This window comes from Planctomycetota bacterium (assembly GCA_018242585.1).
Lineage (GTDB): Bacteria > Planctomycetota > Planctomycetia > Pirellulales > PNKZ01 > JAFEBQ01.
On record JAFEBQ010000041.1, the window covers coordinates 115,343 to 173,013 of the forward strand.

The 57,671-nt window shown below is 62.6% G+C and carries 49 protein-coding genes and 1 tRNA gene (2 of these 50 running past the window's edge); 22 read left to right on the forward strand and 28 right to left on the reverse strand.

Annotated elements, in window-relative coordinates; translation table 11 throughout:
* Positions 1-4 carry the 5' end (the start) of a ZIP family metal transporter gene (locus JSS27_18940; protein ID MBS0211026.1) on the reverse strand. 899 nt of this gene lie to the left of the window's left edge, so 4 of the gene's 903 nt are visible here — the first part of the coding sequence; it begins with the start codon at positions 2-4; its stop codon lies beyond the left edge, outside the window.
* Positions 5-311: 307 nt separating this feature from the next.
* Here JSS27_18940 and JSS27_18945 point away from each other — a divergent pair, with 307 nt between their 5' ends.
* Entirely contained in the window at positions 312-761 is a 450-nt protein-coding gene (locus JSS27_18945) for a D-tyrosyl-tRNA(Tyr) deacylase (protein ID MBS0211027.1), read from the forward strand.
* Between the two features lie 271 nt (positions 762-1,032).
* Here JSS27_18945 and JSS27_18950 read toward each other — a convergent pair whose 3' ends face one another.
* The gene (locus tag JSS27_18950; GenBank protein MBS0211028.1) at positions 1,033-1,950 is read right to left on the reverse strand and encodes a hypothetical protein; all 918 of its coding nucleotides are present in this window, start codon (positions 1,948-1,950) and stop codon (positions 1,033-1,035) included.
* Between the two features lie 313 nt (positions 1,951-2,263).
* Here JSS27_18950 and JSS27_18955 point away from each other — a divergent pair, with 313 nt between their 5' ends.
* The 4 genes from JSS27_18955 (at position 2,264) to JSS27_18970 (ending at position 6,892) form a co-directional block, all read left to right on the forward strand.
* Positions 2,264-3,259: a hypothetical protein gene (locus JSS27_18955; protein ID MBS0211029.1), complete on the forward strand. Its 996-nt coding sequence runs from the start codon at positions 2,264-2,266 to the stop codon at positions 3,257-3,259.
* Between the two features lie 126 nt (positions 3,260-3,385).
* Positions 3,386-4,405 carry a hypothetical protein gene (locus JSS27_18960; GenBank protein MBS0211030.1) on the forward strand — a complete coding sequence of 340 codons (1,020 nt, stop codon included), beginning with the start codon at positions 3,386-3,388 and terminating at the stop codon, positions 4,403-4,405.
* A gap of 47 nt (positions 4,406-4,452) precedes the next feature.
* Entirely contained in the window at positions 4,453-5,637 is a 1,185-nt protein-coding gene (locus JSS27_18965) for a DUF11 domain-containing protein (GenBank protein ID MBS0211031.1), read from the forward strand.
* A gap of 145 nt (positions 5,638-5,782) precedes the next feature.
* Positions 5,783-6,892 carry an aminotransferase class I/II-fold pyridoxal phosphate-dependent enzyme gene (locus JSS27_18970; GenBank protein MBS0211032.1) on the forward strand — a complete coding sequence of 370 codons (1,110 nt, stop codon included), beginning with the start codon at positions 5,783-5,785 and terminating at the stop codon, positions 6,890-6,892.
* 279 nt (positions 6,893-7,171) lie between these two features.
* On the opposite strand, the gene clpX is transcribed toward JSS27_18970, so the two are convergent.
* From clpX to JSS27_19000, 6 genes are all read right to left on the reverse strand, one after another.
* On the reverse strand, positions 7,172-8,470 hold the full coding sequence (clpX, locus tag JSS27_18975) for an ATP-dependent Clp protease ATP-binding subunit ClpX (GenBank protein ID MBS0211033.1): 1,299 nt from the start codon (positions 8,468-8,470) through the stop codon (positions 7,172-7,174).
* 305 nt (positions 8,471-8,775) lie between these two features.
* Positions 8,776-9,213: a hypothetical protein gene (locus tag JSS27_18980; protein ID MBS0211034.1), complete on the reverse strand. Its 438-nt coding sequence runs from the start codon at positions 9,211-9,213 to the stop codon at positions 8,776-8,778.
* 306 nt (positions 9,214-9,519) lie between these two features.
* Entirely contained in the window at positions 9,520-10,929 is a 1,410-nt protein-coding gene (locus JSS27_18985; GenBank protein MBS0211035.1) for a sulfatase, read from the reverse strand.
* Positions 10,930-11,014: 85 nt separating this feature from the next.
* Positions 11,015-11,425 (reverse strand): endonuclease domain-containing protein, encoded by a 411-nt coding sequence (locus tag JSS27_18990; protein MBS0211036.1) that lies wholly within the window; start codon positions 11,423-11,425, stop codon positions 11,015-11,017.
* A gap of 477 nt (positions 11,426-11,902) precedes the next feature.
* Positions 11,903-13,756: a sulfatase gene (locus JSS27_18995; GenBank protein ID MBS0211037.1), complete on the reverse strand. Its 1,854-nt coding sequence runs from the start codon at positions 13,754-13,756 to the stop codon at positions 11,903-11,905.
* 294 nt (positions 13,757-14,050) lie between these two features.
* Positions 14,051-16,936, reverse strand: a complete 2,886-nt coding sequence (locus JSS27_19000; protein MBS0211038.1) for a response regulator — start codon at positions 16,934-16,936, stop codon at positions 14,051-14,053.
* 216 nt (positions 16,937-17,152) lie between these two features.
* Between JSS27_19000 and JSS27_19005 the strand changes: the two genes are divergently transcribed.
* Entirely contained in the window at positions 17,153-18,211 is a 1,059-nt protein-coding gene (locus tag JSS27_19005) for a 3-isopropylmalate dehydrogenase (protein MBS0211039.1), read from the forward strand.
* A gap of 249 nt (positions 18,212-18,460) precedes the next feature.
* Here the strand turns inward: JSS27_19005 and JSS27_19010 are convergent, their stop codons facing one another.
* The 9 genes from JSS27_19010 to JSS27_19050 form a co-directional block, all read right to left on the reverse strand.
* Positions 18,461-18,931 (reverse strand): hypothetical protein, encoded by a 471-nt coding sequence (locus JSS27_19010; protein ID MBS0211040.1) that lies wholly within the window; start codon positions 18,929-18,931, stop codon positions 18,461-18,463.
* 42 nt (positions 18,932-18,973) lie between these two features.
* Positions 18,974-19,549 carry a tRNA-(ms[2]io[6]A)-hydroxylase gene (locus JSS27_19015; protein MBS0211041.1) on the reverse strand — a complete coding sequence of 192 codons (576 nt, stop codon included), beginning with the start codon at positions 19,547-19,549 and terminating at the stop codon, positions 18,974-18,976.
* A 149-nt stretch (positions 19,550-19,698) separates the two neighbouring features.
* Complete coding sequence (locus tag JSS27_19020; protein ID MBS0211042.1) at positions 19,699-20,535, reverse strand: SDR family NAD(P)-dependent oxidoreductase; 837 nt, start codon at positions 20,533-20,535, stop codon at positions 19,699-19,701.
* Between the two features lie 144 nt (positions 20,536-20,679).
* Positions 20,680-21,213, reverse strand: coding sequence for a hypothetical protein (locus JSS27_19025; protein ID MBS0211043.1), 534 nt, complete (start codon positions 21,211-21,213; stop codon positions 20,680-20,682).
* Positions 21,210-21,386, reverse strand: a complete 177-nt coding sequence (locus JSS27_19030; protein ID MBS0211044.1) for a hypothetical protein — start codon at positions 21,384-21,386, stop codon at positions 21,210-21,212. Before JSS27_19030 ends, JSS27_19025 begins: the two co-directional genes overlap by 4 nt.
* Before the next feature lie 219 nt (positions 21,387-21,605).
* Positions 21,606-22,736: a c-type cytochrome gene (locus JSS27_19035; protein ID MBS0211045.1), complete on the reverse strand. Its 1,131-nt coding sequence runs from the start codon at positions 22,734-22,736 to the stop codon at positions 21,606-21,608.
* Between the two features lie 590 nt (positions 22,737-23,326).
* Entirely contained in the window at positions 23,327-24,019 is a 693-nt protein-coding gene (locus JSS27_19040) for an aquaporin (protein MBS0211046.1), read from the reverse strand.
* Positions 24,020-24,150: 131 nt separating this feature from the next.
* Complete coding sequence (tpx, locus tag JSS27_19045) at positions 24,151-24,666, reverse strand: thiol peroxidase (protein ID MBS0211047.1); 516 nt, start codon at positions 24,664-24,666, stop codon at positions 24,151-24,153.
* 290 nt (positions 24,667-24,956) lie between these two features.
* The gene (locus tag JSS27_19050) at positions 24,957-26,093 is read right to left on the reverse strand and encodes a transglutaminase domain-containing protein (protein MBS0211048.1); all 1,137 of its coding nucleotides are present in this window, start codon (positions 26,091-26,093) and stop codon (positions 24,957-24,959) included.
* A 185-nt stretch (positions 26,094-26,278) separates the two neighbouring features.
* Between JSS27_19050 and JSS27_19055 the strand changes: the two genes are divergently transcribed.
* The 3 genes from JSS27_19055 to JSS27_19065 all read left to right on the forward strand — a co-directional run bounded on the left by JSS27_19055 (position 26,279) and on the right by JSS27_19065 (position 27,745).
* Positions 26,279-27,031, forward strand: coding sequence for a hypothetical protein (locus JSS27_19055; GenBank protein ID MBS0211049.1), 753 nt, complete (start codon positions 26,279-26,281; stop codon positions 27,029-27,031).
* Positions 27,032-27,113: 82 nt separating this feature from the next.
* Complete coding sequence (locus tag JSS27_19060) at positions 27,114-27,389, forward strand: DUF433 domain-containing protein (protein ID MBS0211050.1); 276 nt, start codon at positions 27,114-27,116, stop codon at positions 27,387-27,389.
* A 5-nt stretch (positions 27,390-27,394) separates the two neighbouring features.
* Positions 27,395-27,745 carry a DUF5615 family PIN-like protein gene (locus JSS27_19065; protein ID MBS0211051.1) on the forward strand — a complete coding sequence of 117 codons (351 nt, stop codon included), beginning with the start codon at positions 27,395-27,397 and terminating at the stop codon, positions 27,743-27,745.
* An 82-nt stretch (positions 27,746-27,827) separates the two neighbouring features.
* Here the strand turns inward: JSS27_19065 and JSS27_19070 are convergent.
* A tRNA-Asp gene (locus JSS27_19070) sits at positions 27,828-27,901 on the reverse strand.
* A gap of 592 nt (positions 27,902-28,493) precedes the next feature.
* Here JSS27_19070 and surE point away from each other — a divergent pair.
* Together surE and JSS27_19080 are read left to right on the forward strand one after the other, a co-directional pair.
* Positions 28,494-29,267: a 5'/3'-nucleotidase SurE gene (gene surE, locus JSS27_19075; GenBank protein MBS0211052.1), complete on the forward strand. Its 774-nt coding sequence runs from the start codon at positions 28,494-28,496 to the stop codon at positions 29,265-29,267.
* 146 nt (positions 29,268-29,413) lie between these two features.
* Positions 29,414-29,698, forward strand: a complete 285-nt coding sequence (locus JSS27_19080) for a hypothetical protein (GenBank protein ID MBS0211053.1) — start codon at positions 29,414-29,416, stop codon at positions 29,696-29,698.
* Between the two features lie 212 nt (positions 29,699-29,910).
* Here the strand turns inward: JSS27_19080 and JSS27_19085 are convergent, their stop codons facing one another.
* The 3 genes from JSS27_19085 to eno all read right to left on the reverse strand — a co-directional run bounded on the left by JSS27_19085 (position 29,911) and on the right by eno (position 32,432).
* Complete coding sequence (locus tag JSS27_19085) at positions 29,911-30,435, reverse strand: hypothetical protein (GenBank protein MBS0211054.1); 525 nt, start codon at positions 30,433-30,435, stop codon at positions 29,911-29,913.
* Positions 30,432-30,887, reverse strand: coding sequence for a hypothetical protein (locus JSS27_19090; GenBank protein MBS0211055.1), 456 nt, complete (start codon positions 30,885-30,887; stop codon positions 30,432-30,434). The genes JSS27_19085 and JSS27_19090 overlap by 4 nt, the downstream gene beginning before the upstream one ends.
* 261 nt (positions 30,888-31,148) lie before the next feature.
* The gene (eno, locus tag JSS27_19095) at positions 31,149-32,432 is read right to left on the reverse strand and encodes a phosphopyruvate hydratase (protein ID MBS0211056.1); all 1,284 of its coding nucleotides are present in this window, start codon (positions 32,430-32,432) and stop codon (positions 31,149-31,151) included.
* Positions 32,433-32,753: 321 nt separating this feature from the next.
* On the opposite strand from eno, the gene JSS27_19100 reads away from it, so the two are divergent.
* From JSS27_19100 to rsmA, 4 genes are all read left to right on the forward strand, one after another.
* Positions 32,754-33,674 carry a phosphatidylserine decarboxylase family protein gene (locus JSS27_19100; GenBank protein MBS0211057.1) on the forward strand — a complete coding sequence of 307 codons (921 nt, stop codon included), beginning with the start codon at positions 32,754-32,756 and terminating at the stop codon, positions 33,672-33,674.
* Between the two features lie 109 nt (positions 33,675-33,783).
* The gene (gene pssA, locus JSS27_19105) at positions 33,784-34,656 is read left to right on the forward strand and encodes a CDP-diacylglycerol--serine O-phosphatidyltransferase (protein MBS0211058.1); all 873 of its coding nucleotides are present in this window, start codon (positions 33,784-33,786) and stop codon (positions 34,654-34,656) included.
* Positions 34,657-34,670: 14 nt separating this feature from the next.
* On the forward strand, positions 34,671-35,288 hold the full coding sequence (locus JSS27_19110) for a riboflavin synthase (GenBank protein MBS0211059.1): 618 nt from the start codon (positions 34,671-34,673) through the stop codon (positions 35,286-35,288).
* Between the two features lie 26 nt (positions 35,289-35,314).
* Entirely contained in the window at positions 35,315-36,223 is a 909-nt protein-coding gene (rsmA, locus tag JSS27_19115; protein ID MBS0211060.1) for a ribosomal RNA small subunit methyltransferase A, read from the forward strand.
* 142 nt (positions 36,224-36,365) lie between these two features.
* On the opposite strand, the gene JSS27_19120 is transcribed toward rsmA, so the two are convergent.
* Positions 36,366-37,196, reverse strand: a complete 831-nt coding sequence (locus JSS27_19120; protein MBS0211061.1) for a PIG-L family deacetylase — start codon at positions 37,194-37,196, stop codon at positions 36,366-36,368.
* A 638-nt stretch (positions 37,197-37,834) separates the two neighbouring features.
* Here JSS27_19120 and JSS27_19125 point away from each other — a divergent pair.
* Positions 37,835-41,260, forward strand: coding sequence for an aminotransferase class I/II-fold pyridoxal phosphate-dependent enzyme (locus tag JSS27_19125; GenBank protein MBS0211062.1), 3,426 nt, complete (start codon positions 37,835-37,837; stop codon positions 41,258-41,260).
* 176 nt (positions 41,261-41,436) lie between these two features.
* On the opposite strand, the gene JSS27_19130 is transcribed toward JSS27_19125, so the two are convergent.
* Complete coding sequence (locus tag JSS27_19130) at positions 41,437-42,573, reverse strand: N-acetyltransferase (GenBank protein MBS0211063.1); 1,137 nt, start codon at positions 42,571-42,573, stop codon at positions 41,437-41,439.
* Positions 42,574-42,893: 320 nt separating this feature from the next.
* Between JSS27_19130 and JSS27_19135 the strand changes: the two genes are divergently transcribed.
* Positions 42,894-43,088 carry a hypothetical protein gene (locus JSS27_19135; GenBank protein MBS0211064.1) on the forward strand — a complete coding sequence of 65 codons (195 nt, stop codon included), beginning with the start codon at positions 42,894-42,896 and terminating at the stop codon, positions 43,086-43,088.
* 180 nt (positions 43,089-43,268) lie between these two features.
* On the opposite strand, the gene JSS27_19140 is transcribed toward JSS27_19135, so the two are convergent.
* Positions 43,269-44,972 carry a hypothetical protein gene (locus JSS27_19140; protein ID MBS0211065.1) on the reverse strand — a complete coding sequence of 568 codons (1,704 nt, stop codon included), beginning with the start codon at positions 44,970-44,972 and terminating at the stop codon, positions 43,269-43,271.
* Positions 44,973-45,424: 452 nt separating this feature from the next.
* Here JSS27_19140 and JSS27_19145 point away from each other — a divergent pair, with 452 nt between their 5' ends.
* A complete protein-coding gene (locus tag JSS27_19145) occupies positions 45,425-47,026 on the forward strand; it encodes a sodium/solute symporter (protein ID MBS0211066.1) in 1,602 nt (533 codons plus the stop codon).
* A 252-nt stretch (positions 47,027-47,278) separates the two neighbouring features.
* Entirely contained in the window at positions 47,279-48,262 is a 984-nt protein-coding gene (locus JSS27_19150; GenBank protein MBS0211067.1) for a hypothetical protein, read from the forward strand.
* Between the two features lie 91 nt (positions 48,263-48,353).
* On the opposite strand, the gene JSS27_19155 is transcribed toward JSS27_19150, so the two are convergent.
* The 4 genes from JSS27_19155 to JSS27_19170 are packed head-to-tail and all read right to left on the reverse strand — an operon-like array spanning position 48,354 to position 54,696.
* Positions 48,354-50,036, reverse strand: a complete 1,683-nt coding sequence (locus tag JSS27_19155; protein MBS0211068.1) for a glycosyltransferase family 39 protein — start codon at positions 50,034-50,036, stop codon at positions 48,354-48,356.
* Between the two features lie 10 nt (positions 50,037-50,046).
* Complete coding sequence (locus JSS27_19160; GenBank protein ID MBS0211069.1) at positions 50,047-51,756, reverse strand: glycosyltransferase family 39 protein; 1,710 nt, start codon at positions 51,754-51,756, stop codon at positions 50,047-50,049.
* A gap of 53 nt (positions 51,757-51,809) precedes the next feature.
* Entirely contained in the window at positions 51,810-53,504 is a 1,695-nt protein-coding gene (locus JSS27_19165; protein ID MBS0211070.1) for a glycosyltransferase family 39 protein, read from the reverse strand.
* Between the two features lies 1 nt (position 53,505).
* A complete protein-coding gene (locus JSS27_19170) occupies positions 53,506-54,696 on the reverse strand; it encodes an LptF/LptG family permease (protein MBS0211071.1) in 1,191 nt (396 codons plus the stop codon).
* A gap of 212 nt (positions 54,697-54,908) precedes the next feature.
* Here JSS27_19170 and JSS27_19175 point away from each other — a divergent pair, with 212 nt between their 5' ends.
* The 3 genes from JSS27_19175 to JSS27_19185 form a co-directional block, all read left to right on the forward strand.
* Positions 54,909-55,604: a glycosyltransferase gene (locus JSS27_19175; protein ID MBS0211072.1), complete on the forward strand. Its 696-nt coding sequence runs from the start codon at positions 54,909-54,911 to the stop codon at positions 55,602-55,604.
* Entirely contained in the window at positions 55,601-56,863 is a 1,263-nt protein-coding gene (lpxB, locus tag JSS27_19180) for a lipid-A-disaccharide synthase (protein MBS0211073.1), read from the forward strand. The genes JSS27_19175 and lpxB overlap by 4 nt, the downstream gene beginning before the upstream one ends.
* A gap of 95 nt (positions 56,864-56,958) precedes the next feature.
* Positions 56,959-57,671 carry the 5' portion of a site-2 protease family protein gene (locus tag JSS27_19185; GenBank protein ID MBS0211074.1) on the forward strand. Its footprint extends 31 nt past the window's final position, so 713 of the gene's 744 nt are visible here — the first part of the coding sequence; the start codon lies at positions 56,959-56,961; its stop codon lies beyond the right edge, outside the window.

The window sequence follows — 57,671 nt, forward strand, 5'->3', positions numbered from 1 at the left end:
ACATCGCGGCTCCCAGAGCTAATTGCAAATCAATTGCGAATCGATTAGTGTCGCACGCGGTCGCCGGTTTCTCAAGGCGTGAAATGCCCCGGGTTGCGTTGATGGCGGACATAAATCGACCACGATGACACGACGGACACGACGTTGGAAATGACGAATGACGAGGACAATCACCAAGTCCCAATGTCCAATGACCAAGCGCTGCGGTCTCGTGTCCGTTCCCGCTTGTTCCCACGACCGCGTTTCCTGCCGACGTCGTGTCCGTCGTGCCGTCGTGGTCGAATTCTCTTCTTTCAATGAGGAACGTCAACATGCGGGCAGTGGTGCAACGGGTGAGCGAAGCGGCGGTGACGGTCGATGGCCAGACCGTCGGTGCGATCGGGCGTGGTTTGCTCGTGTTACTGGGCGTGGCCACGGACGACACCGAAGTCGATGTCGCGGCCATGGTCGACAAGCTGAGCGGCCTGCGGATCTTTGAAGACAGCGCCGGCAAGATGAACCTAGCGCTGGCCGACGTGGGGGGAGCGATGCTCGTGGTCAGCCAATTCACGTTGCTGGGCGATTGTCGCGGTGGACGCCGGCCGAGCTATACCGCCGCCGCGCCGCCGGAACTGGCCGAGCGGTTGTACGAGCAAGTGGTGACGCAACTGCGCTCCCGAGCAGTCGAGGTCGCGACCGGCAAGTTTCGGGCGATGATGCAGGTGTCGCTAGTGAACGACGGCCCGGTGACACTGCTGATTGACACGCGCAAGGTGTTTTGAGGCGCGCGATCCCGGCGACGCGCAATCAAGCCCTCTTTGCGGCCAAGGCCGCAACACCTCTCCCTCTCAAGGAGAGGTCGCGAGCGCAGCGAAGCTGGTGAGGGTAAACGTGTCGCATCTCCAAATGACTTGGCGCCAAAGGATGAATTGCCCGGCGCAATGTGACTCGGCCAGTAGCGCCTTTACCCTCCCCCCTGCCCCTCCCTGGAAGGGAGGGGTGTTTGTCGCCCGCGGCGCTGCGTCGGTCCATCACGTAGCCAGGAAATGCGGCTCACCGCCGCTTCGCTTCCAAATACTGCGCCGTGTACTCGGTGACCGGCACGTCTCCGGGTTGATAACGGAACAACTCGCGATCGAGTGCCAGGTCGGTGCGGACTTCGTACCACTGGATCATCATCAGCACGCGCCCCGGCGGCCCCCCTTCGCGCGGCGCCGGCACTCCGGCCACGCGGCGGTACTCGAGGTGATAAGGGAACAAGTCGTCGCGTCCCAACAACACAATCGCGGTGTCGGGCAGATGATCTTCGACACGGCGCCAATCGACCGGCGCGCCTCCGAGGATTTTGTCTTTCTGATCAGGCGCCAACTGAGCCGCCGCAGCCTGCTTCCAAGTCCCCTGCACCGCCCACATGGGCACGCCCGCGAGTTGCGTCGGCGAGACGTGCGTGAATTGAAAGGACTCGTTGAGCGCCCGGAGCAGTTGCGGCAGGCCGCCCAGCCCTAACGTCGGCGCTGCGCGCCCCCCCTGCCCCGCCCCGGCGTCGAACTGCTTGCGAACTTCACGGACGTCGACACGGCGCAACAGCGGCGTCGCGTCGGTGCGGCGCAACGTCCACAGGAACTCGCCGTCGCAAACTTGTTGCAAGCTGGCGTCCTGCGAGCCGACGCTGGCGCGCAGCTCGAATCGCATCAATTGGCTACCGGCGGGGCCTTGCAGATAAATGCCGCTGCCGATCATCCGCTGGTCCATCAGCTCGGCTTGCTGGCGCACCTTGGCCGAGACTCCGTTGGTGCGATCGATCCGGTCGATGGCCTGGCGCAGCAACGCCTCGCCCGAGACCGGCGCCGCGGGTGTCGACTTGTCTGGCTTGCTAGCGGAAGCCGCGACAGCAGGGGGTGCTGTCAGCGCGGACGACGGCGCAACGAGCGACAAGGCGAGGGCCGCGAAGATGGGAAAGCTATGCCTCATCGCACGGTTTTAGCGGATTTACCAAAGATTCGTCTTATCACGCGCCGACCATACTTTTCGGAAGGCTAGACCTGCGGCCGGTCCCCTTTGGACAAAGGGGCGGCATTGTAGGGAGCCCGGGCCAACGGGTCCACGGCAATCGCGTCGCAGACGCAGTGATGCCGCGCACGTGACGGCCTGACCACGAACCGCCAACGAAATGCTGACCGAGGCCAAGCCAGATTTGCCGCGCGAGCCGGCGCAATATTTACGACGCACAAAACCGGTCAGACATTCGACGTCTGTCGGGCATGTACCAGGAGGGGGAACCGCGATGAAGTACAGTTGGGCTTTGATTCTCATTGCCGCGGCGATCACCGGTTGCCGCACGCCGCTGCACGGCAGCTTGCCGCCAGCGACCATGCTCGAACATCCCGGCCCCGGCGTCGGCGGCCCCGGCCCCGGCGTGATGACCATTGGCCCCACGCCGCCGGTCGCGGTGGGCGTGACCTCGCAGGTCGCCTTCGTCTCGCCCGAAGGGGCGATGATTAGCTGGGACGCCGCCGGCACGGGCGGGTTCGATTCCGAACCGCTGATTCTCCCGGCGCGCTACAACTTTCCCCAAGGCGCTTTGTATCGCCTGAAGCTGACCAATATTCCGGGTCGCGCCGGCGTGGAACTCTACCCGACGATCGAAGTCGGGCCGGTGGTGGCACGCACCGAAGCATACCTAGCGCACAACGCCATTCCGTTCCAACTGACCGAAGAAGATTTCGACCAGGTGATGTCAGGCAACTTTGTCACCAAGGTCATCTATTTGCCTGATCCCGAATTCCAGGAACTTGCCATCGCCGGCGTCGAGACGCTGGTCAGCACACGGCTCGATCCGGGCGTCGACCCGATTGTCGAAGCCGACCGTCGCGGCGCGATCATGGCCGTGATCCGCATCGGCAACAAGGACTTGGAAGTTCCCGGCAGTGATCAATTTGTCGGCGACGCGGCGTATGGAGCGCCGATGGCCATGCTGCCGCCAGGTGTCGCTGGCGCCACCGCGCCGCAATACGGAATGCCGATCACCGGCACGCCGATTGGACTGCCTGGGCCGCCGCACATTCCGCTTGGCGGACCGGCCGGCTTGCAGAAGCATGTCATCAAGAACCACACCAAGGTCCACATGCCGGCTCCGACCACCAAGCAGAAGATTCACGTGAAGGGTCCGGCGCTGAGCTATCCGGCTCCGGCCAATCACGCATACATCTCGGAAATGGCTCGCCCGGCGCACGCTGGCCGTCCATTGCCGGCTGGCATGCAAGGGGAATACTGCCCGTAGACCATCAGGCACAACGCGGCCAGCACGATTGAGCGCCACGAGCGCAACGATCGTGCTGGCCGATGTTGTTTGACAGCGGTTGAGTTTCATCCCACAGCGACTTCGATGTAACGACGGAACTGGTTGATGACGCCTGGTCGAACCAACCCGAAGTCGAATCATTGCCGTTCGGCGATGGGCCGCGTGCATCGCGGCATGCTGCTCGTGTCGCTGTCCGCTGTCTTGGTTGCAATGGCTTGCGCGGCAAACGCGCAAAACCCAGCCGCGACCCACCATGGCGGCACCCCGGCCAACGGACTGCACTACTCGTCGGCCGCGTTGCCGCCGGGCGCCGTGGGCACAGGACGGTTGCATCGCGGTGGGCCAGTGGCCGGTTACTTTCAGCCGGTGGCCGTGACGGCCGAACAGGCGGGAGTGCAAATCGCGCCTGCCTCGCAAGGGGCGTTCATGGACTCGCGCCCGGCCCCCTTGGAAGTGGGCTTGCTGGTTGGCGCCGTCTATCGTTTCCGCGTCACGAACATTCCCGATTTCGTCGGGCAAGAAGTCTTTCCCACGATCGAAGTGATCGATCGCCTGTACGCGCCGATCGGCGCCGAGAAGCGGTTTCCGATTCCGATCGAGCTGACCGCCGAGGATCTGGAACTGGCGATCAGCGGGCACTTCATTACCCGCGTGATCTATGTCGAGGATCCGACCACGGCTTTGCCGATGGCCACGCACAAGGATCATCCCAGTTGGTTCGACGCCGGCCCCGGGGCGAACCCGTTGCTCGAAGCTGACAAGCTGGGCCGGCCGGTCGCGATCCTGCGGCTGGGCGGCCGGCTACCCGACGATCGCACCGGGCCGGACATGATGTTCCTGTACAACTGCCCGCCATTCATCCTGATCAATCGGGGCAGCCTGACGACCCAGCCGCTAGACCTGGCCCAGCCGGCCGCGAACCCCAGCGGCGTGACACCGGTAGCCCACCAGGCGCCGATTCAACCTTCGCCAGCCGGGCCCGTCGCAACGATTTCGGACAATCTGCCTCGGCCGATGGCACCAGCCCAACCCGTCCAACAGCCTGCCACGACGACGAGTCAGCCTGCCTCATCGGCAACGTCCACCACCCCACCGACGACACGACTTTTGTTTCGTGCTCCCTAATGCTTAGTGCCAGCCTGTTCTTCAGGACGAAGACCACGAGCGCATGGATGCGCCGCTGGCAACTCTGCGCGCTCGCGGTGGCAGGCCTGGCGTTGAGCGCATGCACGGCAATGCCCACCCAGCAACGAGTCATGCAGCAAAAGCTGGCCGAGCGCCGAGCGCTCGATCAGCAGTTGACCGGGAATCGCTGGCATCACACGCCGCCGGTCATGGCGCCGGGCGGCGGGATCTGTTCGTGCCACGGCTGTGAATCGGGCGTGCCCGCGCCGTACAACGTGGCGTGCAACAATCCCTGGACGCCGTCGGGGCTGGCCTGCCCTTGGCCCTCCGAGGAATATGTCTGTGACGGTGGCGACCTGCCGCCGCCGGCCGAAGTGACCAAGGAATACGAAATCCTTGGGATCAACCCGACCGACACGGTGGCGGCTTACGAGTCGCTCGACGGCCGGACGCTGATCGAACCCTCGAACCGAGTGTGCATCTACGCGCCGCGGTTCGGCGCGGTGCGCAGCGTGGCGCGGCTGGTGTCGTCCGAGCAGATCGATCTGGCGATGGGGGCCGCCATGCCGACGCGGATCGCGCGGTACGACATGCTGGGCGTGCCGGTCGATCACAAGCAGAACGAAAAGGCCGTCAATCAGCTCGCCCCGCGGATGCCCGAGACGTACGAGATGCGTCAGTTGACGAGCTTTGCCCAGGCGGACCTGCCGCTGTTGGGATTGCACGAGATGGTGCTGCCGTTTGAGGGGCGGCACCTGATGGGCATCGTCAAGCTCGAAGGTGGCGACGAGGCGATCCTGATCCAGGCCAACCGCGCGGCACAAGCCTGGGCCACGATCGACGCGCCGCAGGTGATGCTCGAACGCTCCGCGGCCGAGGCCCTGGTCGACAACACCAAGGCCCAGATCGTTTACACGGTCAAGGATCTGCGCCACTCGCCGAAGCTGTGCCTGACCAAGGTGGCCAGCACGCAAACAGCGAACCCTGGCGACGAAGTACACTTCGCGCTACGATTCGAGAACACCGGCGATCAACCGATCGGCAACATCGCCATCATCGATCGGCTGAGCCCGCGGCTCGAATACATCGACCAGAGCGCGCAAGCGAGCGTTGCGGCCCACTTTGAAACGGGCCGCAACGAGACCGGCGCGCTGGTACTCCGCTGGGAACTCGAACAGCCGCTCGAACCGGGCCAAGGTGGCGTCGTCACCTTCCGCTGCCGCGTGCGGTAGGCTGCCGCCGCACGACTCGGGCAGTCAAAGCCGTCACGCTCTAGGCCGGTTGGCCTGCTTCCCCCCTGACGAGCGATTCGGTATCGTTGAACGCTTTCGCCGCCGATTTTCGCACGCTCTTCCGCCCCACCAGACGGTGACCGTCATGCAACTTGCCGATCGCATGCAATTCTTCGACAGTTCGGGCATCCGCAAGGTGTTCGACCTGGCGGCCAAGCTGAAAAACCCCATCAATTTGTCGATCGGCCAGCCCGACTTTGACGTGCCGATCGAAGCCCGCCGGGCCGCCATCGACGCCATTGAGTCGTCGAAGAATGGCTACGCGCTGACCCAGGGGATGCCGGCGCTGCGCGAGAAGCTGCAGGCCCAGGTTGACGCCGAGTTCAAGCACGCCGATCGCTCGGTGTTCGTCACCAGCGGGACCAGCGGCGGGCTGGTGCTGGCCACGCTGGCCTTGGTGAACCCCGGCGACGAAGTGATCTGCTTCGATCCGTTCTTCGTGATGTACGAGTCGCTGGTCCGTCTAGCCGGCGGCGTGCCGGTGCTGATCGACACCTATCCCGACTTCCGCATCGACGTCGAGGCCGTCCGCCGCGCGATCACGCCACGCACCAAGATGATTCTATTCAACAGCCCGGCCAACCCGACCGGTGTGATGGCCACGGGGGAGGAAACCCGGGCATTGGCCCAGTTGGCCGAAGAGTGCGGCGTGACGTTGGTGAGCGACGAAATCTACCGGCTGTTCTGCTATGACCAGCCGTTCGTCTCGCCAGCCCAGTTCAATGACCAGACGCTAGTGATCGACGGCTTCAGCAAGGCCTATGGCATGACCGGCTGGCGGTTGGGCTACGCACACGGGCCGAATGAAGTGATCCAGGCGATGACGCGCTTGCAGCAGTACACGTTCGTCTGCGCGCCACAACCGTTTCAATGGGCTGGCGCCGCGGCCTTGGACGTGGACATGAGGGCGCACATCGCCAACTATCGGAAGAAACGCGACCGGATTGTCAGCGGGCTGCGCGACGCGGGCTATGAAGTGACTACACCCGGCGGCGCGTTCTATGCTTTCCCGCACGTACCCCGCGGCACGGCCAGCGATTTTGTGGCCGCGGCCATTGCCAAAGAATTGCTGATTATCCCGGGCAAGATCTTCAGCCGCCGTGACACGCACTTCCGCATTTCCTACGCGGCCCCCGACGCGACGATTGATCGCGGAATCGAAGTGCTGGCCGAGCTGGCCAAGACCGTGAAATAACTTACGGGCAATGCCTGTCGGACGGGTGCCATGTTCAAGCCCCCAAGGCTTGAGCATGTGAAGCGTGTACCGGCATGCTCAAGGCTTAAGGCCTTGAGCATGGCACCCAGTCCCGTGGTTGGCGTCGCGCACATGCCGGCTCGCGCAGCAGCAACCAAGCGCTGCGATCTACTGCCCAGCCCAAAAATAAAGCGAGCCCTGGAAACCACTCAGGTCCAGGGCTCGCTTTTTGAGCTGCGGACTTTACCCCCGGCGGCCCTAAGGCTCCGGGCTTGAACGTCACGCGCTCTTATGTTTCGGTTCGGTGTTCATCGGAATCGGTCGCAGCTTTTCGCGGCCCCGCACGACGTCGGGCGTCAGCACGTAGCGATTGCCGGGGCCGTCCTCGGGCAAGTTGAACATCACGTCCAACATCACCTCTTCCACAATCGACCGCAGACCGCGCGCGCCTGTATCTTTTTCCAAGGCACGTTCCGCGACAGCACGCATGCCGCCTTCGGTGAAGCAGAGTTCCGACTGTTCCATTTCGAACAGTTTCTGGAACTGGCGGACGAGCGCGTTGCGCGGCTCTTGCAACACCCGGACCAGCGCGTCGGCATCGAGCGGCAACAGCGGGCAGGCCACCGGCAAGCGGCCCACCAACTCCGGAATCATGCCGAATTCCATCACGTCGTCGGTCGTCACGTGCGGCAACATCTTGGCCAAGTCGCCCTCGACGTTGGCCGACGCGCCCTCCTGGCCAAAGCCGATCGTCTTGCGACCCAGCCGCTTGCTGATGATCTTTTCGATACCCACGAACGTGCCACCGCAGATGAACAGGATGTTGCTCGTGTCCATCTGGATGTATTGCTGTTCGGGATGCTTGCGGCCTCCTTGCGGCGGCACGTTGGCCACGGTCCCTTCCAGCATCTTCAACAGCGCTTGCTGTACCCCTTCGCCCGAGACGTCGCGAGTGATCGAGACGTTCTGGCTCGTCTTGCCGATCTTGTCGATCTCGTCGATGTACAACACACCGCGCTGCGCCGCTTCCAGATCAAAGTCCGCCGCGTGCAGCAGCTTGAGCAGCAGGTTCTCGACGTCTTCGCCGACGTAGCCGGCTTCGGTCAACGTGGTGGCGTCGCCAATGGCGAACGGCACGTTCAAGATCTTGGCCAGCGTGCGGGCCAGCAAGGTCTTGCCGCTGCCGGTCGGGCCGATCAGCAGGATGTTCGACTTGTCGAGTTCGATGTCGCCGCCTTCGCTGGCCATCATCAGGCGCTTGTAGTGCGTGTGGACGGCCACGCCTAGCACCTTCTTGGCCTGCTCTTGACCAACCACGTAGTCATTGAGCTGCGTGACGATCTCACGCGGCGAAGGAATGCGATTGAACAGCGGCTTGCTCGAGCCGCGACGACGACGTTCCTGGTCCAGAATCGACTGGCACAGTTCGATGCATTCGCCACAGATATATACGTCGCCCGGACCTTCGACCAAAGGTCCGACGTCACGATAGCTCTTGCGACAGAACGAACAGAACGCGTTCTTCTTCGTGGTTCCACCGCCGCGCCGAGTGCCGGTCATGTCCCTGCTCGAGGGCATGCTAACTCCTTTTCAAGTCCTTCCGTCGCCGACCGCGCTGCACGAATACCGCTAGCGTGCCGACGGCGAAATATGTTCCTCAGGATGCTGCTCGAGAGGCCGGCCGCAACCGTTGCCGGTTGCCAATGGCCGTTTGGACTTCCCTGACCGCGCTCGGTTCGAGCTGTAACGTAACCCGACTGTTGTACGTTCGGCCAATCGAAAGGGTTTGACGCAATCGTCTTTCACATCGTCGTATAGACGGTGCGACCCTCGTCGATAGCTGTCACGCACATTCTCTGAATGTTCGCTGCCAGCAGAACTAACTAGTTGGCTGGTGGGCCGTTATCGACCGGCCAGCCCTTAAGGTTTTCGTCTTCGTCTCGATCAGTGTTTCTGTCCAATTCAGCCTGGTCGAGCGCCGGCTGGCGGCGTTTGGGATCGCCGCGCCGCCGGGGGTGCCCGCCATCGAGCTGGTCCTTGAGACGCGCTGATAGCATCGATTTAATGTTTCGGAATTCCTCGTCGCTAAGCTGACCGCTAGCGTGCAATTCCCGAAAATTTGTCACCTGGTCGCTGGCGGTGGGGCCGGTTTGTTGGAGCGATCGGCGCACCTTATCGACGAGGTAGTAGCCGACTACGCAGACAATCACCGTCAGGAACACCAGCACGAGCATTCGCCCAGTACCGTGGTCCAGATAGTGAGTCAGTTGTTCAAAGTTCACCACGCGAGGCACATCCGCAACGACCGGTACGATCTGCACAACCGTACCGTAATATTATGCGGGGGTCCGATTCCGGCGTCCAGCAAAATGTCGCAAGTCCCTACGGCACGGCTACTAAGACGCATTTGGCCCGCAGAAACTGCCAAGTTTCGAGTAATCGAATCAGGTACAAACAGGGATGGCACGGCCGCTTGTCGGCCGTGTTGCGTGAGCAACAAGAACGATTTGCGGCGTTGCCGAAGGATACTTCTGACTACGCAAAGTTCTTCTTGTCGCTGGCGCGATCCAGCCGACAAGCGGCTGGACCACCCAACGTCGCCGCCCTGCCCCACTGCGATCTGTCCGTTACTTCCCCTCGGGCAGCAGCTTCTCCAACTCGGCCACCGTCCGCGCGTACGCCGGATTCTTGGCCAGGTTGTCGTACTCCTTGGGGTCGGTTCGGTGATCGTAAAGCTCGACGCCGAGTTCACCCTTGGCGCCCCAACGCGTGTAGCGAAACGCGTCGGTTCGCACGCTGTAACATTCGACCTGTCCCTTCCCCTTGCCGCGCGGACGCGAGACCTGGGTGAACGCGGCCGGCTTGCTCGCGGCGCTCTGGTCGTCGAGCTGCGTTCGCAGGCTGCGCCCCGGCAGGTTCTCGGGGGCCTTCAAGCCGCACAGGTCGGCCAGCGTTGGATAGACGTCGATGATTTCAGCCAGCATCGTCGTGGTTTGCCCCTTGGCCTTTTGCCCCGGCGCGACAACGAACAGCGGCACCCGCGCCGACTCTTCGAACAGCGACCGCTTCTGCCACAAGCCGCCGTGCTCGCCCAGGTGATACCCGTGGTCGCTGACAAAAACGATGATCGTCTTGTCGGTCAGCTTCAAGCGTTCCAGCGCGTCGAGCAGCCGACCGACCTGCGCGTCCATGAACGTCACCGAGGCGAAATACGCTTGCAGGGCTTCGCGCATCACCGGTTCGGCCATGTGATACTTGGGCGGAGTCTGAATGGCCGCTTCGGGAATGTCGTCCCGATCGTTGGCCGGGCCGCCGGCCAACTTCAGCGTCTCGCGCGGATACATACCGAAGTACTTCTTGGGGGCGACGTACGGCGTGTGCGGCCGGTAGAAGCCACAGGCGATGAAGAACGGCCGCTCCTGGTTGGCCTCGATCAGCTTGATGGCCGCTTCGGCGCCGATGGCGTCGGTCTGCTGCTCGTCGGTCCCCTCGGCCGCCAGCCAACTGGGCGTGCCGCCGAACTGACCTGGCTCGAGCGAGAAAATCTTGTCCTCGTCGTCCTTGTCACGACCCCGCGGGTTCACAACCTTCTGCCACGAGGGGGAGTCGTCGAGGCCGTCGGTACCGATCTGCGCCGGCACGCCGTAGTGGTATAGCTTGCCAACGCGGGCCACGAAGTAGCCGTTGTTCTGAAACATTTGCGGCATGGTCACCACGTCGGGAATGTTCGAGCGGAACTGCACCGAGTTGTCATAGACGCGCGTCTGGTCCGGCCGCAGCCCGGTCAGGAACGACGACCGGCTGGGATTGCACAGCGGATATTGGCAATAGGCCCGATCGAAGCGCGTGCCCATCGCCGCCAATCGGTCGAGATTCGGCGACTTGACCTGCTCGTGCCCATAGCAACCAAGCGAGCAATTCAAATCGTCGGCCATGACCAGCAGGACGTTCAACTTGTCGGCAGCGGATGCAGGCTGAGCGAACAGCGCGATAATCGTTGCGATAACGGCAATCAACAGACACAAGCAAAGCTTCATGGCGGGCACTCCAACGGAGGTTTCAAGCTTTTGGCGTGGCTTACTCAACAATGTTTCAGGCGAGCGCGACAAACACCCCTCCCTTTCAGGGAGGGGCTGGGGGAGGGTAAAGACGTTCTCGACTTTGTGCCCGTGATTTGGCAAAACTCGACACAGCTTCCGCAACGGCATCCGAATCAGCGACAACTTCGTCATTCGTCACTCGAAACACTTCCAGGCCAAGCGATGACAAGTAAGTCGTCCGCTCGGCATCCTGGACAGCTCGCTCATCATGGCTCACGCCATCAAGCTCAACAACCAGATTTGCCTCGGGACAAAAGAAATCGGCGATGAAGGGGCCGATGGGGACTTGGCGACGGAATCGAACTGATTTCTGGTTTGCGCGCCGCAGTCGCTGCCACAACAGCCGTTCAGGATAAGTCGCCTCGCGACGCAGTTTTCGAGCGCGTTCAGTCTGTTGGGGTGCGATTCGATGCCGGTTTTGCTTCTCACTCATTTCGATTACCTCTCAAGCCACATTTCGGCCTGCGGCCGAACACCTCTCCCTTCCAGGGAGAGGTCGGCGAGCGCAGCAAGCCGGGTGAGGGTAAATGCGTGGCGGGCCAACTCGGCCGCCACCTTCACGCCCTGAAACTCCACTGGCTTGCAACGTCCTTACCCTCCCCCCTGCCCCTCCCTGAAAGGGAGGGGTGTTTGTCGGTCGCGCCGCTGACTTTTTTTCGTGGTACTGCTGACGAGATAACCTTCTCTCAATTCATTTCGGCCTGCGGCCGAACACCTCTCCCTTCCAGGGAGAGGTCGGCGAGCGCAGCAAGCCGGGTGAGGGTAAACGCGTCGCAAGCCAAGACGGCCGCCACCTTCACGCCCTGAAACTCCACTGGCTTGCAACGTCTTTACCCTCCCCCAGCCCCTCCCTGAAAGGGAGGGGTGTTTGTCGCGCACGTTACCGACCTGGTTCTGTTTGCGTTGCCGATCACTCCGCCGCGCCGCGTTTGGGGGTGACGCCCAGTTGTTCGAGCGTGTGGGCCGTGACTCGCATGATGTAATCGTTCGGCCGCTCACGCTCGTTGGCCTGCTGCAACTCGTCGATCATTGGCTTGGCACGCTCGCCGAGTTCGTCGAGCTCGATTGCCGCGGCGAGCGCGATTTCCCAACGATCGTGCGATAACAATGGCGCCCACTCAGTAGGATCGATCGCTTCCTGCGTGCTACTAAATGCGAACACTCGAATCGCGAGGGTACGAACAATCGGCGATGAGTCCTTTCTCGCGACACGACATACACCTAACCAATTATCGTGTTCTTCCGCCCGCGCAGGGCTGAGAATTGCTCCTGGGACTCGGCAGTAAGCTTCGCGAAACATCCACCAGCGAATCATTGGATCATCTGAACCCGTCAGTTTCTTGAATGCTTCAAACTCTTCACCTTCGGGCGGCGCAGCTAAATACAGTAGATTCTTAAGCCGTCGGCTCTTAACAATTCTTTCACGCCAATCTGAAGGGGATCCCGAAATCGCATCGTACATCAATGACTCGGGCAACAACCCGAGGTCATTTGTTTCGTCACACCAACGATCTTGCGCTTGGGACAACCGAATCAGCACATCCAAATACTGGCTATCCCCCGCCAGATTGTTCACTTCCTCAGGGTCCGCTTCGCTATCGAACAACAGTTCGCTCGGCCGCTCGCCGGCGAAGTAACTGGCTGCTGGGCCTTTCAACTCACCGTTCGCCGCCAACCGGCGATACTCCTGCATGATCGGCATCTGTTCGCAGTACCAAATGTGCTGGAAGTACGGCTCCCACGGCATGAAGTTCCGCACGTACCGGTAACGCTTGTCGCGCACCGTGCGGATCATGTCGTAGCGCTCGTCCATCCGGTCGCGCGCGCCGTACACATACTCGCGCGGCTTGTCAGCCTTCTTCGGCCCTAGGAACGCCTGGCCTTGCATGTGCGTGGGAATGTCCACCCCGGCCAGCGACAACACCGTCGGCGCCAGGTCGACAAACGCCACCAGCTCGTCCACCACCGTACCCGGCGCGATCTTCCCCGGCCAGCGAACCAGCAGCGGCACGCGCAAGCCCGAATCGTAGGGCCAGCGCTTACAACGGGGCAAGCCTCGCCCGTGGTCGCTGAAGAAGAACACGATCGTATTGTCACTCAACCCGTCGGCTTCCAACTCGGCCAGCTTGTCGGCCACAAGATAGTCAAGCGCCGTGATGTTGTCGTGGTTCATCGCCCAGTTCTTCCGCACCGTGGGCGTGTCGGGATAATACGACGGCAACTTGGCCTTGGTGGGGTCGTGCCGCTGCTCGGCGGTCAGGCGTTGCGTGTTCTTTTCATATTGCTCCGGCGTCGCCCGGGCCTGGCTCTCGTGGGTGACAATGAAGTTGAACACCGCGAAGAAGGGCTGGTCCTTGTCGGGGCGGTCGCGCCAATGGGCCTTGGCCCCATTCCGGTCCCAGGCGTCTTTCGGCACGTCGAAGTTGTAATCGGTCTTCGCGTTGTTCGTGCAAAAGTAGCCAGCCTGGCGCAGGTAGGCCGGGAAGCAACGCACATGCTCGGGCGGGGCGACTTTCGAGCGCATGTGCATGGTCCCCAGCATCGTCGGGTAGACGCCAGTGATCAGGCCCGAGCGACTGGGCGCGCAGACCGGCGCGTGGGTGAAGACGTGCGTGTAGCGGGCCCCCTGCGAGGCCAGCCGATCGATCGTCGGCGTCACGGCGTACTTGTCGCCATAGCAGCCCAAGTCGGGGCTCATGTCTTCGCACGTGATCCAAAGAATGTTCGGCCGCTTCGCCGCGTCGGCCGCACGAACGTCCGACACGGCGCCGAAGAAGGCGATCAAACAGGCAACAGAGCACAAGCAGCGATGCATGATTTCACCCAGCAGAAGGAGCGTGACGAAGGGGAGACGCGCCCGAGGCCCCGATTATTTCACGCGATAGGAACCAGGGCGGCAGCCGCCTTTGCAGGGTGCACTAGGTGCACCTTATCTGTGGTTTCCAATGGGACAAACTCTAAATGCGGATCACCCGCATTGCGAACGCTTTTCCGCTGCCACGCACAATTAAGATGCACGGAGTGCACCCTACCAGTACTGCCAATTGCGCGAATTGCCTCACGTCGGGTCCGAACGGCTGGCGGCCACGCGCGATTCGATCCAGGGCAACACCCGGGCGATTTCGCTCGCCACTCGTTCCACCGCGACCGGCACCGACGGCCAATCCCGTGCGGCAGCTATTTTCTCCAATTGTTCGGCCGCCCCGCGCAGATCCCGAGCCATCAAATGTGACGCGGCCCCTTTCACCGTGTGGGCGGCGCGCTGCAGACGGCGCGCGTCTTGCTCGGCGGCCGCCTCGTGAATGTCCCCCAAGAAGTGCCCGACTTCTTGCAGAAAGACTTGCAACACTTCATTCAACAACTCGGCATCGCCACCCAGTTGCGCCAGCGCCTCGTCCCACACCAACGGTGGCTTGTCGCCAGCATTCTCCGGCACGGCCTTGGCCGCATTTCCATTAACGTCGTTTTTCACTGCCACATTCTCCTTGGTCTTTCGCGTCGATGCCGGCGCGTGCTCGCGGGCCAACTCCTTGTTCGCCGCCGCCGCCAATCGCGAGCCGGCAACTCGTTCGACCAGTTGAAATAGATCATGCGGCCGGAACGGCTTGGCTAGGTATTCGTCCATGCCGGCCTCGTGACAGCGTTGGCGATCGCTGGCCAAAGCGTGGGCCGTCAACGCCACGATCGGCAAGCGACGCCCCAAAGGTTCCTCCCAGCCGCGGATCGCGCGCGTCGCGTCATAACCGTCCATCACCGGCATTTGCACATCCATCAGCACCACATCAAACGGACTGGCTTGCACGGCCGCCAGCGCCTCGGCGCCGGTTTGCGCCACCGTCACGTCGTGGCCGCGCCGCGTCAGCAGTCGGATCGCGACCGCTTGATTCACGGGGCTATCTTCGGCCAGCAAAATGCGCAGCGGTCGCCCAGTCCACGGGGGCAGGTGCTGCGACGCCTCGGTCGTGCCCGTCAGTTCGCGGGCTAGCCGACCTCCGCCAATGGCCGCGGCAATCGCCTCGAGCAGTTCCGAGGGCTTGATCGGCTTGGTCACGTGCGCGGCGGCCCGCAAGACATTGTGCCGCGCGTTGCTCGACGACTTGGCGTCCGCCGTCAACATCATCACCACCGCCGGCGGATGCGCCAGTGACGACAACTGCTCGGCCAGGGCAAAGCCATCGATCTCGGGCATCCGCGCATCGATTACCAGCAGCGGCCAGCGTTGCTCGACGCCCGCTTCGGTCAACATCCGCCAGGCCTCGTTCGCGCTGCTGGCCAGGGTAGGCTTCATTTCCCAACTGACGAGCATGTCGTGCAGAATCCCGCGGCTCGTCGCGTTGTCATCGACCACCAGCACCGACAGCCCGTGCAAATGTTCACTCGGCACGCGCAGTTCGTGCGGCGCAGTCTCTTCGGGCAACGTAAAACCGATCGTGAATTGAAACCGGCTCCCCTGCCCCGGCGAGCTGTCGAGCGTGATCTTGCCCCCCATCAGCTCAACCAGACGTGCCGCGATCGACAGCCCCAAACCTGTGCCACCGTATTTGCGCGTGGTCGTGTTGTCGGCCTGGACAAACGCGCTGAAGATCGCGTCGTGCTTCTCGGGGGCGATGCCAATCCCGGTGTCGGTCACCAAGAACTCCAGCGCGATATGGTCGTCCTCGCGGTGCCGGCACTCGACCGACAAAACCACTTCGCCATGCTCGGTGAACTTGATGGCGTTGGCCACCAGGTTCAAAATTACCTGCCGCAGCCGGCAAAAATCGCCCACCACCACTCCCGGCACGTCGGGCCGCACGTGGCAGGCCAGTTCGATCCCTTTCATATCGGCCCGCAGCGCCAGCGGCCGCAGCGCATCGCTCAGCCGGTCGCGCAGCGGGAACGGCTCGACGTCGAGTTCCAGCTTGCCCGCTTCGACCTTCGAGAAGTCGAGAATGTCGTTGATCACCAGCAGCAGCGACTCGGCCGACTCGCGAATCATCCGCGCGCACTCGCGCTGCTCGGGCGACATCGACGAGTCGAGCAGCAGCTCGCTCATGCCGATGATGCCGTTCATCGGCGTGCGAATCTCGTGGCTCATGTTGGCCACAAACGCCGTCTTGGCCACGCTGGCCGCTTCGGCCGCTTCCTTGGCGGCTTGCAGGGCCGCTTCGGCGCGCTTCAGAGCGGTGATGTCCCAAAAGATCGCCTGGGTGCCGATGATCCGCCGCTGGAAGTCAAACACCGGCGTCTTCCAGACCTGGACGAACGTCGGTTCCCCCTCGGGCGTCTGGTTCCGCTCGATGTCTTCGAGCACCACGCCCCGGTCGAGCACGCGCCGGTCATCGTGGCAAAACTTTTCGGCCAGCGCGGCGGGGTAAAAGTCGAAATCGGTGCGGCCCAGAATCTCTTCGCGCGGGCGGCCCAGAGTCTCGCAGAATCGTTGGTTCACATAAGTAAACTGGCCGGCGGCATTCTTGCGAAACAAGTTGACCGGCAGCGTCTCGACCAGCGATTCGTACAGCGACTCCTGCTCGCGCAGCGCTTCGTGCGACCGCTGCTGACTGGCCAGGTGGCGCGAAAGCTCGGCAATCAGCTCGCGCCGCAAGATGCCCAGCGCCGACTCGAGCCGGTGCAGATCTTCGCGCTGTTCGGCCGTCTCGGGCGCTTCGAACTCGGCCAACAGCAGATCGGCCGTCCGCTCCAACTGGTCGAACGCCCCCAGGTCGAACTCGGCGCTGGCTGGGTTCGGGTGTGCCATGACGCCGGCCCAATCGTGCGCTGGCTGGCTGGGATGGTTCGCGGCGCAGAACGCCAGGGCGTCGATCAACAGATTCGCCTGCTGCCGCCGCGCCTCGCCCGCGACGACGACCGCCCCTTGCGGCGCGCGGCGGGTCGCGGCCGCCTGGACCAGGCTGGCGACGATCTGCTCGCGACGTGAGCTAATCAATTGGGCCAGCCGCGCCATTCCCCCACCCTCGGTACGTGCGTTCGCTTCATGCTAACCGGCCGAGGGGTCGGCCGCCAAACGAAATACCAATTCCGACAAGGGCTTAGCGGCCGCAAAATGACCGGCACTCCGGGGGTTCACCACCTAGGGCCGAGGGTCTACAATCGTTGCTTCTTTCACACCCACGACCTGTCCAGTGTCCTTGAGCTTGCGAGGCGTAACTTGGCCAAGACGATGAAGATTGCAGTGATCGGCGGCGACGGAACCGGCCCGGAAGTGGCGGCCGAAGGATTGAAGGTGTTGGCGGCCGTGGCCAGCCTGGAAAACTTCAAGTACGAGCTCCAGCCGTTCGACTTTGGTGGCACCCGCTATCTGCGGACTGGCGAAACCTTGCCGGCCGGCGCGGTCGACGAGCTGCGCAAGTTCGACGCCATTTACCTGGGGGCCGTGGGGCACCCGGACGTCGCGCCGGGCATCCTCGAAAAGGGGCTGCTCCTTGAGCTGCGGTTCCAACTGGACCAGTACATCAATCTGCGCCCGGTGCAATTGTTCCCTGGCGTCGAAACTCCGCTCAAGGACAAAGGCCCCAAGGACATCGACTTTGTCGTCGTCCGCGAGAACACCGAAGACATGTACTGCGGCGTCGGCGGCACCCTGAAGAAAGGGACGCCGGACGAGGTCGCCTCGCAGACGGCCATTTACACCCGCAAGGGCTGCGAGCGCTGCATTCGCTGGGCCTTTGAGTTCACGCGCAAGCGGAACAACCCCAAGGGGAAAATGCTCACGTTGGTCGCCAAAACCAACGTGCTGACCCACGGGCACAGCTTGTGGATGCGGACGTTCGAGGAAGTGGCCAAGGAATATCGCGACGTCAAGGCCGACTACAACCACGTTGACGCTTGTTGCATGTGGATGGTCAAGCAGCCCGAGTATTACGACGTGATCGTGACGACGAACATGTTCGGCGACATCATCACCGACCTGGGGGCGATGATTCAGGGGGGCCTGGGCGTGGCGGCCGGCGGGAACATTAACCCCGATCCAGGCGGCGTGAGCATGTTCGAGCCGATGGGTGGCAGCGCGCCCAAGTACACCGGCCAGAACGTCATCAACCCGATCGCGGCGATCAACGCGATGGGAATGCTGCTCGAACATACCGGCCAGCCCAAGGCGGCCGAGCGGATTTACAAAGCCGTCCGCACGGTGACCGGCACCAAGATGAAAAGCCAGGCCGCCGGTAAGATGGGCCACGGCACCCGCGAAATCGGCGACCTGGTCATCGCGGCGCTGTAAGCACAGCCCACAAGCGACGCTCGGTTCCGCGGCTCGTGCGACAAACACCCCTCCCTTGCAGGGAGGGGCTGGGGGAGGGTAAAGACGTTGCTGGCCGAGCGCGTCTGCGCTCAGAGGCGATTATCCCCACAGCAAAGCCAATCGGCCTGCGACGCTTTCACCCTCACCCGCTTCGCTGCGCTCGCGACCTCTCCCCTCAAGGGCGAGGTGTTGCGGCTAGGCCGCAATCATGTCGGTCGCCGAGAATGCTCATCGCGGCGGCTTCGTCACCGCGAACGGATCGTCCTTTGCGGCGGCTTCTTCGTAAAGTTGCTTCACCGAATCGCGCAGCAGCACGACGAGCGTGAACACGCCCAGTATCGTCCCCAGCGGCTGGAAGATCAGCATCACCCCGGCCATTACGATGCTGAACATGCGGCGGCGGCGCTGCTTGATCTGGCGGCCTGAGTAAATGGTCAAGCCGGACGCGATGTACCCGAGCAAGACCATCAAAGCCGCCATGATGGCAAACGCGCCGAAGAAGAAGGTCGGCGGCGCTTCGGCGTTGGCCTTTCCCTTGTCCAGCCACTCGGGATGAATTGCCATCGCGCCGAACACCGTAACGTGAATCAGCGGAAACGAAGCACACAAGAACCCCAGCCCGCCGACCACGTAGTGGGCGATCGCCAGCATGTTCAAATGCTCGGCGTCCCGCTCGCACTGCTTGTCGCCGCTGCTCATGCGGTTGCCCCTTTGCAACTCATGTCATCGAACCGTAGGCCCTTAACTATGCATCCGCGGCAGCGGGTCGCCGGCGGCGACGATCGCGGCTTCGGCGGCGGACAATTCGTGCAGCCGCGCGCGAACCGTCTCCTCGGAAGCGAATTCACAGGCGAACTGCACGTAGGTCGCGTGGTGCCGCGCCTCGGACTCGAACAGACTGCCATAGAACGTGGCCAACTCGACGTCCTGAACATGATCACGCAGCAACGAGAACCGCTCGCATGAGCGGGCTTCGATCAGACTGGCCACCAGCAGCCGATCGACCGCCTGCTCGCGTTCCTCTTTGCGGACCAGCGCGTGGAGCTTGGCGCCATAGGCGCCCGGCTTGAGCCGGCGAAAGCGAATCTGTCGCCGCTCAAGCAGATCGAGCACCTGGCGGAAGTGATCAAGTTCTTCGTTGACGATGACCGACAGCTCGCGCACCAACTCGACGTGATCGACATAGGCGAAGATCAGGTTCATCGCCACGCCTGCCGCTTTCTTCTCGCAATGGGCGTGGTCGATCAGAATCTCGTCCAGGTGTCGATCCACCTGGGCCAGCCACCGAGCACTGGTTTCACTTTGCAGACTTAGCATCACGCACCGACTCTCACTGATCCTTGAAAGACGAAATCGACCACGACGGCACGACGATCACGACGTAAGACAAGAAAACAAAAATGTCTTTTCCGACGTCGTGTCCGTCGTGCCGTCGTGGTCGAATTACTCTGCTGCGTTCCGATCCATCAACCGTCTTGCGGCAGGCCGCGTGGATAGGCTCTCGCTAGGAAGCGAGTAAACACGCCCGGCAGCAATCGCTTGAGCCACCACCAGCGCCGCACGCGGGCCGGCAACACCACGTAGAGTCGCTTCCGCTCGACCGCCGCCAGCGCCGCCTGGGCCACACTGTCGGCCGTGATCGACGCCCGCCGCATGCGCATCGTAACAAAGTCGCGATGTTCCGTCGCGCCAAACCGGCCCGTCGCAGCCAGGTTGGTGGCGAAGAAGCCCGGGCAAACCACGGTGACGCCCACGTTCTTGGCGGCCAGTTCGGCGTACAGCGTCTCGGACAGCGTCAGCACGCCCGCCTTCGACACGTTATAGGCGGCCATGGCCGGCGCCGCCGTAAACGCCGCCAGCGAGGCGATGTTCAGCACATGCGCACCGCGCGGGTTTTCCTTGAGCCAGGGGACGAACGCGTGGCAACCGTAGATCGCTCCCCACAGATTCACCTCCATGAGCCAACGCCAGTCTTCAAGCGGCATGGTCCCCATTTCCCCCGAGCCCGCCACGCCGGCATTGTTCACCAGCAAGTCGATGGCCGGCCACTCGCGCCGCAAGCGCACGAGCAAGGCGTGCCACGATTCGCTCTCGCGGACGTCGAGCGGTTCGACCGAGCCACTGCCTCCGGCGCGGCACACCTGTTCCAGCGTCGACGCCGCGCCGGCCGTATCGATGTCGGCGACGGCGACGTGGGCCCCCCCCTGCCCCAGCCGCACGGCCAGCGCGCGCCCCAGGCCGCTGGCCGCGCCGGTGACGACGGCGCGGCGGCCGGTCCAGTAACTGGTCGATGGATGAGGCAAAGCTGACTCTCGGTTACAGGATGCGCCACGGCGCAGGACGCGTAAACAAAAACAGGCCCTGCCTCGCGAGTGTGCGCGAGGCAGGGCCTGATAAGTAACCGATCCCGACCGTGGGTTCAACCGGTGGGTGCTAGGGGCCTCGCGTTAACGCTTGACGCCCAGCGTGGGCTTTTCGACCACGCCGATCTTCTTGCCGCCGCGATATTCGACCACTTCGATCAGTTGGCCGCTCGGCTCCCAGAAGCTCCAATGACCGTGGCGTTCTCCTTCGATGTACTCTCCTTCGGTTTGCTTCTGGCTGTTTTCATACCACTCGCTCCAGACGCCGGTGGCCAGCCCTTCGGTCGATTGGCCTTGCAGCTTTTTCTTGCCGCTCTCGAACCAGGCCAGCGTCTTGCCGTGCGGCTTGTCATGCTGGAAGGACATTTCGCCGGCCTTCTGGCCGTTCTCGTAATAGGCCACGGCCGGGCCGTGCTTGATGTAGTTGCCCGCGGCGTCGACTTCGACGTGGCGTTCCACGCGCAAGGTCTGGCCGAACAATTCCATCATGCCGTCGAAAACTTCGGAGCCCGACTTCTTGTCACCGAACTGGATGGCGTCGATCGTCGGGCCGCCCCCCGATTGGCCACACCCCAGGGCAAACACGGCCAGCGACAACGTGAGCGCGAAGCGTTTCATGCGCGGAACTCCTTTTCCAGCGATCGAACGATCGAAATGAGCCGACGGCTGCCGACCGACGGCGCGAAGATGTACAGGTCAACCGGGCAGAGAAAGCCCGGCGTGGGAAGATTGTAACCTCGCCGCTCGCCGGGCCAGAAGGTCAGTTCGGCGTGGGTGACGCTAGCAGCCAAGAATCGCGAGAAAAACGCCGCAGGAGTTCACGCGAACACCCCTCCCTGCCAGGGAGGGGCTGGGGGGAGGGTCAAGAGATCGCAGGCCGAAGATGCCGGCGAGCAGGACTCACGTCATTGAAATGGAAGCCATCTGGCCTGCGACGTTTTCACCCTCACCCGCTCGCTGCGCTCGCGACCTCTCCCGTCAAGGGAGAGGTGTGAATACGGCGCGCCGACTTATTTCCCCGGCAATCGGCCACGCTCGACGCGGGGGAAGTCCCCCGTGCAGGCTTCCATGAACGCGACCAGATCCTGCTTCTCCTGCTCGTTCAGGTTCAGCTTCTTGATCTTCTCGTCGAGGTTCGGGTTCGGCTCGCCGCCGCGATCGTAGAAGTCGACCACTTCGCGCAGGGTCTTCATCGACCCGTCGTGCATGTACGGCGCCGAGAGGGCCACGTTCCGCACGGTCGGAGTCTTGAACGCGCCCCGCTCCTTGTCGTTGTTGCTGATGACCGAGCGCCCCAGATCGGGTTTCTCGACCTTCATGCCGACGCCGATGTTGTGATACTTCTCGTCGGTCAGGTTGGGGCCGACGTGGCAAGCCGAGCATGACGCCTTGCCAAAGTACAAGTCGCGGCCGCGCTTGGCGCTGGCCGAGATGGGGTTGGCCATCGCGCCAGCCTTGGCGCGATCGTACGCCACGCGCAGGTCGTGATCTTCCTTCAGATCGTCCGCGCTCAACTGGGCATAGGTTTCCCAATCGACCAGGTGGTCGAACTTCGACGGCCCGCTGACGATCACGCGCTCGAACGAGGCAATCGCCTTGGCCACGTTGTCGATGTTCAGCTCGCCGAAAACTTTCTCGAACTGAATCCGGTAGCCCTCGATTTCCTGCAAGCTCTTGATGCAGATCTCGTGCGTGTTCGCCATTTCAATCGGGTTGGCGATCGGTCCCTTGGCTTGCTCCTCGAGCGAAGCGGCGCGGCCATCCCAGAATTGCTTGTCGCTCAGAATACGATTGTACGCGACCGGCGAGTTGCGCCCCCCTTGCTGCCCGCCGACGCCAATGCCGAACTGGGTGTGGGCGGCGTAGCCGGCGCTGGGCGAGTGGCAACTGGCGCAACTGATCGAGCCGTCTTTCGACAACCGGCCGTCGAAGAAAAGTTGCCGGCCGAGTTCAATCTTGGCGCGCGTGAGCGGGTTTTCCTTCAAGCCCTTGATGTCGTTCTGGCCTTGGGCCAGACCCAACGGCAATTCGACTTGCAACACGATGTGGTTGCGCGGATTGGCGAGCCACTGCTTGATTTCCTGAATCGACAGCGCCCCCATGCCAGGAAGGCCGATCGTCAACGACGGATCGCCGAGCATGACCTTCTGGGCGTTCGGATCAATCGGCGCGGCAGGCTTGGCGGCCTTCTCGACCTTGGGCGCGGCCGGCTTGGCCGGGGCCGGCGCGGCGGCCGCTACTTCCGTCGGCTGCTTCGCTTCGGCCGGCTTGCTTTCAGCAGGCTTGGCCGCGGCGGGCTTCGCCGGAGCGCTCGGCGCCGGGGCCGAAGCGACTGGCTTCGGAGCGGCGGGTTTGGCTTCCGCTGGCTTGGCCGGAGCGCTCGGCGCGGAAGTCGCCGCTGGCTTCGTCTCGGCGGGCTTCGCCGCGGGCTTAATCTCGGCCGGTGGCGTCGTCGGAGCGGCCGGAGTCTTCTCGGCCGTCTGCTTGTCGGCGGGCTTGGTGCATCCCAAAACACCGCAACACACCAACCCAGCCGCGCACACCGAGAACAGATTACGCATCGACATCAACTTCACCTTTACGTTCGCCGGGGGTCGTCCATCACGCCCGGGCAGGTTTCCGATTCAGAGTGGCTCACTGTATTGTTACGCGCCAGCAAGCCGGGGCAAGAGACGATCGCCGGTTTGCAGGCTGGATCGCTTGATGGCAATTTGCGAAGCCGCAAATCCGCTCATTCGCCGTGAATCAGGTCGAACAGCTTCCAGCCGATCAGCCCGCCAACGATTGGCCCGACAATGAAGATCCACAGCACTTGCCAGGCGTCGCCACGCAAAACCAGGGCGGGCCCCAGGCTGCGGGCCGGATTCAACGACGCATCGCCTAGTTGCACCCCGACCAGGTGAGCCACGAACAGATAGCCGCCAATGGCCAGGCCCGCAAAGCCGACCGGCGCGCGCTTATGCGTCACGGTAAAGATCACCAGCAGGAACAGCGCCGTCTGCACCACTTCCCAGCCCAACAGCGCCCCCGCGGCCATGTGCCGGGGGTTGCCGTTCGCACCCAGGCCGTGCGTGTGGATGTCGTAGGACTGAATCCCGTTCAACAGCGCCATCAGCACCAAGCTGGCCAGCGTCGCGCCGACGCACTGGGCGATGATGTAGCCGGGCAGCCGGCTCATCGGCAACCGCCCCGAGAACGCCATGGGGATCGACACGGCCGGGTTCAGATGGCACCCCGAGACGGGTCCAACTGCGTAGACCAACACCATCAGGGTGCCGCCAAAGGCCATCGCAATGCCCAACCAGGAGGTTGGCCCATAGTCGGCCGGGAACACACCGGACAACGTGGCGACGGCCGTGCCGGTAAACACCAGACCAAACGTGCCGATCAACTCGGCGATATAAGCGCGAACAGCGGGGCTCATGGTGACGTCTTCAAGGGGTGCGATGAATCAATGGTGTGTTGGTGCAATCGTGCTGGCGGCGTACTACTACCCGGGAACGAGACGGCGTGACTCGCGCGCCGCCACGGCCCGGACCATTCGACCGGCCAAGCCTAGGCGACCAGGGCCTTGATGGCTGACAGCGCCGCGTCGTAGTTCGGTTCCTGGGCCACTTCCTTGACCAACTCGGCATAGGTAACCTTGCCGTTGGCGTCGAGCACGAACGTGCCGCGGGCCAGCAGCTTCAGCTCGTCGATCAACATGCCCCAGTTCTGGCCAAAGTTCCGGTCGACATAGTCGCTGGCCGAGATCAGGTTAGTGATGCTCTCGGCGCCGCAGAACCGCTTCATGGCGAACGGCAAGTCCAGGCTGACGGTCAAAGCGTTGACCTTGCCACTCAGAGCGCCCAACGCCTCGTTGAACTTCTTGGTTTGAATCTGACAGACCGGGGTGTCGAGCGACGGCACCACGTTGATGAACGTGGGTTTTCCCTTGATCGTGTCGAGCGTCACGTCCTGCAACGCGCCGTCCTTCAGCTTGAACGGCGGGGCTTGCTGGCCGACCTTGACCGCTTCGCCGACCAGGGTCATCGGGCTGCCTTTGAACGTAACTGCGCCAGGGCGTGACATGAGCGTATCTCCTCGCGGTTCTAAGCGGGTGGTAAGTCGAGCAATTACGGGAATCGAGCGTGCGGCGCGTCCCAGGGGCGCGCCGCCGTCGCTGTAGTATCCCGTTTTCAACCGCCGATTCAATAAGGGGGGAAAGAATCGGGGAAATGATGAGTGATGAGTGCGGAATGATGATTGAAATGCGGAAATGCGGGAAGATTGTTCAATGCGTTACGTGAGCGCATCCCTCGCAATCAACCTCGCTTCTGTCCGCATTCAGCACTCATCACTCCGCATTCATCACTTCCCCGTCACGGCCTTTGATACTTCTCGTCGGGATGCAGGCCGAGGGGCTTCCATTCGCCTCGTTCGGTCTTGCGCCGCGCGCCGGGGCCCGCGTCGCCACCGGGTTCATTGGCAACTGAGGTCAACTCGGCAAAGAAGCGCGGCCGGGGCAGCCGCCCCGTCGCCCGCAGCCAATCGTCCATCAGCCGCAGATGCTTCAAGCGAACCGGCGCGACGAGCCGGTCTCCTTTCTGCAGCACCAGCTCGTGGGCCCCGGTGTAGCCGAACCAAGGGTAACAGGCCGTGTGGGCCGGAATCCAATGCCCCTGCTTGTCGCGATCCACGAGGTAGAACTCGGCCCAGGCGTGGTTCGGCACCCAGACCAGCCGGGCCGGAATGCCGACCGCGCGGCACAGGGCGATGAACACGCCGGCCATCTCTTCACAGTCGCCGCGGCGCGTGTCGAGCGCCGTCGTCACGCTGGTATAGGGGCCGGTCAGCGGCTGGATGTTCCGGCGGACCCATTGCCAGAACTTTTCAGCCCGCACCCAGGGATGGTTGTCCACGTCGCGGGTCAGTTCGGCGGCCAGGTCGCGAACCGGCTTGCTGCTGGTTTGAATGCCGGGGCTGTCCTGCAAATAGTTGCGACGGACGTCGGTCGGCAACATTTGCTGAGCCGGAAACTGGTCGGCCGTGTAAGCGAAATACTGCTTCGACAGTAGCAACGTGAAATGGGCCGTGGCCTTGATCAGCCCACCGGCCGACAACGTCGGCGCGGTCAGTTCCAACACGTTCGAGCCAGGGGCGATCGGCACGATGCGGGCCGAACAGCCGTCGGTTTCGAATTCGACCTTCTCGATTTGCTGCTCGGGGCACTCGATGGGCACGGGGGTCATGCTGATCATGTCGGCCGACTCGCCCAGGCCTTGCAACTCGATACCGACCGACAGGGTATAGCGCCGTGGTTCGAGGTAGCCCCGCGCCTCGCGCGGCGGCGCGGTCCAAGTCCACTTGCCATCGCCGACGACAGGAATGACGGTCGCCGCCGGCGGCAAGAAAGAAATTTCGCTCGCCGCAGCCGGCACGGAATCCCAAGCCGCCCGGCCCAGCCAGGCCCCGGCCGCGCTCAGACAAGCCCCCGAGATAAACATCCGCCGGTTCATGGAAAGTTGGCCTGGGCCGAGGGTGACAGGCTGCAACACTTCAGAATGCCACGCCCTATCCATCGACGCCAGCCGAAACCCAACGATAATTCCACATGGTCACGCGCCGTCGTGGCCGGCGACATGCGATATATTGGTAGCGCACCGCTTCGTAACGCGTCTACGTCTCTTTTTGGGTAATGGCCGTGACGACTGCAACGACCGGCGATCGTGCCGTACGACGACTGCGCTGGTATCACCTTCGGTCGCGAACATTGCTGGTGATCGGCGTGCTGGTGATCACCACCGGCGTGGGCGTTTGGGCCTTGCAGATGGTCGACCCTGAATTGCGTTGGCTGGCGAGTTGGCAAAATGTCTCGTGGAAGGCCGACCTCCGACGGCAGGCCGAAAGCGAATACCGCGAGGCCGAGAAATGCGCCCGGGCCAACGATATCGGCTTAGCGATGCAGCACCTTGATCGCTCGATTGCCATTAACGGATTGGCCGACGCCTATTGGCTGCGCGCCAAGTTGCTTGCCAACGCGTACGCCTTTCGCCAGTCGAAGGGGGATTTGGTCATGGCGGAAGCGATGCTCGCCAAAGGGCATTCGCTGGCTGTGAGCGCGCGGCAACTGGCGTCGCTACGTGACGAAATCAACAACAGCGAGCGGGCCGACGCCGAATTGCTCGCCCGCGACCGGATGACCCGGATGCTGGAACGGGCCAAGCGCGAGGCCATCGACAAGCTGCGCGGCGAAGCGTACCGCGAATTGGACGATGACGTGAGAATTGCACTGCAAGCGCGCTTCGACAAACTCGACGAGTTGAAGGCGTTACTCGAAACCAGCGCGTATTGGCGCCACAACACCAACGGCCGGCTATTGCGACTGTACGAAGGGGCGATTACCGACCCTGAGCAGTTGGAACGAATTCTGAGGGAAGAACGAGAACGGCACTAGCCGAAAGCGGAAAATTTGGCCCGCAGTCGCCAGTCGAGATATACTTAACTGGTGAAAGGCTAGGTAGCGCTGGAACCAAAGCATGTCGCGTATTGATTATCGCAATATTGAAAAGGATCCTGCCAAATGTGGCGGGCAGCCGGTCGTCGCCGGCACACGCATTCGCGTGGCGACGATTCTCACTTGTTACCGGCAAGGCATGCGCGTCGAGGAAATCGTCCAGCAGTATCCGTCGGTGAAGCCCGCGGACGTCCATGACGCCCTGGCCTACGCGCACGACCACCTCGACGAAATCGAAGCTGACCTGGCCGCAGATGATGAAGCAGCGGTCAAGGCTCGCTTGAACGGCGGTTCGTAAGCGCCATGAGCGCCATTAAGTTCTTCACGGACGAGGACGTTTATGGCGCAATAGCAGTTGCGCTCCGACGTGCCGGCTTCGACGCGATTTCGACTTCCGAGGCGAGGCGGCTCGGCACGTCAGACGCCGACCAGCTTGATTGGGCCACGAACGAGGGACGTGTGCTGGTCACCTTCAACGTGGCGGACTTCGCCCAATTGCACGCCGACTGGCTAGCCCGTGGCCAGCACCACGCGGGAATTGCCGTGTCGAGCCAGCGGCACATCGGCGACCTGGCGCGGCGACTGCTGCACTTTGGCAACACCGTGGCCGCCGAAGCGATGATCGATCGACTGGAATTCCTTGGCGATTGGTGATTGGTATCCGACGCGCGATGGTCGGACTGGCAACGAAAAAAGGCCCGCTGCCGAACTAACGGCAACGGGCCTTTTGCTTGAGCGAGGACGACGGGACTCGAACCCGCAACCACCGGATCGACAGTCCGGTACTCTAACCAATTGAGCTACGTCCCCGTTCCGCACCCCTGCCGGCCGAGGCCCGCGGAGCGGAAACGCTCAATTTTACTTCTTGGGGGGACTTACGCAAGTCCGCCGCAACAAGTTGGCTCGGCAGCCAAGCTTAGGTCACGGCCGCAGGCCCGACGGTTCGCGCGGATTGGAACGAGAAAACTGAGTCGCGCACGCCCGACCCGGGTACCGGGTAGCCCGGACAGCTTTCCTGTCCGGGTCGCGATAGCGACAAGAGGTTTTGGAGCGACGCCTGAGAGCGGTGCGAAACGTGCCCGATCCCTCTTGTTGCTGCGCAACCCCGACAAACGAGTTGTCGGGGCTACCCCGGTATCGAAGACGGTTTTTCTCGGAGTGCGTTCGCCCCTGGCTTGCCGCGTGTGTTACCCTCCCCCCTGCCCCTCCCTGACAGGGAGGGGTGTTTCCGCCTTGGCTTGCCGACCGCTGCACTGACCCCTGTACCTACTGATCGCGATACGTCGCAAACTCGTCAAACGCGATGGTTCACAATAACTCGGCCGTTTCAAACCTCGGCACCGAAGCGTAACGGCTCGGCCCCTCCTTGAACTTCCCCGCGAAACATGGTCCATTTCGCGACGTGCAAATCCTGTTGACCAATGACGACGGTATTTACGCCCCGGGCCTGCGGGCCATGGAAGAGGCCCTGCGCGAAATTGGCGACGTCACGATCGTCGCCCCCCACACCGAACAGAGCGGCGTCGGCCATTCGATCACCTTTCTCCGCCCCCTGGTCGCCCACGAGGTGTTCGACGGGGACCGCCGGCGCGGCTGGAGCGTCGAGGGGAGCCCGGCCGATTGCGTGAAGCTGGGGGTGATCGAGTTCTGCGGCAAGCGACCCGACCTGGTGGTCAGCGGTATTAACGGCGGGCTGAACGCCGGGATCAACGTCCTGTACTCGGGCACGGTGGCGGCGGCCGTCGAAGGCGCTTTCTTCGATATAACCAGCATCGCCGTCTCGCTGGAATTCAGCGAACATGCCCGATTTGATCGAGCTGCCCGCTTGGCGCGGCGGGTAATCGAGCAAATGATGGAACTCAAGCCCCCGGGACCGCACCTGTACAACATGAACATCCCGACCGTGGCCCTGCACCGCCCGGCACAAGTCCGCGTGGTGCCGATGGGGCTCAGCCGGTACGGCGAAGAGTTCGAGCGGCGGGTCGATCCGCGGGGCCGCAAGTATTACTGGATGGTCGGAGCGATCGATCGCCGGCCACCCGAGCCCGAGTCCGATTTGACGGCCCTGCTCGAGGGCCACGTCACGCTGACGCCGTTGGATTTCGATCTGACCAAGCGAAGCGCCATTCCGAGCATGCAGCAGTGGAGAGTGGACCTGCCGAACGACTGGTCGTGACGCATCGCAGTGCGCCACGCGCCGAGTTCCGCGCCGCGAGTAAACGCGCCGCGGCGCAAAGTCGGGGGCAGTTGGTGAGGGATCGCAAGTGCGAGCGCCGCGGGAACGTGGCGGCTCGGGATTCTTTAACTGTCGAGTCCGCTGCCATGCAAAAACTTCTGCTCCGCACAATCGTCGTGTTGATCGCGCTGGTGCCCGTGGCCGCCCGGGCCGAAAGCTGGGCCTTTGGCCCGTCGTTTTACAGCCACTCGGCGCCGGCCCAGCCGCAATGGGTCGTGCCGTCGCGCGGGCCGTTCTACACACAGCCGCCGGGATTCTATGTTCGCAGCGGTTACCGGAACGTCCGCGGGTTCATCAACGTCGGCGGCCAGTCGTTCGAACAGATGAACGTCTGGGAAAGCTGGGTCCAGCCGGGGTCGGCTCGCTTTTAGGCCGACCGCCACTCAAATGCGTTTTTGAACCGCAAAGACGCAAAGGTCGCAAAGCGAAGAAAAGATAATTTGAATCGCAGAGGGCGCTGAGTTTCGCAGAGACGGCATTAATAAACCTCTCAGCGATCCTCTGCGCCCTCTGCGTTTAGTTTCCTTGCATTTTCTTTGCGTTCTTTGCGTCTTTGCGGTTCAAGTTTGCGTTTTGAATGGCGTCAGCGTTCCGCCCACTTGGCCGAGCTGACCAGCCAGCGGTCCTTGGGCTTGACGAATGTGACGTTGAACTTGACCAGCGCGCGGTCGAACGTCGCGCCGGCTTGCCGCGTATCGTCGAAGATGGCCACGATTTCGATCTTGCCCGTGGCCGTCGGCGGGTTGACCTGCTTGTTCACCGTGATGTCGCGCTCGGTGATCCGCACTTCGACAATCTGCACCCGCCCCATTTCTCGCTCGACCGCCTGGCGCAGCGCCACATTCTCGGGCACGATCACCCCCAACACTCGCGGCACGTCGTGAGCCACCACCGCCGCGGCCGATTGATCGAGCAGTTCGTAGATCAGCTCGCGCTCGGTCACCACCAGCCGCTCGACCATGATCCCCAAGCCCGCCACCACGACCACGGCGGCGAAACCTGCCAGAGCCGCGCGATGGGCCCCCAGCACCAACGGCACCAGGCAAAAGAAGCCCAGCACCGCGGCCAAGGCCAGCCAAGGCCAATAGTGTTCCAGGAAGACGATCATGGCTGCGTGGTCGAGGTCGTGGGTGGCTGATCGCCGGTCGGTTCGCTGGTCGGTGGATGGGCGTCGTCGTTCAGCGCACTGCGGACGCTCAGCGTGACGAACACCGCGGTCACGACCACCACGATCAGCAGCAGACCGAAATAAGTGTTCTGGATCAGCGGCGTCGGGTCCGCGGGGGGGGCAATGTTAGGCGGCGATTCTTGACCAGGCTGGGCCAGATTGGCGACGGCGACCGCTTCCTGGACCTTGCGCATCTGGATGCGGCGCTGTTCGCTTTCCAGGTACTTGGGGCCGATGACGACCAGCGACACGACCCCCATCAACGAGAACATGGCAAAATAGAACCAAGGGGAGCGCGTGAATCGTGCCATGCGCTGGGGAGCGAAGAACTGAATGGCCCCTAAGGCCACCGCGATCAGCATCACCAGCTTGAAAAAAGCACCGACGCTCATGAATCGAATTATGCCCCGACAAGGCCAGAAAAGAAACGAAGCCCACGAGACAATCTCGTGGGCTTCGCTGTAAACACTTCCCACTGCTGGACGAGCCAGCATATGTAGGGTGCTCTGTGAGCACCATCTTTTCGCACGGCCGAACGAGACGCCTGGCGCTAAGCTTTTCGGCCCGCATCGCGATGATTTGGTGCCCACAGGGCACCCTACCAAAGCGGCAAGCACCCGATCTTACCGCCTGTCACGGCGTCAACCGCTCAATTACTTCCGGCGGGTGAAATACTTGCCGCCGTATTGGGCCTGGTCGCCCAGCATCTCTTCGATCCGCAGCAATTGGTTGTACTTGGCCGTCCGATCGGTTCGCGACAGCGAGCCGGTCTTGATCTGCCCGGTCGACAACGCCACGGCCAGGTCGGCAATCGTGGCGTCTTCGGTCTCGCCGCTGCGGTGGCTGGTGACGCTGGTGTAGCCGTTGCGGCGGGCCAACTCGATAGCGTCGATCGTCTCGGTCAAGGTGCCAATCTGGTTGACCTTGATCAGAATGCTGTTGCCGATGCCTTCCTTGATGCCGCGGGCCAGGCGCTCGGTGTTGGTGACGAACAAGTCGTCGCCGACCAGTTGCGTGGAAGAGCCCAGCCGCTTGGACAGCATCTTCCAGCCGTCCCAGTCGTCTTCGCTGCAGCCGTCTTCGATCGAGACGATCGGGTACTTGGCCGCCCACGAGGCGAGCATCTCGACCATGCCGGCCGAGTCGATCTTCTGGCCGCCGACGGTGTAGACCTTCTTCTCGGCGTCGTAAAACTCGGTTGCCGCCACGTCCAGGGCGATGCAGACCTGCGAGCCCAGCTCGTAGCCGGCCGAGGCCACCGCCTCGCCGATGGTGTCGAGCGCCTCGACGTCGCTCTTCAAGTCCGGGGCGAAACCACCTTCGTCGCCGACGGCGGTTTTGTAGCCCTTCTTCTGTAGCACTTTCTTCAGATTGTGGAACACTTCCACGCCGCACCGCAGCGCGTCGCTGAAGGTGTCGAAGCCCAGCGGCATGATCATGAACTCTTGCACGTCCACTCCGTTGTCGGCGTGGGCGCCGCCGTTGATGATGTTCATCATCGGCGCCGGCAACAGGTTGGCGTTGACGCCCCCCAGGTACCGAAACAGCGGCAGCGCACAGTATTCGGCCGCGGCGCGCGACACGCCCAGCGACACGCCCAGCAGCGCGTTGGCCCCCAGGTTCTTCTTGTTTGGCGTGCCGTCCAGTTCGATCATCTTCTGGTCGAGCAAGCGCTGTTCGAGAGCGTCGAAGCCGACCAGCTCATCGGCCAGCTTTTCGTTGATGTTGGCCACGGCCTTGGTCACCCCCTTGCCAAGGAACTTGCTCTTGTCACCGTCGCGCAGTTCCCAGGCTTCGTGGACGCCGGTGCTGGCCCCGCTGGGGACGGCGGCGCGGCCGAACGAGCCGTCGGCCAGGCGCACGTCGACTTCGACCGTGGGGTTGCCGCGGCTGTCGAGGATTTGGCGTCCGTGGATGTCGATAATGGTCGAGCTCATCGAAAATATTCCTGTTACAAGAGGTCGCGCGCCGTGCTGGCCGCTGTTGATTGCAGGGGGTTGCCAAGAAAAGTGCTCGATATTCTGTCGGATCAATTGCCCGTTGGCTATGGGTCAGACGAGGAAAAACAGCACGGTGTTGACCTGTGTAATGCGGAGAACATTTGGCCATCACCACGGCCAGCATCACGTAATCACCTCGAACTACCTGGTTTTGTGTTGATTTCACGCCCTTGCCCGAGGGTTCAAAAACTGGCATTTGGCGAATACGATGTATTGATGAGTGAAATCGCCTCGCCGCTGCGGCTTTCCCCAGAGCCGCTGCCTGACAATTTGCGCAGCGTGCAGCCTGGGGGAGGCATCTGCTATCAGATCGAGTTGGCGTGGGGGCAGCTGCGACGCTGGTACCTGAAGTCGTTCCGGCCTGGCTACGTGGCGCGAATGGCGACGCTGCGCCGCGGCAGCGCCGTGGGCGCGCCGCACGAGTTGCTCGACACTCGCGATTTGAAGTTCTGCCGCAATCAATGCACGGCCGATTGGGATGTGGCCGACGACCGGTTTCGCTGGCGCGAGCGCCTGGGTCTGGCCCGCTGGGGACTGGCCGAGGTGATTATCATGACCAGCTTGCTGCTGGTCGGGGCCATTGTGCCGGCCGCGCTGGGCTTTTGGCCGGTGTCGATCGGGCCGCTGGTGGTGTTGGGCTGGGTTTGGTGGTTCTTTCGAGACCCCGCGCGCGAAGTGCCGACCGAGCCGGGCTTGCTGGTTTCACCGGCCGATGGAACGGTTGCCGAAGTCGCCCGGCTGGATCACGATGAATACATTGGCGGCCCGGCGGTGCGGATCGGCATCTTTCTGTCGATCTTCAACGTCCATTTGAACCGCTCGCCAGTGCGCGCCCGGGTGATTCGACTGCGGTATCATCCAGGTAAGTTTTTGAACGCCTTGAACCCGGCCAGCGCCTGGGAAAACGAAGCCTTGTGGATCGGGCTGGAAGAAGAGGCCCGGCCCCATCGCCGGATCGTGGTCCGCCAGATCGCCGGCTTGTTTGCCCGGCGAATCGTGTGCGGCCTGCGGAGCGGCGAGGTGGTCGAACGGGGCGGAAAGTTCGGTATGATCAAGCTAGGCTCCCGCACCGAGTTGATCTTTCCGGCGGAACCTGACGTCCAGATTGAAGTGCAAGTTGGCCAAAAAGTCTCGGCCGGCAGCACCGTGATGGCCCGGTGGGGGCGAGGAAGTTGCTAGTTCCTAGCAGCTAGTAAGGACCAGCATAAGTCGGTTGATGATTTAACACGCGCATAGTTTCTTTCGCATTTCACTAGCAACCAGCAACTCGCAACTAGCAACTTCGCCCATGTCCAAACTCCGTACGGTCGCGATTCTGCCGACGCTGTTCACGCTGGGGAATCTGTTTTGCGGATTCTTCTCGATCGTGGTGGCGGCGCGCATTGAGCGCCCCACGTCGGCCGACACTCCCCACACGATGGCCATTCACGCCAACGATCCGATCGAATACGCCCGTGGGCTGATCGCGACCGACGACACGCACAACTGCATGCTGGCCGGCTGGCTGATCTTCCTGGCCATGGTGTTCGACGCGCTCGACGGGCACGTGGCGCGACTGACCAAGATGTCGAGCGATTTCGGCGGGCAACTGGATAGCTTGTGCGATGTGGTGACGTTTGGCGTCGCGCCAGGGTTCTTGTTAGTGAAAATGTGTCCCTACTTCACGTTTCGACACTCGAATTGGGTCTGGCTGATTGCCGCCAGCTACGCGGCCTGCGCGGCGATTCGGCTGGCGCGGTTCAACGCCGAGACGCACGAAGACGACGACCACCTGAACTTTAGCGGGCTGCCGTCGCCGGCGGCGGCGGCCTCGATCGCTGGGTTCGCCATCCTGTTCTACACGTTGCGTCGCGACGATAACGCCTGGAAGGCGGCCGCCATGATCGACCACTATGTACAAACTTTGCTCCCCTGGTTCGCGATTCTCGTCGCCTTGGCGATGGTGTCGCGGATTCCGTACCCGCACGTGGTCAATCAAATGTTGCGCGGGCATCGCAGCTTTGGCCACCTGGTCGGTTTGATCTTTGCCTTTGTGGCGGTGATTGTCGTGCGCGGCTACGCCATTCCGATGATCTGTGTGGGCTTCGTCCTGTCGGGGCCCGTGCGTTACCTATGGCGCGAAGCCGTCCAGCGGCGACCGCACAAAGAACCGATGTTCTAAGCGGGGCGCCCGAGATGTTTACTGGTTTGGTCGAAGCGACGGCGCAGGTCGAGCAAGCGGCGCCCCAGGGGCCGGGGGCACGACTGGTGATCGCGCACTCGCCGATTGCCGCCGAAGCCCGACTGGGAGACAGCATCGCGGTCAACGGTTGTTGTCTGACGGTGGTGGAAATCGGCGGCGGCACGCTGGCCTTTGACTTGGGGCCCGAGACGTTGCAGCGCACCAACCTGGGGTGCATACGCGCGGGCGATCGGGTGAACCTGGAGCGTTCGCTGGCCGTCGGTGACCGGCTGGGGGGGCATTTCGTGACCGGGCACGTCGATGGACTGGGAACCCTGGCCCGCCGGCAGGATGAAGGGGAATGGTCGATGTTCTGGGTCAGCTACCCAGCCGCGCTGCGCGGGCAACTGGCTAGCAAGGGCTCGATCGCTCTGGATGGCGTTAGTTTGACACTGGTCGACGTGACGCCTGAACAGTTCAGCGTGATGCTGATTCCCCACACGCTTGAGCAGACGACGTTGGGGCAATGGCGCGAGGGGCGGACAGTGAATCTCGAAACCGACGTGCTGGCCAAGTACGTGCAAGCCGCCGTGGCGGCGGGCGTCGCGGGCCCGCGAACCGGCAATTCTTAAACATTAGCGGAACGCTCGCACGGACCATGAGTCGACAAACCCTTTCCTTTTTGATGCGCCGATTTCGCGAAGTGGGCATCCAGCCCAAAACGCGCTACGGTCAGAACTTTCTGATCGACTTGAACCTGCTTGACATTCTGCTGGCCCGGGCCGAGTTGACCAAGGACGACGTGGTGCTGGAAGTCGGGACTGGCACCGGCTCGCTGACGGCGCTGATGGCGGCCCAGGCGGCCCACGTGGTCAGCGTGGAAGTCGATTCGCAAATGCACCAGTTGGCCAGCGAAGAGCTGATCGATCACACGAACGTCGACTTGCTGCAAATCGACGCTTTGCGGAACAAGAATCACTTGAACCCCGTGGTGCTCGACACGGTGCGGCGGCATCTCGAGGCGGCGCCCAGCCGGCGGTTCAAGCTGGTGGCCAACCTGCCGTACAGTGTGGCCACGCCGATCATGTCGAACCTGCTCAGTTGTGATCTCGTCCCGGCCACGATGACCGTGACTATTCAAAAGGAACTCGCCGATCGGATCATGGCCGAGCCGTGCTCGAAGGATTACAGCGCGCTCAGCGTCTGGATCCAGGCCCTCTGCACCGTCGAACTCGTGCGGGTCTTGCCGCCGAGCGTCTTCTGGCCGCGCCCCAAGGTCCACTCGGCGATCATTCACTTGGAGCATCAGCCTGACTGGCGGGCCGAGATTGTCGATTTGGACTTCTTTCACGACTGCGCTCGCGCGCTGTTTTTCCATCGCCGCAAGTTGCTGCGGCATGTCGTACACAGCGCGTTCAGCAAGCAGTTGACCAAGGCCGAGGTCGACGAGTTGTTGGCCGCGCAGGGTTTCGAGACGACGACCCGGGCCGAGGAACTGGATGTGCCGACGTTACAGGCCCTGATCGAGACCCTGCGCCAGCGCACCGGCGGCGAGCTGCGACTCTAAGACCACACGCCACCGGCCGCCACTTCAACGGGTGCCATGCCCAAGCCCCCCCAAGGCTTGAGCATGCCGCGTGACGCTTCACATGCTCCAACAAGAAGTTTGAGCATGGCACCCGAAACGTCGCGGTGAAGCTGCTTCTCGCTCACCCGACGATGCTCGGGCCGAACAAGCGTTCGCGGGCCGCGGCGTCGAGTTGCGTCGCGTATTCGCTGATCTCGAACATCTCGCAGGCTTCGATCATTTTGCCGCGCGCTGGCCCGTATTGAGCCACCAGCGCCTCGCGATAACGCTCGGCCCGTGGGCGCACATAGTTCAGGAACCAGCCGCGCAGCCACGCGCGCCGACCGGCGGCGTCAGGCGGCAACTGGTCCTGAATTCCCTGGTTGAACGGCAGCCACTCGAACACCTGCGACACGTGACAGCAAAGCATGTCGACGATCTTTTCGACCTGCGGCGTGATGTCGACGATCACATCGGCGCGCAACACGTTTGGCCGCGTGAACCGGTCGGGCAGAAACGCCACCACGGGATCGCGCTTCAGGATCGGCGTCTCGCGAACCACGTTCGGCACCGTGACCAGATACGACGCATCCTGCACGGCTTGCCCCACGGCGCGATGATCGGGATGATAGTCGTTCGTGCGATGCGTCAGCACCAGGTCGGGAGCGAAGGTGCGAATCTCGCGAATGATCTGCCAGCGCAGCTCCAACGTCGGCAGCAGGTGCGCGTCGGGATGGTTCCACACGGCGCTCTCCGCGCCGCAAACCGCGGCGCTGGCGGCGGCCTCTTGTCGACGTCGAGCGGCCAGCGGCGGCCCGGACATTTCATGATGTCCGATGTCGCCGCACGTGACTGAGATCATCTTCACGGTGTGTCCGGCGGCGCGATACCGATTGATCAGCCCGCCGGCGCACAGTTCCGCGTCGTCAGGATGAGCGCCAAGAACCAACAACTTCAAGGGTGCGGTAGGCATAATGAATACAGGCTTGGGTGAGCGATGAAGGTGAGTCGACCAGGGACGACCGGCGGGCGTCACGACAAACCCTGGAGGGTTGTCGTGCGTGGCCCGGCCGGGGGGACGGCGTGAAAACTTTCCGTACTTGCTACAAACGGACGGACAGTGGAAAGGATACTGACGATTTTTCAACCGCTCGAACTTCAAACGGCGCTAATGGTTCAGGCGTCCGATGAAAGTCGAGGGCCGCCTGTCGCTCGACATGGGATACCGGGGCTAGAACATTGAAATCGAGACTTGTTGTTGTTAAGTTAACGAGTCTGGATGAACTATGCAAAATCGTTGTCGCCGAGACGAGTTCTTCGTCGTAGCGGCTATTTTTTTCCGCCGTCAACGCGGTCGGTGCCGAAAGCTGACGAGCAGCGCATTGAACCATGAATCATGGCACGTTGCGTCGCTGGTGATTGAGATCGCCACGACGTGTCGTGCAAGAGATATCGCAGGTCGGACGGCGAGGCGAGACACTTTGATACCGCGTTCCCCCGCGCCTGTCCCGTTGGTTTGTAACATCGCCATTCCCGCCGCGACTCCGCCAGCGAATTGCTCGCTGGGTTGAGCGCTTGCCGGCCACGCGATCGTCAGGAGCGTCGACCACCGTGCCACACGATACACACACTTCCACCGTGTTCGGAGCCCAAACGCTCGTCGAGGTGTTGGTGCAGCGCGGCGCCATGATGGGCGCTGACAACTGCCTGAAGTATCTGGTTGACGGCGAATTCGACGAGCAGCATCTGACGTTTGGCGAGTTGGACCGCCGCGCCCGCGCGGTCGCCGCCTGGCTCCAGCAGAACAACCTGGCCGGACAGCGAGCCCTGTTGTTGTTCCCCTCGGGCCTCGACTTCATCATCAGCTTTTTCGGCTGTCTGTACGCGGGCGTGATCGCCGTGCCGGCCTATCCGCCGCGGCTGAACCGCAAGATGGATCGCATCGACGCCATCGCGGCCGACTGCGAAGCGGCGGTGGCGTTGACGACGCACGCTGTCTGGGAGCGGATTCAGCCGCTGTTGGAACTGTCGCCCGACCTGAAGAAGCTGCACTGGTTGTCGTCGGATCGGGTGCCCGACGAGTTGGCCAGCCAATGGACGCCGCCGGCCATCAACGCGGACTCGATCGCGTTCCTGCAATACACCTCGGGTTCGACCGGCACCCCCAAAGGCGTGGTGCTTTCGCACCGAAACCTGATTCAGAATTGCATCTTGATCGCGCATGCGTTCGAGATCACCCGCTCGACGTTCTCGGTGTTCTGGCTGCCGAGCTACCACGACATGGGCCTGGTCGGCGGTGTCTTGCAGCCGCTCTTCATGGGCCGGCCCAATGTGATCATGTCGCCGATGTCGTTCCTGCAGCGGCCCTTCCGCTGGCTGCAGGCGATCTCGCGCCATCGGGCCAACGTCAGCGGCGGGCCAAACTTTGCCTACGATCTCTGCGTGCGCAAGATCACGCCCGAGCAGCGCGCCAAGCTCGATCTGAGCAATTGGACGTTGGCCTTTTCGGGGGCCGAACCGGTGCGGGCCGAGACGATCAACCGCTTTGTCGAAGCGTTCGAGCCCTGTGGCTTCCGTCGCGAAGCGTTTTATCCCTGCTACGGGCTGGCCGAGGCCACGTTGCTGGTCTCGGGCGGACTCCGCAGCGAGCCCCCCGTGGTGCGCAGCTACGACTCCAAGGCGCTCGAGAACCGCGAAGTGGTCAGCGTGCCGCAATCGTCGCCGGTCGCGCGCGGTCTGGTCGGCGCCGGCCAGGTGCTGCCCAACGAGCGGATCGTGATCGTCAATCCCGAAACGTCGCTCCGCTGCGAGGCGAATGAGGTCGGCGAGATTTGGGTCTCGGGCCCCTGCATTGCGCAAGGCTACTGGCGTCGCGAGGAAGAAACGAAGCACTACTTCCAAGCCCGGCTGGCCGACACGAACGACGGGCCGTTCTTGCGCACGGGAGACTTGGGCTTCTTCCACGGCTCGGAACTGTTCATTGCCGCGCGACTCAAAGACCTGATCATCATCCGCGGGCTGAACCATTACCCGCACGATATCGAGCTGACCGCCGAGAAAAGCCACGCGGCGCTCCGACCCGGCGCGAGCGCGGCCTTCGCGGTCGATATTGCCGACGAGCCCCACCTGGTGGTGGTGGCTGAAATGGAGCGCGGCGCCAAGGAAGACGCCGAGGCGGCGATCGCGGCAATGGTTCGCGACATTTCGCGCGAGCACGAGTTGCCGGTTCACGCCATCCGATTGATCAAGCCCAGCTCGATTCCCAAGACATCGAGCGGCAAGATCCAGCGCCACGCTTGCCGGCGCGCGTTCCTGGACAATAGCCTGCAAGTGATTGCCGGCTGGAATACCGGTGACGACGGGGCGACGACCGTTGCGCCCAAGCTGGCCGACACCGACGCCGCCGGCGCGACCGGACACGGTTCGGGGCTGTCTAGCGAGCGAACCGGCCAATCGATCTTCTTCGGCGCGACCGAGGGAGAAGATGCCGGCGCCACGGCGATCAACGGTGTCACTCGCCCCGCGCGGCGCCGGACGACCGCCGACCAGGTGCTGGAAGAAGTCCAGCGGATCGCCAAGGAACGAGCCCGCGACCTGTCGCTCGACACGAACATCACCGAGTTGGGGCTCGATTCGCTGGAGCGGATGGAGATTCTGGCGGCGCTCGAAGAGCGCTTTGGCGGCCGCTTCCCCGAAGAGGTGCCCCAGCAGCTCGAAACCTGCCGCGATGTGGTCGACGCCGTCGAAACCTTTCTGGGCCCGTCGGCCAAGGCCCAGACCGCGGATGTCGGGCCGCAGATTCCGCCCGAGTATTTCCGCTTTGACCAGTACCCCGAGTACGTCAAGCTGAAGCAGAATTTGGAGATGCTCGAAAACACCGGGCTGGGGAATCCGTACTTCAACATCCACGAGCGGGTCACCAACGACACGACGATGATCGGCGGTCGCGAGCTGATCAACTTCTCGAGCTACAACTACGTGGGCACCTCGGGCGACCCGAAGGTGACGGCGGCGGCCAAGGCGGCCATCGATCAATACGGCACCAGCGTCTCGGCCAGCCGGCTGGTCTCGGGCGAAAAAATCATTCACCGCCAGTTGGAACGGGCCATCGCCGATTTCATCGGCGCCGAAGACTCCATTGTCTACGTCGGCGGCCACTCGACCAACGAAACCACGATCGGGCACCTGTTCGGCCCGGGCGACCTGATTCTGCACGACTCGCTGGCTCACAATAGCATTGTGCAAGGGTGCATCCTGTCGGGCGCGCGCCGCCGGCCGTTCCCACATAACGATTGGGCGGCTGTCGATCAGTTGCTGACCGATTTGCGCGGCGAGTATCGGCGCGTGTTGATCGCCGTCGAGGGCGTCTACAGCATGGACGGCGACATCACCGATCTGCCCCGCTTTATCGACGTCAAGAATCGGCACAAGGCGTTTCTGCTGGTCGACGAAGCGCACTCGATCGGCGCGTTGGGCCCGCACGGCCGAGGCGTGGGCGAGTACTTCCGCGTCAAGCCGTCGGATGTGGACCTCTGGATGGGAACGCTGAGCAAGTCATTCGGCAGTTGCGGCGGCTATATCGCCGGCTGCAAGGCAGTGATCGAATACCTGAAGTACACCGCGCCGGGGTTCGTCTACAGCGTGGGCATCTCGCCGTCGAACGCGGCGGCCGCCTTGGCGTCGATCCGCTTGCTCGAAGCCGAGCCGCAGCGCGTTGCCCGCTTGCACGAAAACGCCCGGCTGTTTCTGTCGCTGGCCAAGAAGGCCGGACTCAACACGGGTCTGAGCAAGGATTCAGCCGTGGTGCCGATCATCCTGGGCAATTCGTTCCACTGTCTGCAGTTGTCCAAGGCAATGGGGCGTCGTGGCGTGAACGTCCAGCCAATTCTTTACCCGGCCGTGGAAGAAAAGGCGGCCCGGCTGCGATTCTTCATTACTTCGCTGCACACGCCCGAGCAGATCAAGTACACCATCGACGCCATGGTCGAAGAATTGCGGAAGATCGACCCCAGCTACCTGGCCACGCCAGCGGCGTGAGGAAGCAGGGGCTAGGGACGAGAGGCTAGGGGCTAGGGAAAGACGACCTGCATTCGGCCTTGTTGCGCACTACGTTCTCTTTCCTGCTGCGTTCCCTTCTCTCCTGCCCTCTTTGTATTTGCTCTCTCCGTGCAAATCTCCGTGTGCCTCTGTGCCTCCGTGGCTAATCCACCTCGTCAGATCGGCTTGGCGAAGATGCGGTACGTCTTATAGCGTCGTGCGCCGGCGGCTTCGATGGCGTGGTTCACGGCGTCGTTGTCTTCGAGCGTCCAGCCCAGCTCGGCGCCGACGAAATGACCGATCTCGTTTCCCACGCGCAGGGTTTCCAGGATCAGCAACTCGGCAATCCCGCGACGGCGGTACTCGGCCAGCACCCCCAGCACCAGCAGCCGACAATGCTTGACGCGCTGCAGGTTCCGCTTGAACTTCCACAGCCCGATCGGCAGCCCCCAATTGAACAGCCGGCCATTGAGTGGCCGGATGGCCTCGTTCATATCCGGGACCAAGACTGACATGCCGACGGCTCGATCGCCGATCTCGGCCAGCAGAATGAACTCGGGCGACGTCAACTGGTGCAACTGGTCGGCAAGGTGCTTGAACTCGGCATCGGTCATCTGCACAAAGCCCCAGTTGTGTTCCCAGGCGCTGTTGTAGATCGCCTTGCAGCGGAGCACATCGGCCGACTCGTCGCTGCGCCGCATGGGTCGAATGGTCAGCCCCAGCCGCTTGCGCAACCGCTCGGCGCGCGCGTGCCAACGTCCGGCCAGATCGGTGGAGTCCTCGAACCAAAAGGCGTACAGATCCTTGGCCTTGCTCAGTCCCCACGATTCGAGCAACCCGCGGTAGTACGGCGGATTGTGATTCATCATCAATCGCGGCGGCGTGTCGAAGCCATCGATCAGCAGTCCCGCGGGATTGTTTGTCGAAAGATCGATCGGCCCCATGATCTCGTTGCGCCCTCGCGCGCGTAACCACTCGGCGCCGGCGTCGAGCAAGGCATGCGCCACGCGCGGATCGTCGATCGACTCGAACATGCCGAAGCAGCCGACGTTCGAACCGTGGGCTTCGTTGTAGCGCGGGTCATCGCTGACGAGCATTCGCCCGACGGCCTCGCCGTTCTGTTCGGCCAATAAAAGCGTGGCGACACCGTGGCGATAGAACGGCTGCTGGCGTGGATCGATGAATTGGCGCCGTTCGAGCAGCAGCGGCGGCACCCAGACCGGGTCATGGGCGTAGATGCGCCAGGGGAGCGTCAAAAAGGCATCCCGCTGCGCTCGCGTGACCACCCGATGAACCGTTACTGTTGACGACACAAGAACCTGGTGAAAGCAGTCAAGGTTTGCGGGTGGTACGTCAGGCGTCGCCGGGGGGGCTGCCGGTCGTCGTTTGACCAGTCCCCCTGTTCGTTATCGGCTGCCGGCGTCCGCCGACCGAAGTTTGCCCTGGTTCAGAACTTGGCGGGACGGCAACGGCGCTACAGTCGATTCGATCGGCGTCTTGTGGAAGCCGCTTGGCCTAGGGAACCTGTTCAGGACGGCTCCCCGTCCGAGCCGCTTGCCTCGACGCCCGAGAGGCGTAGAATATCTGCTTGGACCACGATAAGCAACGAAGATGCTTGTACCGGGGGTGCTGTTTGCTAACCGAACAAGAAGTCTCGAAGAGCTGGCGGAAACTTTTTGCCAATCCGCCAATCACTGCCGACATGCTGGACAAGGCCGAGTCGCTGGTTGATGAGCTGCGCCCGGAAAGTCCGTTGCGTCATCGGCTGAGCACCGAACTGGCCGAGCTGCGCAAACTCCAGAAGCACGGCGCCAAGGTCAAAGCCTAGGGCTCGTTCCACCACGGGTCTCTCAATCGCCGCCAGTTCGCGCGGCGGGGCGCTCGGCTTATTTGCGATTCTTAATGTTGAGCCGCGCATCAATTGCGGCCAACAGTGCCGTTTTCGCGCCAACTCGCGGTGCCGGCGTTTCGCGCGCCAACGCGCGGCGCCATCATGCGGCGACGTTCGTTACCGATTGATTTCCAAACCGACGGTCAGACCGTTGAGAAACACGTGTCCGTGGTTTCGGTCGCCCAAGATTCCGAAGTTGGGCAACGTCCAATTCATCATGTTCGAGGCACGCCCCACTTGGTCGATCCAGATGCCGGTCCAACCAGCGTTGACCGACACCGAGCGAAACACCTGGTAGCTGACCTTGGCTCGGATTTCCGCCATCGGGCTGAAGTTCACCCAGTTGACCTGGCTGTTGAACGTCGTCGGGTCCAGGTTCAGCGGCTGGTTCAACCTGTATGCGGGCGTGTTGCCGCCAGGGTTGTTGGGTTGTTGCGTCACATACGTCGTGACAGCGCCCGTCACCGGGTTAGTTACCTGTGTATAAGCCAACGTCGGGCTCGGCTGCGTCTGGGTCAAGTTGCTGCCGATCATGCCGTCTTGACGCGCGGTCAGGAAGTTGGCGGCGGCCACGGCCCGACCTTCGGCCGAAAACGCCAGTCGATCGCGCCGCTTGCTCCAGCGGAGACCGATCTGCGGGCCAACCAGCCGGTTGTACGCGACGGTGTTCCAGTAGCTAGCGTCGAGGATGCCGCCCGTGGCGTTGACCAGGAACGTATCGGTAAACGACAAGTAGCGGACACCGCCGAATACCTCCCAAATCCCGCCGACGCGGTCGTATTCCGAGGCGCGGAGAACGCGATTCGCTTCAATGCCCCAAGTCGACGTCTTCGAGGTGTATTGCACGTTGCTGAACAACAGCGGCAGCGGCACGGCATCGCCGTAGTCGACCGGCTGGGTGATGCCGTTGTAGGGCATACCCGGCGAGATGGTTTGCGTCGGGGCGCCGCCTTCGGGGTCCGGAATGCCGTTGAGCGGTGGGTTGTAAGTGGTACCGCTGGGCGTGGTGCCCAGGTCGCGACCGGCATTGCCGTAAAGGTTATTGCCGTTCAAGTCAGCGGGGAAACCATTGGTTGAAATCGTCGTCGTCCCACCGGTGGTCGTGGCGCGAACATAACTGACAAAACCGTTTAGCAACGGAAAGTTGGTAATGGCCTGGGGCGCGAATTCAGTATAAGTCGGTGTCGTCCCGGCCGTATTGAGACCCGTGATCGACGAACCTGAGTAGGCGTTGTAGACCGTGGTGCCGGGATCGCCAAAGACCATGGATACATTCTGAAATTGCGCGGTCTGAGTGTTGTCGCTCATCTGAAACGCGCTGAACAACCAGCCGTGGCCATTCTCGCCCATGTACCCCCAGTCAAAGCGATAGCCGCCGTACATGCCGGCTTTGATCCAGCTAGTGTCATTCGAGTTGGTTTGCAGGGCATAGCCGTTGGCGCCACCTGTCGCTTGTGGGCCGGTATATTGGCCGCTGGCCCCCGGGGCCGACACATAGGTGCCGGGTAATACCTGACCCGTTGTGGCACCGGTCGAAACATAGTTCAACGGGGTCGAGTTCCCCACGTAGACATATCGCTGGCCCCCTTCGATACCGACTTCCTGCACCTTGGGGTTCGACGTCGACCAAACCAACGCTTCGACCGAGCCAAAATAACCCGTGGGCATGCCTTCAGGGCCACCATAGGTGCTGTAGTCCGGCTGGCGGAACATCGAGGCGTCTAGGACGCCCGGTTCCCCCTGCTCGTTGCTCAGCGCGAAGGGGGGCACTTGAGCGGCGGCTGTCGAGATCAACAGCAACTGCGCACCCAAGGCAAGCAACCATGAATTCCAGCGGTGGCACGACATCTGTGTCTACCTAAGCTTGAACATGACATGGCGCCTCGGCGCTCACATCGAGCGCCGGTGGCGGTGTTCGTGCCGGTAATATCGGAAGTGCCGCGCATGAGAGTTGAGTAAGTCTGGTAAATCTTGACGGAAATAGCGGTTGTCCGACGCCGTAATGGTTCGGCGGCAACAATCTAGGTGGTTTGCGTCAGTTATTCTCGATGCCAGCAAGGCGTTAGATCATTGGCAGTTCCCCCGATTTGCGAGGTCTGTCGATCTTCTGCCAAATCCGATTCTTCCCAATCCACCTAATCGCCGAGAATTCCGCGATACCGAGTATTAACTGCTAGCAGCGATGGTTCCCACTAGTTATTGCCCGGGCCACTAAACATGGGAATACTAGCCGCTCGCCGTTTTCACCAAGCCAGACCTCTTACGATTAGCCAATGCCTGACTTCCTCAGCCAACTCGACGTCTGGATCGTCATCATCTATTTGGCGGCCATGCTCATCATTGGCTGGTGCGTCACCGACGGCAGCCGGGACGTCGAGGGCTACACGGTCGGCAATCGGCAGATGCGCGGCTGGGTGATCGGCATGTCCGTGCTGGGTACCTTTCTCAGCAGCATCACGTTCCTGGCCGTGCCGGCCCGGGTATATAAGGACGGCAATTGGAACGCCTATGTCTTTGGCATGGCCTTGCCGGTGGCGGCCGTCGTGGCCGTCTTCTGCTTTATCCCGCTCTACCGCGGCAAGGTCCATCTGTCCGCGTACGAGCTGCTCGAGCAGCGGTTCGGCTATTGGGCGCGCGGCTACGCGGCTTTTTCCTTTCTGGCATTGCAACTGCTGCGCGTGGCGATGGTGCTATTACTGGTGGCGCTAGCCGTAGAGCCGTTGCTGGGCTGGGGCGTGGTCAACACGCTGGTGGCCATCAGCCTGGTCGTCATTGTTTATGACGTGATGGGTGGCATCAAAGCGGTCATCTGGACCGATGTGGCCCAGGTGTTCGTTCTGACGATTGGCGCCGCCTGGTGTCTTTGGGCGATGGTGTCGGCGCACCCCGGCGGTGTCGAACAATTCTGGCAGCGCATCCCCGCCGGTAGTTTCTCGCTGGGTTCGTACGACCCGACCGATCTGGCCCACTCGACGTTCTGGATTGTTTTCCTGTATGGCATCTCGGAAAACATGCGGAATTACGGGACCGATCAGAACTACGTGCAGCGCATGCTCTGCGCCGCCGACGCGCACGAAGCGCGCAAGAGCATCTGGATTGGCGCCCTCAGCTATCTCCCCATCTCGGCGATCTTTTGCCTGATCGGCACGGGTCTGCACGTCTATTATCACGCGCCGGCTCCGCACGCGCTGTTGGCCGCCGACGTCGAACCGTCGGGCCTGGCGCTAATCGTGACGCCCCAGCAACTGCCACTCGACACCGCGGCCGACCAGGTGTTTCCCTATTTCATCAAGCACGAACTGCCACCGTTGGCGCGCGGCTTGGTGATTGCCGGCATCCTGGCCGCGGCCATGAGCACGGTCGATTCTTGCTTGAACTCGATGTCGATGATCGTGCTGGTCGATCTGGTCCGCCGGTTTCGTCGCCGTGGGCCGGTGATCCCCGAAATCATCACCCTCCGCTTGTTCACGGCCGGGCTCGGTGGCGCGGCCACACTCTTGGCGGCGACCATTTACGGCTCGCATGGCAGCGATGGCTCGCGCACGTTGCTGGACATCTGGTGGCAATATGCTGGCGTGGCCGGAGCGGGCTTGTTCGGTCTGTTCTTGCTGGCATGGCTGATGCCGGCCATTCCCAGTTGGGGGGCGTTGATCGCGATCGTGTCCAGCTTGCCAGTTCTGCTGTGGGGGATCATGGCGCGTTCGAGCCCCCCGAGCACGGAATGGTCGTGGAAGAACTGCCCCTTACATCCCAACCTGGTCGGCATATCGGGGCTGCTCACCGTGTTGGTCGTTGGCGGGTTGTTCTGGCTGGCGGTCCAGACCGGGCTGGTAACCGCGAACCCGGGACATGACAATCCCCGTGAAAACGCCTAGTTCGGCGCGGCCGTGCCATGGCCCAGTAGGTTCATCCGCCGTCGCGGCGTATACTTGCACGTACTGAGAGCGATTCTCGATTCATGGTAGCGTGCGAGTCTACCAAGCCGGTGGCTTTGCCACCGCGATCGGCGGCAGAGCCGCCGGCTTGGGCGAGCAGACGGTACATGCTTCCGAGAATTGCTCTAGTGCGTTGGTAAAGCAGACGTCCGCCACCGCGCGACCTGCCCTTTCCAGTTGATGAGGTCGACCATGTCTGTTGCCCGTCCCACCGTGCGCTGGTTGCAAAGCGTCTTACTTTGCCTGGTCGCGATGTTCGTCGCCATGCTCAGTCTGGCGTCGACGGCCTGGGCCCAGGTTAAAGCGCCCCCCGCGAAGGCCGCCGCCGACAAGGCCGAGGCTGCCAGCAAGTCGGACCCGTACATTCGTGTGCTCCGCGATGACAAGAAGCGGCCGATCGCCCTACAGACCTCGGTGGTCCACTACACCAGCGAGAAGGATCCCAAGTTGACGGTCGATCTGATCGGCGCGGTTCACGTCGGCGATCATTCGTATTACGACGAGCTGAACAAGCGTTTCACCAAGTACGGCGCGCTGCTGTACGAGTTGGTCGCTTCGCCCGAGAAGAAGGTTCCCCAGACTGGCAAGAAGAGCAACCATCCGATCGGCATGATGCAGCACGGCATGAAAGACGTGCTTGAACTGGAACATCAGCTCGACCTGATCGATTACAAGCGGCCGAACTTCGTCCATGCCGACATGTCGCCGGCCGAGTTCGACAAGGCAATGGCCGACCGGAACGAGTCGATCTGGACGATGATGTTCCGGATGATGGGTCAAGGGATCGCCATGCAAGGCACCCAGGCCAACAATGGCAGCGAAATGAAGCTCCTGATGGCCTTCTTTGACAGCAATCGATCGCTGGCCCTCAAGCGCGCCATGGCCGAGCAGTTTGAGATGCTCGAAGGGCATCTCGACGCCCTGGAAGGCCCCAACGGCTCGGCCATCATCACCGATCGGAATCAAAAGGCGCTCAAGGTGCTCGGCGAGCAGATCGACGCCGGCCAGCGGAACCTGGGCATCTTCTACGGCGCGGGCCACCTGGCTGATCTGGACAAGCACCTGGTCAAGGACTTCGGCCTGAAGCGGCAAGGAACCGAGTGGATCACGGCTTGGAAGCTGACCAGCTCGGCCAAGACCACCAAGCCGGCCGCAAAGAAACGCGGAGCGGAATAGACGCTTCGCGCTTAAGCCGCAATGACCAAGTACCAATGACCAATTGACTGGGCGTGCCAGGGACCATTGGTCATTGGCACTTGGTCATTGGTCATTCTTGCCCGCCGGTTCCCTTCGGCGTGAACCGATAGACAGTATAGACGCCGATGAACGGCCCATCGGAGTATTGTTCGATGAGAATTCGGTGCTCGTCGCGGCCGGCCAGATCGAACCGCTCGGACATCGCGCCCATCCAGGCTTGCCACCGCGCCGGGTCTAATGCGTCTTTCTCGTGGTTGTAGACAACCACGCGCACTGGTTGATCGCCTGGCAACTTGTCGATGGTCGTGCCTTCACCCAGCTCGCGTCGACGTGGCGAATAAATCTGCTGATTGCTGTGATACTCGGAATGATCCGCGCCAGGGTAAAGCTGTAGCCCCAGGTCTCGCTCCACACAGTACAACGTGCCGGCCGCCGTGTCCTGGTTCCAGAACCAGCGGGCAAACCCCTGGTGCCGCCAATCGTAGTTGCACTTGTAAGGCCGCGCCAGATCGCGCGCCAACAACCCCGTTCCTGCCGCGGCCAACAGGCACGTCGTCACCAGTGCCACACGGTATCGGGGCGCCGGCTTAAACCGTTCCAGGAGCGCCGCCCCCCCTGCTCCGGCCAGCACACAAATGATCGGCCCCAAGTATTGTGTCATCCGCTCGGTACCGGCATAGGGATAGCGCTCGAGCCACGCCGCCACATAGGCCAGGCCGAACAGCAACCCGGCCACGGCCAGCAACCACCGCCCACCGCCGCGCCACAGTGCGACTACGCCCACGATCACCAGCGCCACGCTCAGCACGCTGCCAAAGTTGTCGTCGCCAATCGGATAAGCGAACATCTCGCCAGTGTGCGCCATGACGAACCATTGGCACCAGCCAATCGGATCGCCCCCCAGCGCCGGCGGAAACGCCGCTTGCCAATAATCGCGCATCGGAGCCAGATGCTGATCGCTTTGCACTGCGGTCGAAATCCGATAGATCGTCGCGAATGCAGCTCCGGAAGTGACGGCTGCCATGCCCAAGGGAAACAGCGCCTGAAATCGGCGCTCGGCCAGCGCTCGCAACCCCACCACACCCCACACCGCAGCGACCACAAACACCGCTGGCAGCGACATGAACAGCGTCACCGGCGCTACAACGACCAGCGGCCACAAGCGCCGCGTCCGCGCGGGTTCGGCCAGCCAGCGCGAAACCAGCCACAACAACACCGCCGCACAGGCCAGATCGCCCGCGTAAGGTTTCACCTCCACCGCGTGGCGAATCGGAAAGTAGCCGCTCGCCACAAAACCCACGGCGATCATGGCCCCCACAGGTTGTAGCCAACGCACGGCCAACGCACGCATGGCGAACAAGCCAGCCACGCTGGCCACGAACGACGTGATGCGCAGCGACCACTCATTGAAGCCCAATAACCGCGTCAGCCCCCACTCAGTCCACAGATAGCCAATCGGCGCGACTTGCTGATGATCCAATGGTTCGAGCAGCCCAAGAAAGTCTCGTGTGACAAAGTTCTCGGCCAGCAACCATTCATCGAGCCACAACGGAAAGCGAAGCAACAGCCGCGCCAGTCGCACCGTGACTCCCAGCGCGATTAGCAGCCAGGTCGCGCGCGAGGCAAATCGCGCCAGGTCGACAGCCGACTCAACGCTGGCGGCGGGTACGGTTGGCGACGGTGCGCGTTGCCGGCGCACGTCGCGCGATCGCTCGCGCTTCACAGGTCGAGGTTGCACGTCGACTGGACTCATCAGGCGCTCACTAGCGTCGCGGGGCGGCGGGCCGGCTGCTGACATTAGCTGCCGGCTTCGGGACGAACTGATACACGCCGTACAATCCATATAACGGCGTGCCGCCATAGACTTCGGCCAGCACGCGGTGCTCGTCCCGCCGGGCCAGCTTGTACTTCTTGTTCATCGCGGCTAGCCATTGCTGCCAATGTTGCTTGTCCGGCTGGTCGACATGATGGCTGTAGACGACGACCCGAATCGGCTTGTCCCCCGGCAATGCGTCGACGCCCGCCGGCTTTTGACCGGCCGCGTGCCGGCGCGAGTAAATCTGCTGGTTGCAGAAGTACTCCGAACGATCCGCCGTGGGGTAGAAGTTGAAGCCCAGGTCGCGATCGGCGCAATACAACTCGCCTTCAGCCGTGTCTTGCGTCCAGAACCAACGGGCAAACCCCTGATGGTCCCAGTCGCGCGGGAACTTGTACGGGTGTACGATGTCGCGAACCATCAACCCACAGCCCGCCGTCACCAGCACTCCGGTCAGCACCAAGCCCGCGCGCTTCCGCAGCCTCGGCTTGAAGCGCTCGAGCAGCCAGCCGCCCCCCGCGCCAGCCAACAGACAAATGATCGGCCCCAGGTATTGTGTCATCCGTTCCGTGCCAGCCAGCGGGTAACGCTGTAGCCAGGCCGCCGTGTAAGCCAGCCCGAACACGCTCACGGTCATTCCGAGGAACCAACGCTCCCCCTTGCGCCACACGGCCCAGACGCCCAGGGCCATTAGCACCACGGTCAGCGTGCTGCCGCCATGGTCCGAACCGAACGGATAAGCAAAGACTTCGCCGCTCACGGCGTTGAGCATCCACTGACACCAGAGCCACGGGTGGCTGAGCGGCGATGGCGGGAAGCTGTCGCGCCAGTGACCGCGCATCTGTTCCAGGTAGGTCGCACTTTGCGCCGAGGTCGAAACATAATAGACCGCGCCAAACGAGGCGATCGCGATCAGGCCCCAAACGGCAATCGCCGCGACCGCCTTCCAGCGCTTTTGCACCAGCGCCACGCCGAGCGCCGCCACCCCCGCCGCGGCGGTAACAAACACCGTCGGGAACGAACAGAGGACCGCCAAGGGGGTCCAGGCCGCCAACGCCCACAGCCACACGTTCCGGTCCCGGTCGATGAACCAGCGGGTCGCCAGCGCCAGCGTCACTGCGGTGCAGAGCAAATCGAGCGAGTAAGGTTTCACTTCTGCGGCGTGCCGGATCGGAAAGTAGCCGATCGCCAAACACCCGACCGCGACCAACGCTCCCCACGAAGACAACCAGCGCACTGCCAGTCGCCGCACGACGAACAAGCCGGCCACGCTCGCCACCAGGGCCACGGCCCGCAGCGTCCATTCATTAAATCCCAGCAGTCGCGTCAGCCCCCACTCGGCCCACAAATAGCCCAACGGCGCGACCTGACCATGATCCAGCGGCGCGATCAACCCGGCCACGTCGCGCGTGACCAGATTCTCGGCCAACATCAATTCATCGCCCCACAAAGGAAACCGCAGCAGAAACCTGACCAGCCGCGCGGCCACGCCCACGGCCAGCACACACCACGTGGCCCGCGCTACCCAGCGGTGCAGCTCAGCCGCATGAGCCTTCTTCTTTTCGGCCGCGTCGGTCGGCGCGTCGTCGCGCTGGCGGCGGCGATTGGCCAATGGCGCGCTACCCGGCGAACGATCCGGTGTTTGAAAGCTTGGCATAAAACCGGTCCTGTGCGAGTTTCAACTCGATGCGTCGCTAAATCCCAAATTCCTCAACGGACGTCGCTCGTCTTTGCGGCGGTCGCCGGCCGAGGCGTGAAGTGGTAAATGCCGTAGATGCCGTACAAGTTGCTGGGCGTTTCGTACTCCAACAGCGCCCCGCGGTGTTCTTCGTAACCTGACAGTTGCCAGTGGGCGCTCATGGCCGTCATCCAGGCGAACCAACGATCCAGCCGCAGCGCGTCGTGCGACTGGCGATAGACGACCACACGCACCGGCCCGCCCACTGGCAATCGCTTAATTCCCTGCCCCGTAGTTGGCGTGCGATGCGCCGGCGAATGAATCCGCTGGCTGACCTTGTAGATCGGGTGACCAACGCCGGGAAACAGCTCGTAGCCCAGGTCGGTCGAGGCACAGACCAGCGGCCCCGCGCCGGCCGGCTGATTCCAAAACCAGCGGGCAAAGCCCCGATGTTGCCAGTCGCGCCAATCGCTGTACGGGCGTGACACGTCGCGCACGATGATCCCCGTGCCACACACCGCTAGGACGCCCGCCGCGATCCAGCGCGCCCTGCTCGACGCGAGCGTCGGCAATCGCTCGACCAGCGCCGCCAGCCCCGTGCCGGCCAACAGGCAAATCCATGGCCCCAGATATTGCACGATCCGCTCGTTGTTGCCGTACGGGTACTTATGCAGCGCCGCGGCCACATAGCCCAGGCCGAACGTCGCCAGACAAAACCCCACGAGCCAACGCTGCCTGTCCCGCCAACTAGTCACCACACCAGCAATGGCCAACAGCGTCGTCAGCGAGCTGCCGAAGTTGTGATCGCCAAACGGATAGGCAAACATCTTGCCCGTGTGCGTGCTGAGCATCCATTCGAGCCAGTTCAGTGGTTCGCTGAGCGGTGGCGGAAAGCTGTAGCCCCACATCACCCGCATGGCGTCTCCCACACGGTCGTTCTGTGCCGCGGTCGACAACTTGTAAATCACACTAAACGTGCCAAGCATCGCCACGGCATAAGCCGCCATCGGCAACACGTCGCGCCACTGGCGACGTTGCACCAGACCGGCCAACAGAAGCAGGCTGACCGCGCCGCAAACAAACACTGCTGGGAACGAAGTCGCAATCGCCACTGGCGCAACCAGGGCCAAGGCCCACAGCCAGCGGCGCTCGGTCGGCCGCTGCCACCACGCGACGGCCAGCCACAGCAACACCGCCGACCAGCACAGGTCGAGCGCATAGGGCTTCATCTCGACCGCATGGCGAATCGGATAGTACGCCACTGCCAGTAGCCCAACGGCAAATGCCGCCGCCAGAGGCGGCAACACGCGCACCGCGAATTGGCGCATGGTGAACAAGCTGGCCACTCCGGCCACCAGCGCCGGCAACCGCAGCGCCCATTCATTCACACCGAACAGCCAGGTCGAGCCCCACGTCAGCCACAGGTAGCCCAGTGGCGCCATCTGGCCATTGTCCAACGGTCGCAAGAAGTCGGCCGCGTCGCGCGTCAGAAAGTTCTCGGCCAGCAGGTATTCATCGCCCCACAAGGGAAAGCGAAGCAGATACCGCACCAATCGGACGACCACGCCCAGGGCCAACAGCGCCCACGTCGCCCATACGGCAAATCGTTCGGTCGAAGAGGCCGGCTTTGTCTCGGTCGCCTGAACGGCATTCACCGGCACGTCGCGGCGCAATGTGCCGGTGCGTGTCGTGATCGTCGAACGATGCTCTTGCGCCAGCAGCGACACTTTAGTACCGAATCACGCGCCGCAGGATGAACAGCCCCATCAAGCCCAGCACCACGTTCCCTAGCCAAACCGAAATCGGCGGCAAGGTTCCGTTCTTCGACTGCTCGACCCCCAGCGCCAACAACGGGTAATAGATGACGATCACCGGAAAGAAGCAGGCGAAGAAGCTGGTCATCACGTCGGCATTGCGCCAGTAAATGGCCAGTGGCGCGCCGATCAGCACAAAGCACAGGCAACTAAACCCGTTCGACCAGCGACGGTGTGGCTCGGTGTACAGCCGATACAACTTGCACCGGTTCAAGAACAGTTCATGCGCGGCATATTGCGCGTCGCCGTCGGAAAGCGCCGCGAAGTCCCCGGTCATCAAGGAAAACGCTTCGCGCGCGGCGCGGGTTTGCTGTGAATGCGCGATCAACTGCTCGCGTTCGCGTGTCCTTTGCGGCAGCAGCGACATGGGCAACTGCGACGGCGGGATCTCCATGTCGCCGTCGGGTCCGGCGGCGTCCAACGGCACCGAATGCTCGAACGAGTCGTCAAACCAGTACCGCGTCTGACCTTCGACGTGCAGCGTTCCGCGCCGGCAAATGATCGACAGCAGGTTGTCCTTGGTGTTCGCGCGCAGCTCGGCCTCGGCCGCCGTCAGCGTGATCGTCGGTCCTCCCTGGCCGCGCGATTGGACGGTGATCGTCGGCTCGATCAGCCGGCGACCGTCAACGCGCTTGACGATGATCGAAAACAGCGGCGTGTTAAACGAATGATTCGCCCGCAGCATGCTGTAGGCGATTTCCTCGATGCTTTCCACGACCACGCGGCGAATATTGTCCTTGCCCCACGACACCGCCACGTCGTTCAGCAACACGGTGCTCAAGCTCAGCGCCGCAGCCAGCCAGAAGACCGGCCACAGTACTACCATCGGACTGATGCCCAACGACTTGAGAGCTACCACTTCGTTCGAGCCGGACATCCGCCCATAGACGCTACTGACAGCGAACAAAATCGTGGCCGGCACGGTGAACCGCAAGGCCTCGGGCAAGGCATAGGGGAGAATGCGCACGACCTGGCGCGGATCGAGCCCCCGGTCCTTCGCTTCGCGGAAGACGACGTAAATGATGAACAACGTCGTCAGCAGGAACAGCGAGACCAGGAAGATCTTCAGAACTTCAAACAGGGCATAGCGGGTGATCGTGCGCATGGCCGCGTAGTCTGGCCGTGCAGGTAACTAGGGTCAAGGTCGCAATCTTCGTCACCTGCTAGCTTCTAACGCTGGTACTGCTGCGCACCCAGCTAGCACGGCTGCTTTCTAGCGATCGACGCACAGCCGAAGTAGCGGCAACTGACCTAGGCCGTGAGCCGCGCGTTTGCCATACTTCGCTGGCCCATTGTCCATCGTTTTTGAGAAGCTGCATGGATGCGCTCTCGATCATTGTCGTCCCACGCGCGCTGACCGAAACGGTCGACCGCTTTCTGCCTGCGCTGCGCGAGCAGCTAGCCCAGCTCAATCGGCCGGCCGAGCTGTTTTGCCTGGAAAACGCGGGGCATCCCAGCCCCCCGTCGGCCATCCGCCGGCTGCACGACCAGTTTCCAGAGGTGCGTTTGCTGTCGATCGACCCGCCGCTGGGTGTGTCGGCCGCAGTCGGCGCGGCCTTGGCCCGCGCGTCGCACGACACGCTCGTCTGTCTCGACGGCTCGGGGCACTTGCCTATCGCCGAGCTGCCCCGCCTGTTGTCGCGTCTGGTTCGGGCCGACACGGTCTTTGCCCTGCCCCGCTGTCGCGGCGCACGCCGCTGGCGGCGGAGCATCGAACGGCGCTGGAACGCCTTACGCCACGGTTGTGACCTCGATCGGTCGATCGGCTGGACCTGGGCCGCGCGACGCGAAGCGTTGAACCACGTCAGCTTCGTCACTCGCGGGATTGGCGACTTGGCCCGGCAGATAGCCCGACACGGCTTCCGGCTGGGCCAGATTCACGTCGACTGCGCGGCCGACGTCGCACCGGTCGACGAGCGCGCCTGGCGGACGTGCCCGCTGGATGCCAGTGTCACGATCAATTGTCAGGAGCACCTGCCCCAGCGGCCCCCGGCCAGGCGCGTGGCGGCATGACGATCTTCTTCTCCGTGGGCGAGCCGAGCGGCGACCTGCACGGCGCCAACCTGATTCACGCGATTCGCGCCCAGTGCCCCACCGCGCGATTCGTCGGCTTTGGCGGGCCGCGAATGGCCGCCGCCGGTTGCGAACTGCACTTTGAACTCACCTCGCTGGCCGTGATGTGGGTTTTGCGCGTGCTGGTCAATCTGCATCGCTTTTTGCACCTCTGTGCGCGGGCCGATCATTACTTCCGCCATCATCGTCCCGACGCGGTGGTGTTGATCGACTACCCGGGCTTTAACTGGTGGATTGCCTGGCGGGCAAAACTGCTGGGTATTCCGGTGTTCTATTACGCCCCGCCGCAAATCTGGGCCTGGGCCAGTTGGCGCGTAAAAAAAATGCGCCGCTACGTCGATCACGTCCTGTGCAGCTTGCCGTTCGAGGAAGCCTGGTTCAAGCAACGCGGTTGCAATGCCACATTTGTCGGACACCCTTACTTCGACGAGGTCCGCGGCCACGCGCTCGACGCCGGCTTTATCAGCCAACTGCGGCTAGATCCGCGCCCGCTGGTCACGCTGCTGCCCGGCTCGCGCACGCAAGAGGTCGAACAGAACCTGCGCTGGTTTCTGAAAGCCGCCAGTACCGTGCTTGAACAAGTGCCCAACGCACGCTTCGCGGTCGCCGCCTTCAAGGCCAGCCAGGCCCAGTTCGCCACCCGGCTGATCACGGCGGCCGGCTTGCCGATCGAAGTCTACGTGCGCCGCACGCCCGAACTGATCGCGGCTGCGCATTGCTGTCTGGCCGTCTCGGGAAGCGTCTCGCTCGAGTTGCTCTACCATCGGCGGCCGACGGTCATTCTGTACTGGGTGCCGCGCTGGGCTTACAGGGTCCAGTCCTGGTTCCGCAAGGTTCGCTACATTACGCTCGTCAACTTGTTGACCGCCCGCGAGTTGTTCCCCGGCCGGCTCGAAGCCTATGACCCCGACGCGCCGGGGGCCGAGCAGGTGCCCTTTCCCGAGTATCTCACCTGGCAGGATCGCTCGGCCGACATCGCCCGACGACTGGTTGGCTGGCTGACCGACGAGGCGAAGCACCAGCAAAGCGTGGCACAACTGACCGAATTGCGTCAGCAAGTCGCTCACGGCGGGGCTTCGCGACGCGCCGCCGAATACCTGCTTGGCGTTCTGGCCGCGCGCCGGACGGGTGTCCCGCGACCTCATTTCCGCCGCGGTATGCGTGTGGCTAGCAGCGCCCTGGCCGACCGAGCGGCCTAGCCGCCGATCACTCGGCAATGATCTCGCAAGTTATTTTTTCGTGAGCTTCTCGGCTATACTGGATGGCTTCCGCGCATTGTACTGGAGCAGCCATTTTGTTTTTATCTGCCGAACCATCCGCCACCCCGTACGACGTGCGGTTCTCGCTGTTCGGCGTGCCGATCCGCATCCACCCGCTGTTCTGGCTTTTTTCGGTGCTGATGGGGCTGAACCTGCGGGATCCGGGGCTGGTGTTCATTTGGGTGGTTGCGTGCCTGCTGGCCTTGCTGGCTCACGAGTTCGGCCACATCGCGGCCATGCGCTATTTCGACGAGCGCGGCTACATCATCCTGCACGCCTTTGGCGGGCTGGCTGTCTCGCGGGCGCGCGTGCAGCGTCCGACGTTGCCCCAAGTGGTCGTTTCACTAGCCGGGCCATTCGCTGGTTTTTTGTTCGCGCTGGCGATCTATGGCGTCCTGTTCGCGGCTGGACGCCAACCGAGTTGGGCGTTTTCGCCCACCCAAGGAATTGACGTCTCGTTCGAGCCCGTCGCGCCGGCCGGTCTCAACGCGCTCGTTGTGCTGCTGTTGGAAGTGAACATCTATTGGGGCGTTTTGAACTTGCTGCCGATCCTGCCTTTGGACGGCGGCAATGTGTCGCTGGCCCTGTTCACCGAGTGGCGGTCACGCGAGGGAGTAATTCGCGCCTTGCAGGTCTCGATCGCCACGGCCGCCATCGTGGGGGGCTATGCGTATTTCATCACCCGAGATTTCTTCTTGCCGATGTTCTTCGGCTTTTTGGGCTTCAACAACTATCAACTGTTGCAGTC

What these genes read in the sequence shown, in the direction of transcription:
- JSS27_19110 (MBS0211059.1), top strand. Translation starts at nt 34,671, where the DNA reads ATGTTTACTGGTTTGGTCGAAGCGACGGCGCAGGTCGAGCAAGCGGCG.
- JSS27_19170 (MBS0211071.1), bottom strand. Translation starts at nt 54,696, where the DNA reads ATGCGCACGATCACCCGCTATGCCCTGTTTGAAGTTCTGAAGATCTTC.
- JSS27_18945 (MBS0211027.1), top strand. Translation starts at nt 312, where the DNA reads ATGCGGGCAGTGGTGCAACGGGTGAGCGAAGCGGCGGTGACGGTCGAT.
- rsmA (MBS0211060.1), top strand. Translation starts at nt 35,315, where the DNA reads ATGAGTCGACAAACCCTTTCCTTTTTGATGCGCCGATTTCGCGAAGTG.
- JSS27_19090 (MBS0211055.1), bottom strand. Translation starts at nt 30,887, where the DNA reads ATGAGCGTCGGTGCTTTTTTCAAGCTGGTGATGCTGATCGCGGTGGCC.
- JSS27_18950 (MBS0211028.1), bottom strand. Translation starts at nt 1,950, where the DNA reads ATGAGGCATAGCTTTCCCATCTTCGCGGCCCTCGCCTTGTCGCTCGTT.
- JSS27_19065 (MBS0211051.1), top strand. Translation starts at nt 27,395, where the DNA reads ATGAGCGCCATTAAGTTCTTCACGGACGAGGACGTTTATGGCGCAATA.
- JSS27_19060 (MBS0211050.1), top strand. Translation starts at nt 27,114, where the DNA reads ATGTCGCGTATTGATTATCGCAATATTGAAAAGGATCCTGCCAAATGT.
- JSS27_19120 (MBS0211061.1), bottom strand. Translation starts at nt 37,196, where the DNA reads ATGCCTACCGCACCCTTGAAGTTGTTGGTTCTTGGCGCTCATCCTGAC.
- JSS27_19080 (MBS0211053.1), top strand. Translation starts at nt 29,414, where the DNA reads ATGCAAAAACTTCTGCTCCGCACAATCGTCGTGTTGATCGCGCTGGTG.
- JSS27_19155 (MBS0211068.1), bottom strand. Translation starts at nt 50,036, where the DNA reads ATGAGTCCAGTCGACGTGCAACCTCGACCTGTGAAGCGCGAGCGATCG.
- JSS27_19035 (MBS0211045.1), bottom strand. Translation starts at nt 22,736, where the DNA reads ATGCTCGGCGATCCGTCGTTGACGATCGGCCTTCCTGGCATGGGGGCG.
- JSS27_19040 (MBS0211046.1), bottom strand. Translation starts at nt 24,019, where the DNA reads ATGAGCCCCGCTGTTCGCGCTTATATCGCCGAGTTGATCGGCACGTTT.
- JSS27_19145 (MBS0211066.1), top strand. Translation starts at nt 45,425, where the DNA reads ATGCCTGACTTCCTCAGCCAACTCGACGTCTGGATCGTCATCATCTAT.
- pssA (MBS0211058.1), top strand. Translation starts at nt 33,784, where the DNA reads ATGTCCAAACTCCGTACGGTCGCGATTCTGCCGACGCTGTTCACGCTG.
- lpxB (MBS0211073.1), top strand. Translation starts at nt 55,601, where the DNA reads ATGACGATCTTCTTCTCCGTGGGCGAGCCGAGCGGCGACCTGCACGGC.
- JSS27_19000 (MBS0211038.1), bottom strand. Translation starts at nt 16,936, where the DNA reads ATGGCGCGGCTGGCCCAATTGATTAGCTCACGTCGCGAGCAGATCGTC.
- clpX (MBS0211033.1), bottom strand. Translation starts at nt 8,470, where the DNA reads ATGCCCTCGAGCAGGGACATGACCGGCACTCGGCGCGGCGGTGGAACC.
- tpx (MBS0211047.1), bottom strand. Translation starts at nt 24,666, where the DNA reads ATGTCACGCCCTGGCGCAGTTACGTTCAAAGGCAGCCCGATGACCCTG.
- JSS27_18990 (MBS0211036.1), bottom strand. Translation starts at nt 11,425, where the DNA reads ATGAGTGAGAAGCAAAACCGGCATCGAATCGCACCCCAACAGACTGAA.
- JSS27_19150 (MBS0211067.1), top strand. Translation starts at nt 47,279, where the DNA reads ATGTCTGTTGCCCGTCCCACCGTGCGCTGGTTGCAAAGCGTCTTACTT.
- JSS27_18955 (MBS0211029.1), top strand. Translation starts at nt 2,264, where the DNA reads ATGAAGTACAGTTGGGCTTTGATTCTCATTGCCGCGGCGATCACCGGT.
- JSS27_18970 (MBS0211032.1), top strand. Translation starts at nt 5,783, where the DNA reads ATGCAACTTGCCGATCGCATGCAATTCTTCGACAGTTCGGGCATCCGC.
- JSS27_19005 (MBS0211039.1), top strand. Translation starts at nt 17,153, where the DNA reads ATGAAGATTGCAGTGATCGGCGGCGACGGAACCGGCCCGGAAGTGGCG.
- JSS27_19025 (MBS0211043.1), bottom strand. Translation starts at nt 21,213, where the DNA reads ATGAAACGCTTCGCGCTCACGTTGTCGCTGGCCGTGTTTGCCCTGGGG.
- JSS27_19050 (MBS0211048.1), bottom strand. Translation starts at nt 26,093, where the DNA reads ATGAACCGGCGGATGTTTATCTCGGGGGCTTGTCTGAGCGCGGCCGGG.
- JSS27_18965 (MBS0211031.1), top strand. Translation starts at nt 4,453, where the DNA reads ATGCGCCGCTGGCAACTCTGCGCGCTCGCGGTGGCAGGCCTGGCGTTG.
- JSS27_19175 (MBS0211072.1), top strand. Translation starts at nt 54,909, where the DNA reads ATGGATGCGCTCTCGATCATTGTCGTCCCACGCGCGCTGACCGAAACG.
- JSS27_18960 (MBS0211030.1), top strand. Translation starts at nt 3,386, where the DNA reads ATGACGCCTGGTCGAACCAACCCGAAGTCGAATCATTGCCGTTCGGCG.
- JSS27_19015 (MBS0211041.1), bottom strand. Translation starts at nt 19,549, where the DNA reads ATGCTAAGTCTGCAAAGTGAAACCAGTGCTCGGTGGCTGGCCCAGGTG.
- JSS27_19085 (MBS0211054.1), bottom strand. Translation starts at nt 30,435, where the DNA reads ATGATCGTCTTCCTGGAACACTATTGGCCTTGGCTGGCCTTGGCCGCG.
- JSS27_18985 (MBS0211035.1), bottom strand. Translation starts at nt 10,929, where the DNA reads ATGAAGCTTTGCTTGTGTCTGTTGATTGCCGTTATCGCAACGATTATC.
- eno (MBS0211056.1), bottom strand. Translation starts at nt 32,432, where the DNA reads ATGAGCTCGACCATTATCGACATCCACGGACGCCAAATCCTCGACAGC.
- JSS27_19010 (MBS0211040.1), bottom strand. Translation starts at nt 18,931, where the DNA reads ATGAGCAGCGGCGACAAGCAGTGCGAGCGGGACGCCGAGCATTTGAAC.
- JSS27_19160 (MBS0211069.1), bottom strand. Translation starts at nt 51,756, where the DNA reads ATGCCAAGCTTTCAAACACCGGATCGTTCGCCGGGTAGCGCGCCATTG.